We start from the raw sequence: 57,000 nt of genomic DNA, 5'->3' as shown, positions 1-57,000 counted from the left end.
TTGACCACATTCGCCAGACCGATCCGGATAAAAACTGGCTACTGGGCCTCGACCTTGAATTTGCCGGTCGTAGCGACGGTATGAAACCTTTACAGCAGGCTTACCAGATGAATCTGGACCGCCCACAGATCCGGCAGATGGATCCTGGTCTTGTCTATAACGCCGTTCGCGATGGTTTTGTTGACGCAGGCCTGGTGTATACCACCGATGGGCGAGTAAAAGGGTTCGATCTGAAAGTTCTGGAAGACGACAAAGGCTTTTTCCCCAGCTACGCGGTCACCCCGGTGGTGCGCAAACCGATTCTTGATGCCAACCCGGGACTGGAAGAGGCGTTGAATACCCTTTCCGCTCTACTGAACAACGACGTAATAAGTACGCTCAATGCGAAAGTGGATATCGATCATCAGTCGCCTCAGCAGGTCGCGCGTGAATTCCTGCAACAGAAAAAGCTGCTGTAAGGAGCCAATATGGACACGATTCATTTCATGATTGATAACGCGGGCTATCTCGCCAGCCTTACCTTCCAGCATTTATGGCTGGTGCTGTTGGCCGTCGGCCTGGCAATAGTGATTGGCGTACCGCTGGGCGTGCTGATTGTTCGCCACAAATGGCTGGCCACGCCGGTACTCAGCTTCGCGACCCTGATGCTCACCATCCCGTCTATTGCGCTGTTTGGCTTAATGATCCCGCTCTTTTCGCTGATCGGTCAGGGAATCGGCGCGTTACCCGCCGTTACCGCGGTATTCCTCTATTCATTGCTGCCAATCGTGCGCAATACCCATACGGCGCTGGACAGTCTGCCGCCGGGGCTGCGCGAGGCCGGTCGCGGTATCGGCATGACCTTCTGGCAGCGCCTGCGCTGGGTTGAAATTCCGATGGCGCTGCCGGTGATATTTGGCGGTATTCGCACCGCTGTGGTCATGAACATTGGCGTAATGGCGATCGCCGCCGTGATTGGCGCGGGCGGTCTGGGTTTACTGTTATTAAACGGTATCGGCGGCAGCGATATTCGCATGTTGATCGCCGGTGCGTTGTTGATTTGTATTTTAGCGATTGTGCTGGACTGGCTACTGCATCGCCTGCAGGTCGTTCTGACACCAAAGGGGATTCGATAATGATAAAACTGGAAAACCTCACCAAACAATTTTCCCAGAAGAAGGGCCAACCGCTGAAGGCGGTAGATAACGTTAATCTGAACGTTCCGGAAGGCGAAATGTGCGTTCTGCTGGGGCCGTCAGGCTGTGGCAAAACCACCACGCTGAAAATGATCAACCGCCTGATCACGCCCAGCAGCGGCAATATCCTGATCAACGGCGAAGACACCAGCGGAATGGATACTGTCACCTTGCGCCGCAATATTGGCTACGTGATCCAGCAAATCGGCCTGTTCCCGAACATGACGATTGAAGAGAACATCACCGTGGTGCCGAGGATGCTGGGCTGGGACAAGGCCCGCTGTCAACGACGCGCGGAGGAGTTAATGGATATGGTGGCAATGGATGCGAAGAAATTCCTTCACCGCTATCCAAAAGAGATGTCCGGGGGGCAGCAGCAGCGTATCGGCGTGATCCGCGCGCTGGCAGCCGATCCGCCGGTACTGCTGATGGATGAACCGTTTGGCGCCGTTGACCCCATTAACCGGGAAGTGATCCAAAACCAGTTTCTGGAAATGCAGCGCGCGTTGAAAAAGACCGTTATGCTGGTGAGTCATGATATTGATGAAGCCCTGAAGCTCGGCGATCGGATCGCGGTTTTCCGGCAGGGGCGAATCGTCCAGTGCGCCAGCCCGGATGAACTGCTGGCGAAGCCGGCTAACGAGTTTGTCGGCTCGTTTGTCGGCCAGGACCGAACGCTTAAACGTCTGCTGTTGGTTTCAGCGGGGGATGTCACCGATCAGCAGCCGACGCTGACGGCGCGTCCCACTACCCCGCTGCAGGAGGCCTTTGCCATCATGGACGATAACGATATTCGCGCGATCACCGTGGTGGATGCCGACGGAAAACCCGTGGGCTTCGTCAAGCGCCGGGAAGCGCGGAACGCCATCGGGGTCTGTTCGGATATCATTCATCCCTTCCGCATCACCGGAAAGGCGGAAGATAACCTGCGTATCGTGCTGTCGCGTCTGTACGAGAGTAACACCAGTTGGATGCCCATTGTCGATGAAGACGGCCGCTACAACGGTGAAATTTCCCAGGACTATATTGCCGATTACCTGAGTTCGGGACGCACCCGCCGGGCGTTGAACATCCACGACAGTCATTAACCGCGTAGCCTGACAGAGGGTTGCTGATCAGGCTCCCCCTTTTCGCACTCACGGCTTTTGCTTCTGTGCCCTTTTCCCCGCAAAATAGACGGTTTCAGACTTCCTGTAACCGTTTATGCATCGTCTTCATGCCTGGCCCGATCTACGCGCCATGTTTCGCCGTCTGTGCTTTGCCGCCCTCGTCGGCATCTTCGCCGCGCTGGCGGTCGCCTGCTTCCGTCATGCGATGCTATTGCTGGAATGGGTATTTCTCAGCAATGACAGCGGCAGTCTGGTCAACGCCGCGACGGGTCTGTCACCCTGGCGACGCGTCCTGACGCCAGCGTTGGGAGGACTGGCGGCCGGTTTGCTGCTGTGGGGATGGCAAAAGCGCAGCCAGTTGCGGCCGCACGCGCCCACTGACTATATGGAAGCCCTGCAAACCGACGGTCGGTTTGATTATGGCGCGAGCTTAATCAAATCCCTGGCTTCGCTACTGGTGGTCGCCAGCGGTAGCGCGATTGGTCGTGAAGGGGCGATGATTTTGTTGGCCGCGCTGGCGGCCTCCTGCTTTGCCCGCCGGTTCGCGCCTCAGCACGAGTGGAAATTGTGGATCGCCTGCGGCGCGGCGGCAGGTATGGCCAGCGCGTATCACGCCCCGCTGGCGGGCAGCCTGTTTATTGCGGAAGTCCTGTTTGGTACGTTGATGCTGGCGTCGCTCGGTCCGGTCGTTGTTTCCGCCGTGGTAGCGCTGCTGATCACCCATGCGCTGAACGGGGGTAACGATGTGCTCTACACGGTTCATCTGTCGCGGTCGCTGCATCTTACCGAGTACGGACTGATCGTCAGCACAGGCCTGCTTGCCGGTCTTTGCGGTCCCCTGTTGATGGGGTTGATGTCTGCCAGCCACCGCGCATTTCTTCTGCTCAGACTGTCACCGCCGTGGCAGCTGGCGCTGGGCGGGCTCATCGTCGGCTTACTTTCCCTGCTCACGCCAACGGTATGGGGCAACGGCTACAGCGTGGTGCAGTCATTTCTGCTTTCGCCGCCGCTGATGGCGGTTGTCATGGGGATTTTTCTTTGCAAGCTGCTCGCGGTGCTGGCCAGCAGCGGTTCCGGCGCGCCTGGCGGCGTATTCACCCCGACGCTGTTTATCGGCCTGGCCGTAGGGATGTTTGTTGGACGCCTTTGGGGAATGTGGCTTCCCGGTTCCGACGAACTGGCGGTCTTGTTAGGCTTAACGGGAATGGCGACGCTGCTGGCAGCGACAACGCATGCGCCCGTAATGTCGGCGCTGATGATTTGTGAAATGACCGGAGAGTATCGACTGCTCCCCGGCTTGTTGATAGCCTGTGTACTGGCCTCGGTGCTGTCGCGAACCTTACGCCACGACTCGATCTACCGCCAGCACGCTGCCGAGCATTGACAAGCGAATGTACTGACCCAGTTCACGCTGCTCAGCGCGCGGCAGATAAGGCAGCTCGCCAATCAGCGGCGCGGGCAGTTTTTTGCTCAGCACGTCGATAATTTCGGCGTAGTGCGCGAGGCCCGGGTTGATGCGGTTAGCGACCCAGCCGATCAACGGTAAGCCGTCATTGGCGATCGCCTGGGCTGTCAGCAGCGCATGGTTGATACACCCTTCCTGAATGCCCACCACCATCAGTACCGGAAGCTGTTCCTGAACCACCCATTCGGAGAGCGGACGCAGATCGTTCATCAGGCTGCGCCAGCCGCCGGTGCCTTCTACCACAACGTGATCGACCTTTTCAGTCAGGCTGGCCAGCCCGTCAGAAATCAGGGTGTAATTGATGGGACAACTGTGGGCGACGCTGCTTTCATCTTCGCTCAGCGCGATGGGATTCACCGCTTCATAGGGCAAGTCCAGCGTAGAGACGCTCTGCAGCACCAACGCGTCTTTATTGCGCAGACCGTCCGGGGTCTCTTTACTGCCCTTGGCGACAGGCTTATAGCCAGCCACGCTTTTACCACCCGACGCTAACGCTTGTAGTAATGCGCGGGAAACCACCGTCTTCCCAACAGAAGTGTCTGTACCTGTAATAAAGAAACGCTTCAGCATCACTAACTCCACCGTTATGCTTCGAAAATATAAGCCAGGAAAATAATACAGTGGAGAAAGTCTAAGGTATGCCAGAATAGCTCAGCTTGCGTTAGCGCAAATTTTGGTAGATCAAATCAAAAATGTTAACCCTGTAATAGACGAATCAGTAAAGAACCGTTATACATCGCGTCTTTTACCAGTGCGGCGCCGGCCATGGTGCCCTGATTAGAAAACTGCGTACTCTCGACAACCATATTTTTGCTGTAGGCGGGTAGCGCCTGCTGCCGAATGCTGTCTGCGATGGCCGGAAACAGCACATCAGCGGCTTTGCTCAGCGGCGAGCCAATCAGTATTTTTTGCGGGTTAAATAAATTCACCATGATCGCCAGAATGCGCCCCACATGGGCCCCGACGCCCGCGATAATATCTTTTGCCAGTAGATCGCCCTGTAGCGCGGCCTGACACAGTGAATCCACGGTGAGCGGCTGCCCGTGCAGCGTGGAACTCATCGACTGCCCCAGACGAAGCTGGGCCAGCTCAAGTACGCTCTCGATACTGGCGATGGTTTCCAGACAACCGTGGTTGCCGCAGTAGCAACGTTTACCGTAAGGGTCGACCTGCGTGTGCCCGATCTCCACCAGGCTACTGCTCCCTGCGTGTAGCAAATGCCCGTCGGTGATGACCCCTGCGCCAACGTTATGGTCAATGACCACCTGAATCACATCGCGCGCGCCGCGAGACGCGCCAAACAGGGCTTCCGCCATCGTCCATGCGCTGATGTCATGCTGAATGTACACCGGCACTCCGGTGTGCTGTTCAAGCGCTTCCCCCAGCGGCATCTCTTTCACATCTTCATAAAAGGGCATCCGGTGCACGATACCATTTTCGGTATCGATAATGCCGGGCAGAGTAATGGCGATAGAGGTCAGGCGTTCGAGCAACTGCTGATGACGGATGAAAAACTGGTCGATCAACGTGATGATACGTTCGAGTAACGGCTGTTCGTCGTCAAGCGGCAGTTCCAGACACTCTTCGACGACCAGCTTACTGCTGAGATCGCGTAATGCGAGAAAGATTTCGCCCCGGCTGATACGCAGAGATAAATAGTGCCAGGCCTCGGTCTCCACCACCAGCCCTACCGCGGGTCGGCCCCGGCTTCCGGCCTCTTTGATTTCCAGTTCCTGAACCAAATGCGCTTCCAGCATTTCACGGACAATTTTGGTGATACTGGCTGGCGCAAGCTGCGCGAGACGAGAAAGGTCGATACGCGATACCGGCCCCAGCTGATCAATCAGGCGATAAACCGCGCCCGCATTGGTCTGCTTTATTTGATCGATGTGCCCAGGCTGACTATCAGCAACCACCTCTGACTCCCTTTATTTTCGCGCTCCGAAATAATCTGTAGGCTATGGTGAAGTACTTCAATACGCAACGTCAACTTTTTACTTAGCCGTGTGATTTACCGCACATTTTTAGCCGTTATTAAATTAATTTAAGCGCTTCTCACTGCCTGAAGTAACTGCTGGCGAAAACGGATCGCTGCCTGACTGTGTTCACGGTGGCGGGACCAGACCAGCCACATTTCGGAAACGGCATCTTCTTCCGCCAGCGGCACCCAGCACATTTCATTAAGCTGCACCTTTTTGAACGACGCCGGAAGAATGGAGACGCCTAAACCTGCGGCAACCAGGCCGATGATGGTCATCGCTTCCCCCACCTCCTGCGTAATGACCGGAGAAAGATTATAGCGGCGCATTAACCCGAGAATGTCGTCATAAAGGCCCGTGCCGACATGCGGGTCGAAAAAGACAAACGGCTCTTTTGCCAGTTCTGCTAATGTCACCACGGGTTTTTGCGCCAGTCGGTGCGCGCGCGGAATCATGGCCATTAAAGGTTCATGCAAGATCACTTCGTATTGTAACGTTTCCGGTAGCGGCGTGTTGCGCATGAGCCCCAACTCCAGCGCCCCTTCGCCAAGCGGCGTGAGCTGCTCGCGAGTATTCATCTCCCGGGTCTGAAGGTGCACGTCAGGATAATGCTGGCGGAACAGGGACAGCGTATCGGAGACGGCGCGGATAAACGGCGCAGAGGAGGTAAAGCCGATGCGTAACTCCCCCGCTTCTCCCTGATGGAGCCGCGCCGCGCGAGCGGCGGCATCGTCCACTTGCGCGAGGATCTGACGGCAGTCTGCGAGGAATTGCTTGCCCGCCGCGGTCAGCGCCACGCTGCGATTGGTACGCGCCAGCAGTCGCGCGCCAACATGCTGTTCCAGCATCTGAATTTGCTGACTTAGCGGCGGCTGCGAAATATTCAGACGGGCGGCGGCGCGTCCAAAGTGAAGTTCTTCTGCAACAGCCACGAAATAGCGCAGATGACGTAACTCAATATTCATATCTTTAACATATTATTTGAGATAATTAATATATTAGACAGAATATTGAGATTTTCCTACCCTGATCGTCAGGGTTGCGCCCGTCCCTTTTCGTCACGGGGCTATTGAGCAAGGATTTCAAGTGAGTCGTACAACTACGGTCAGTGACGCGTCGGCAGGCGACATTGAACCACAGCGCATTTCTCAGCCGGTTCAGTTTATCAAACGGGGGACATCCTCCTTCATGCGCGTCACGCTGGCGCTGTTCTCGGCAGGTCTGGCGACCTTTGCCCTGCTTTATTGCGTACAGCCTATTCTTCCCGTGCTCTCTCACGAGTTTGGCGTGTCGCCTGCAAGCAGCAGTATTTCACTGTCGATTTCTACCGGAATGCTGGCCGTTGGCCTCCTGTTTACCGGTCCATTGTCAGACGCGATTGGCCGTAAGCCGGTAATGGTTACCGCCCTGCTACTGGCCTCCTGCTGTACATTGCTGTCAACCCTGATGACAAGCTGGCACGGCATTCTGATCATGCGTGCGCTGATTGGTCTTTCGCTCAGCGGCGTGGCGGCGGTTGGGATGACCTATCTGAGCGAAGAGATTCACCCCAGTTTTGTCGCTTTTTCCATGGGGCTCTATATCAGCGGAAACTCCATCGGCGGAATGAGTGGGCGCTTGATCAGCGGTGTGGTAACAGACTTTTTCAGCTGGCGTATTGCGCTGGCCGCGATTGGCTGTTTCGCCCTCGCGTCAGCCCTGATGTTCTGGAAAATCCTGCCGGAATCGCGCCATTTCCGCCCGACCTCTTTACGGCCTAAGTCGCTGTTTATCAACTTTCGCCTGCACTGGCGTGACCGCGGGCTGCCGCTGCTGTTCGCGGAAGGCTTTCTGTTGATGGGATCCTTTGTCACCCTGTTTAACTATATTGGCTATCGGCTGATGCTGTCCCCCTGGGAACTGAGTCAGGCGGTGGTCGGCCTGCTGTCGGTCGCCTACCTGACCGGCACCTGGAGTTCGCCGAAGGCGGGCGCCATGACCGTCCGCTACGGGCGAGGTCCGGTCATGGTGGTTTCTACGGGCGTAATGCTGGTTGGCCTGTTGATGACCCTCTTCAGTTCACTCTGGTTGATTTTCACCGGTATGCTGCTCTTTTCCGCCGGATTTTTCGCCGCCCACTCAGTGGCAAGCAGTTGGATCGGTCCGCGCGCCCGCCGCGCAAAAGGTCAGGCGTCGTCTCTGTATCTGTTCAGCTACTATGTAGGATCAAGCATCGCCGGGACGCTGGGCGGCGTATTCTGGCACAATTACGGCTGGAACGGCGTCGGTGGGTTTATCGCTATTATGCTGGTGCTGGCGATTGTTGTCGGTCTGCGCCTGCATCGCCGTCTGCACGTTTGACCTGGTAGAATTGCGCTGTACATAGGGTTACACGCCGATACCAATGACTCACGGACGTCCTCGATTATCAGCGATAAAGTATTTTCAACGGCCCCGCAGTGGGGTTGAATGAAAAACCAAATCGAGGGTATGAAAATGAAAAACGTATTAGCTCTGGTTGTTGCCGCTGCTATGGGTCTGTCTTCCGCCGCGTTTGCGGCAGAGACGGCAACCTCTCCCGCTCCGGCAACGCAAAGCGCCCCGGCGAAAACCACTCATACTAAAAAGCATCACAAAGCGGCCCCACAGAAAGCGCCAGAGCAAAAAGCGCAAGCGGCTAAAAAGCACAGCAAAAATACCGCCAGGCATCAAGCCGCTAAACCGGCTGCCCAGCCTGCAGCATAATTCCCGTTAAAACGTCGGCGCGCCCCTTTGCGCTAACGTATGCTGGCGCTGGACGCCCTGTTCAGCGCCTTTCTTCGGAGGGCTTCAGCGTGGGTCGTTATCGTTTTGAGGTCATTCTTATTTCATTAATTTTCTGCGCGCTTATCGCTATCCGCTTCTGGTTCGCCTGATCGTAGTTCGCTGATTTTCCTCTCACTTCTCCGTCGTTACGTCTATAGTATTTACTGAGGGTTTTCTTTTAATAATCATAATTACCCACCAGAGTGTGATATGCGTAAAACCGTTGCTGTATTACTGGGCTCGTTTTGTTTTACATCGGGTATGGCGTATGCGGACAAACCTGACGCGCAAGCCGATACCAGTGAAGTCAAAACGCTATTTTTCGGTCAGGACGATCGTGTTCCGGTTGAGGATCCAACCGATGCGCCGTGGGATGCGATTGGCCAACTCGAAACCGCCAGCGGCAATCTTTGCACCGCCACGCTTATCTCGCCACACCTGGCGCTCACTGCCGGACATTGTTTATTAACCCCGCCCAGAGGCACACCGGATAAAGCCGTCGTGCTGCGTTTTGTGTCCAAAAAAGGGATTTGGCGTTACGAAATTCACGGGATTGAAGGTCGGGTTGATCCGGGGCTGGGTAAGCGTCTGAAAGCCGATGGCGATGGCTGGATTGTCCCCCCTGCCGCGGCATCATGGGATTTTGGTCTGATCGTACTGCGTTATCCCCCCTCTGGAATCACGCCATTACCTTTATTCGACGGGGATAAAGACGCCCTGACCGCAGCGCTGAAAGAAGCCGGACGTAAAGTCACCCAGTCAGGCTACCCGGAAGATCATCTCAACACGCTTTATTCCCATCAGGACTGTATCGTCACCGGCTGGGCGCAAAAGGCGGTGTTGTCGCATCAGTGTGATACCCTTCCCGGTGACAGCGGTTCTCCGCTGATGCTTAAAACGGCGACGGGCTGGCAGCTCATTGGCGTACAGAGTTCAGCCCCTGCGGCCAAAGACCGCTGGCGGGCCGATAATCGCGCCATTTCGGTGACCGGCTTTCGCGATAAGCTGGATGCGCTGGCTGAACAGCCATAAGACAACGCCGCCCGCGCGAGGCGGGCGGCAAACATCAGGCAAGTTTAATCATCACCATACCGACCAGCAGTAGCGCAACGCCAATCCATCCTTTAGGGTTCAAACGTTGACCAAACAGAATCCAACCGGCAGCCAGCGTCGCGGCGATACCAAAACCGCCCCACAGCGCGTAGGCTACCGACAGGTCAATGCCCTTTACCGCCTGGGAGAGCGCGCTAAACGCCGCTAATACGGCGGCCAGCGACAGAATGCCGTAGAATTTACGCCGGAAACCGTCAGAGAATTTTAAAAAGACGTTAGCCATAATTTCCAGCACGATCGCCACGGCCAGCCACGCGGCATGAACCCATTCAAACTGCTGCATGGTTCACCTCCTTCGTCGTGCGGCGTGGCTTACGGGTGCCGGATTTAATCAGCACAATCCCCAGCACCAGCATCGTCAACCCCGCAATTTTCATCGCCGGGAGCGCTTCGTCAAATAGCAGCACGCTGAACAGCGTAATAAACAAAATGCCAATACCTTCCCACAGCGCATAGGCGACGCCGAGGGCGATTTTTTTTACGGCAAATGAGAGGAAAATATATGACAACGTAATCATCACCAGCATCAAAATAAATCCGCCGTTGCCATCGCTAACACTTGCCCATTTCATCGACAGCGTCCCGGTAATTTCTGCCACAATGGCCAGGCCTAATAAAATCCAGTAAAACATGATGCTTCTCCTGCTTGAGAATATAATCCATTGGGCTTGCTGAAGGCAGCAAACCTGAAAATAAAAACAGTCAGCTCAGCGCATGACGCGAGCGTAAGCAGAAGAAAGGGACTAAAGCGCGTTGCGCCAGTGCTGCTCACCGGCAAGCAGGAAAGAGGAAGACGTGCGTAAAAGAGTCTGGGTGGAAAAAAACGTCCTGAACATATTGTCCATAATATTACAATTATCCGCAGTGTTGCTTCTCGTCATCGCGGATGATAATTGTCCTCGGTAGTTGAACACGCCTGATTTGTACCACAGCCTAAGAATTAACTCAAAACCTTTTCACTTCTTTACCCTCCCCGTTTGATTTCTGCCAGGACGACGCGACAGAAATCACATTATTATATCCGGCAAGACAAAAATTTCAGGAAAACGCATGGCTAAGCCAATCATTACGCTGAACGGTTTAAAGATCGTTATTATGCTCGGCATGCTGGTGATCATTCTTACTGGCATTCGCTTCGCGGCGGATATTATCGTCCCGTTTATTCTGGCGATATTTCTTGCTGTGGTACTCAATCCGCTGGTGCAGCGGATGGTAAAACTGCGCGTTCCGCGCGTGATGGCCGTTTCAATACTGGTGTTAATCATCGTGATGGCGATGGTTTTGCTACTGGCTTATCTTGGAACCTCATTAAACGAACTGGCGCGCACATTGCCGCAGTATCGTTCCTCGCTGGTCGTTCCGCTAAAAAATCTCGAACCCTGGCTGGTTCGTTTAGGCATTGGCGTTTCCGTTGATGAACTGGTGAAGTATATCGATCCGAATGCGGCGATGACGCTGGTGACCAATCTGCTGGCGCAGTTGTCCAATGCCATGTCGTCGATTTTTCTGCTTCTGCTGACGGTGGTATTTATGCTGCTGGAGGTTCCGCAACTGCCCACAAAATTCCAGCAGATAATGACCCGCCCGGTGGAAGGCATGGCGGCAATACAGCGCGCGATTGACAGCGTGTCGCATTATCTGGTGCTTAAAACCGCCATCAGCATCGTCACTGGCTTAGTGGTGTGGGCAATGCTGGCAGCGCTTGAGGTGCGTTTCGCGTTCGTCTGGGGACTGCTGGCGTTTGCGCTAAACTATATTCCCAATATCGGTTCCGTGCTGGCAGCGATCCCGCCAATCGCGCAGGTATTGGTGTTTGGCGGCCTGTACGACGCGCTGGTCGTACTGGCGGGGTATCTGATGATTAACCTCGTGTTTGGTAACATTCTGGAACCCCGCATTATGGGTCGGGGACTTGGTCTATCGACGCTGGTGGTATTTCTGTCGTTGATTTTCTGGGGCTGGCTGTTGGGCCCGGTAGGCATGCTGCTTTCAGTGCCGCTGACGATTATCGTGAAGATTGCCCTTGAACAAACCGTTGCCGGACAGAGCATCGCCATTCTGCTTAGCGATGTGAATAAAGCGTAAACCAGTAAAAGAAAACGGCCTCCGCAGAGGCCGTCAGGAGATCGGTGGGCCTGATAAACACAGTGGCATCAGGCGCCCCATATCTTAAAGCGCTTTCAGAATCGCATCCACGCTGGCTTTGGCATCGCCAAACAACATATGGGTGTTCTCTTTGAAGAACAGCGGATTCTGTACGCCTGCATAACCGGTGTTCATTGAGCGTTTAAAGACGATAACGTTCTGCGCTTTCCAGACTTCCAGTACCGGCATGCCGGCAATTGGGCTGCCCGGATCGTCCTGCGCCGCCGGGTTGACGGTGTCGTTAGCGCCAATCACCAACACGGTGTCGGTATCGGAGAAATCATCGTTGATTTCATCCATTTCCAGCACGATGTCATAAGGCACTTTGGCTTCGGCCAGCAGAACGTTCATATGGCCAGGCAAACGTCCGGCGACCGGATGGATACCGAAACGGACCTTGATGCCGCGTGCCCGCAGCTTCTCAGTGATTTCCGCCACTGGATATTGCGCCTGCGCCACCGCCATACCGTAGCCGGGGGTGATGATCACGGTGTGCGAGTTTTTCAGCATTTCTGCGGTGTCTTCCGCGCTGATCTCACGGTGCTCGCCGACTTCTTCGTCACCACCAGATGACGAACCATCGGTGCCGAAACCGCCTGCAATGACGCTAATGAACGAACGGTTCATCGCCTTACACATAATATATGACAGTATCGCACCGGAAGAACCAACCAGCGCCCCGGTCACAATCAGCAGATCGTTGCTCAGCATGAAGCCCGCCGCCGCCGCCGCCCAGCCCGAATAGGAGTTCAGCATTGAAACGACGACTGGCATATCCGCGCCGCCGATGGAGGCCACCAGATGCCAGCCAAACGCCAGGGCGATGATGGTCATCACCAGCAGCGCCAGCACCTGCAAACCGACGCTCTCGGTACGGACAAAAACGAGCAGTAACAGGAAAGACACGACCAGCGCCGCGAGGTTCATTTTATGCCGGTTCGGCAGCATCAGCGGTTTAGAAGAGATCTTCCCGCGCAGCTTACCAAACGCGACAACGGACCCGGTAAAGGTCACCGCGCCGATAAAGATACCCAGGAACACCTCCGTCAAATGGATGTTCACCAGAACTGGATCCAGGCCCGCTTCGTGATACAGATAACTGTTAAAGCCGACCAGCACCGCAGCCAGGCCAACAAAGCTATGCAGTATCGCCACCAGCTCGGGCATTTCGGTCATTTCGACTTTCTTCGCCAGACGAATACCAATCGCGCCACCGATGATCATCGCCACCAGGATCCAGGCGACGTTGCCGGTATCGGGGCCGAAGATCGTGGCAATCAGCGCAATCGCCATCCCGGCGATACCGAAGTTATTTCCCTGTTGGGACGTTTCATGTTTTGAAAGCCCCGCCAGGCTGAAAATAAACAGGATCGCGGCAACAATGTATGCAGCTGTAACTAATCCTCCAGACATGTGTTACCCCTTAGTTTTTCCGGAACATTTTCAGCATGCGCTGAGTCACGGTGAAGCCACCGAAAATATTAATGCTGGCAATCAGCACCGCGATAAAGCTGAGGAAGCTCACCCAGCCGCCCTGGCCAATTTGCAACAGCGCGCCCACCACGATGATCCCGGAAATAGCGTTGGTCACGGACATGAGCGGAGTATGCAGCGCGTGGGAGACATTCCACACGACGTAGTAACCCACCACACAGGAGAGCGCGAATACGGTAAAGTGACCGAGGAACTCTTTTGGCGCGACATCAGCCAGCCAACCGAACAGAATAATCGCCAGCGCCATCAGCGCATATTTACGCCACGGCGACGCCGGTTTCTCCGGCTCTTTCACTTCCGGCGCGGCTTTCACCGCGGCTTTAGGTTGCGCGGAAACCTGAATCGGCGGCGCAGGCCAGGTAATTTCCCCGTCACGCACTACCGTCACGCCGCGCACCACAACGTCGTCGAAATCGACATTGATCGTGCCGTCTTTTTCCTTGCAAAGCAGTTTCAGCAGGTTAACCAGGTTGGTGCCGTACAGCTGAGAGGACTGCGTCGGCAGACGCCCTGGCAGGTCGGTGTAGCCAATAATCTTCACGCCATTCGGGGTAGTGACCACCTCATTTGCAACGGTGTACTCGCAATTGCCGCCATTTTGCGCCGCGAGATCCACTATCACGCTGCCCGCCTTCATTGAATCAACCATTTCACGGGTGATCAGCTTCGGCGCGGGTTTGCCTGGGATCAGCGCGGTGGTAACAATGATGTCCACCTCTTTCGCCTGCGCGGCGAACAGCGCCTTTTCGGCTTTAATAAACGCTTCGGACATCACTTTGGCATAGCCGTCGCCGCTGCCCGCTTCCTCTTTAAAATCCAGCTCGAGGAATTCCGCGCCCATACTCTGGACCTGTTCTTTCACTTCCGGACGGGTATCGAAAGCGCGGACAATCGCCCCCAGGCTGTTCGCCGCGCCAATCGCGGCCAGCCCCGCCACCCCGGCGCCGATCACCATCACTTTGGCCGGCGGGACTTTCCCTGCGGCCGTAATCTGACCAGTAAAGAAACGACCAAACTCGTGGGCCGCCTCAACGATCGCGCGATAACCCGCAATGTTTGCCATCGAGCTTAACGCGTCAAGCGACTGGGCGCGTGAAATGCGCGGCACCGAATCCATCGCCATGACCGTCACATTACGCTCGGCAAGCTTCTGCATTAACTCCGGATTTTGCGCCGGCCAGATAAAGCTCACCAGCGTGGTGCCCGGGTTGAGTAACGCAATTTCATCGTCCTGCGGCGCGTTGACCTTCAGAATCACCTCGGATTGCCAGACTGCGCTGCTATCCACAATGTCAGCGCCCGCGTCAGCAAAAGCCTTATCGTCAAAACTTGCCAGTCCACCCGCGCCGCTCTCTACCGCGACGGTGAAACCCAGCTTCAGCAGCTGTTCCACCGTCTTCGGCGTGGCTGCGACTCGGGTTTCATTGGTAAACCGTTCTCTTGGTATGCCAATTCGCATAATGTTCCCTTCCATCGTTATTTTTGATGATGGTTTGTCAGTGATCGTGAAGTTGCGCACGCAATTTCACGCGGGAGGTAAAGTCTTACCCCGGCTCAATAAAACAGTAACAAACTCCATATAACGTACTGAAAATAGCGCCTGTGATCTAGCGCCAAAAATCAGTATTTGTTAGGTAATCTGCAAAATATGAACGATTCAGCCCTCTGACCGGGATAATGACCTTCAAATCCTTGCCAAAGGCCCATAATTCGCTCAAGCGAAGCGGCAAAACATGATTTAGCGCCATTGCAGATCAATTAATTAACATTAAATTAACTTATGAAATTCTGTCTGTTCATTAGTTTAGGCCGCGAAGCGCCCATTTTTTCGACATATCACATTTTGTTATCGGCCTTGTGACCGCATTCGTTATGTTGATTGAAAAATGACGCAGACATTCACCAGGTTTAAATGCAATAATCAGCCACGTTTCTAGTCAATAACAATACCAGTACCTGGTTTGCGCAAGGCGAAGGATTATTTTTATGAAGCTTAAGAACACTCTCCTGGCGTCCGCACTGCTCTCTGCGACGGCTTTTTCTGCGAACGCAGCAACGGAACTGACGCCAGAGCAAGCGGCTGCACTGAAACCTTATGACCGCGTTGTCGTCACGGGCCGTTTTAACGCGATTGGCGATGCGGTCAAAGCCGTCAATCGCCGCGCGGATAAAGAAGGCGCCGCCTCTTTTTATGTGGTAGACACCTCCGATTTTGGTAACAGCGGCAACTGGCGCGTTGTGGCCGACCTTTACAAAGCCGACGCGGAAAAAGCGGAAGACAGCAAAAATCGCGTAATTAACGGTGTAGTGGAGTTACCGAAAGCTCAGGCTGTTCTGCTGGAACCGTACGATACCGTAACGGTCCAGGGCTTCTACCGCAGCCAGCCGGAAGTGAATGACGCCATAACCAAAGCGGCGAAAGAAAAAGGCGCCTACTCCTTCTATATCGTGCGTCAGGTTGATGCGAACCAGGGCGGCAACCAGCGTATTACCGCGTTTATTTATAAAGAAGATGCGAAAAAACGTATCGTTCAGAGCCCGGACGCCATCCCGGCCGATTCTGATGCTGGACGCGCAGCGCTGGCCGCGGGCGGCGCCGCCGCGAAGAACGTTGAGATCCCGGGCGTAGCCACCACCGCATCGCCGAGCGCGGAAGTAGGCCGCTTCTTTGAAACCCAGTCAACCAAAGGCGGACGTTACACCGTCACACTTTCGGATGGTACCAAAGTCGAAGAACTGAACAAGGCCACTGCGGCAATGATGGTGCCGTTTGACAGCATCAAGTTCACCGGTAACTACAGCAACATGACCGAAGTCTCTTATCAGGTCGCGAAGCGTGCGGCGAAGAAAGGCGCCAAGTATTATCACATCACCCGCCAGTGGCAGGAACGTGGTAATAATATGACCATCAGCGCCGATCTGTATAAGTAAGTTCCTACAGGCCCGGTACGCGAAAGCGCTGCCGGGCAAGAGTGATTAACACCATCAGGCCGACTTTTCGCACAATCAGTCACAAATCTTTCCGCGAACATTGCATACAGCCCCTTCTCTCCGTAAAATCCCGCGCCTTAGTGGCTTTCACCATTTTTATGCGTTTTGCCATAATAATTATTCTCCACCGTTCCTTTGAAACTGGATAATCATGGAAAAAAAACTGGGACTGAGCGCGCTCACTGCGCTGGTTTTAAGCTCGATGCTTGGCGCTGGTGTGTTCAGTCTGCCGCAAAACATGGCCGCTGTTGCCAGCCCGTCAGCTCTGCTGATTGGCTGGGCTATAACCGGCGCGGGTATCTTACTGCTGGCGTTCGCCATGCTGATTCTGACCCGTATCCGTCCCGACCTGGATGGCGGCATCTTCACCTATGCCCGCGAAGGCTTCGGTGAGCTGATCGGTTTTTGCTCCGCCTGGGGTTACTGGCTTTGCGCCGTTATCGCGAACGTTTCTTATCTTGTCATCGTGTTTTCAGCGCTCAGTTTCTTCACTGACACCCCCGCACTTCGCCTGTTTGGCGATGGCAATACCTGGCAGTCGATCGTCGGCGCCTCGGTTCTGCTGTGGGTGGTCCATTTTCTGGTGCTGCGCGGAGTACAGACCGCCGCGAGCATCAACCTGGTAGCGACGCTTGCCAAGCTGTTGCCGCTGGGGTTATTCGTCGTGTTGGCGATAATGGCGTTCCGTCTGGATACGTTTAACCTCGACTTCACCGGCATAGCGCTGGGCGTTCCTGTCTGGGAACAGGTGAAGAACACCATGTTGATTACCCTCTGGGTCTTTATCGGCGTAGAAGGCGCGGTGGTGGTGTCAGCCCGCGCCCGCAACAAACAGGACGTCGGTCGCGCCACGCTACTGGCGGTACTTGCTGCGCTTAGCGTTTATCTGCTGGTCACCCTGCTCTCGCTGGGCGTGGTTGCGCGACCAGATCTGGCCGAAATGCGTAACCCGTCGATGGCGGGTCTGATGGTGCAGATGATGGGACCGTGGGGCGAAATTATTATTGCCGCCGGGTTGATTGTTTCTGTCTGCGGCGCGTACCTCAGCTGGACGATTATGGCCGCCGAAGTGCCGTTCCTGGCCTCGACCCATAAAGCGTTTCCACGTATTTTCGCGCGCCAGAATGCCCAGGGCGCGCCGTCGGCGTCGCTGTGGCTGACTAACATCTGCGTTCAGGTGTGTCTGGTGCTGATCTGGCTCACAGGTTCCGACTACAACACCCTGCTGACCATTGCATCAGAAATGATTCTGGTGCCCTATTTTCTGGTAGGCGCGTTCCTGCTGAAAATCGCAACGCGTCCCCTGCACCAGGCCGTGGGTGTCGGAGCCTGCATTTATGGCTTATGGTTATTGTATGCGTCGGGCCCGATGCACCTGCTGCTTTCCGTGGTTCTGTACGCGCCGGGTCTGTTGGTGTTCCTGTACGCGCGTAAAACGCATACACATGATACTGTTCTGAATCGTCAGGAACTGATTTTGATTGGACTGCTGCTGGTTGCTGCGGTTCCGGCGACCTGGCTGTTGGTGGGGTAATTGTCATCCCATCGTTTAACGCGAATTGCCTGGCTTGCAGGCGCATAAGGAGCTTTCGATGGGAAACAAACACCCTTTGCCGATTCTGATCACCGGGGGCGGACGCCGCATTGGACTGGCCATCGCCTGGCATTTTATTCATCAGCAACAGCCGGTAATCGTCAGCTATCGTACCGCTTATCCGGCGATTGACGGACTGGCGAAAGCGGGCGCACTCTGTATTCAGGCCGATTTTTCCACCAATGAAGGCGTGTTAGCTTTTGCTGACAACGTGAAAGAAAGCGCCCCAGGGTTACGGGCAATCGTGCATAACGCCAGCGCATGGATGGCGGAAAAACCCGGTACGCCCCTGACCGACGTGCTGGCATGCATGCTACAGATCCACGTCAATGCGCCCTATCTGCTCAACCACGCTCTTGAAGGCATGCTGCGCGGCCACGGTCATGCCGCCAGCGACATTATTCATTTCACCGATTACGTGGTGGAGCGCGGCAGCGATAAACATATCGCCTATGCCGCCAGTAAAGCCGCGCTGGACAATATGACCCGCTCCTTTGCCCGCAAACTGGCTCCGGAAGTAAAAGTAAACGCTATCGCCCCCTCGCTCATTTTATTTAATGAGGGCGACGACGCGGAATACCGTCAGCAGGCGCTGAATAAATCGTTAATGAAAACGGCGCCAGGTGAAAAAGAGGTGATCGATTTAATCGATTATCTGCTGACCAGTTGCTTCGTGACTGGCCGCAGTTTCGCCGTCGACGGCGGCCGCCATTTGCGTTAGTGCAGCCTGACCCAGCAAAAAATCAGCAGCCAGGCGCTCAGGCACCAGCAAATAACCGCCCCGCCGAGCGCCATCGGTAGCTTCATCACCCCGGTGAAATACCAGAGCGACAGAAGATACACAAAATAAGGAATGATCGACCACATGCTGAATATGATGGTGGTTCTTAACGCTTCGATACCGCGCTCGCTGGCGACGATGTAATGCGCGATCAACGCGAAAGTGGGGAATAGCGGAATCAACCCTGCAATATAATAATTTTTCGTTTTTGCCAGTAAGCCGATCACCACCACTACCAGCGCGCCGAGAGCGGCTTTTATTACGAGTCCCATTGCCTTGCCTTAACACATCAATAACATCGGCTGTTAGCATAACGGAAGCGCTTCCGTTTAGGAAAGATTAATGGAAGGCGGCGGCGCCGCGGTGTATGTTGGCGTTTTTAGTCTGGCAATAATGGCATGAACACAATTGTATTTGTCGAAGACGATCCTGAGGTTGGCGCGCTCATCGCAGCTTATCTGGCAAAACACGATTTTGACGTAGTGGTTGAGCCGCGCGGTGATAAGGCGGAAGCGCGTATTCTGGAAGTGCAGCCCGATCTGGTCCTGCTGGACATCATGCTTCCCGGCAAAGACGGTATGACGTTATGTCGTGATATTCAGGGGCGCTGGCAGGGACCGATTGTGCTGCTTACTTCTCTCGACAGCGATATGAATCACATCCTCGCGCTGGAAATGGGCGCCTGCGACTACATACTGAAAACGACGCCCCCTGCCGTGCTACTCGCCCGCCTGCGCCTGCATTTACGTCAAAGCGAACACGCCACTCTGGCGAAAGGCATTCAGAGCGGCGGCGCGACGCCGTACAACCCTTTACGCTTTGGCTCGCTGAGGGTTGATCCGATTAACCGTTCAGTGTCGCTGGGCGGCGAACAGGTCTCCCTTTCCACCGCCGATTTCGAACTGTTATGGGAACTGGCGACCCATGCCGGACAGATTATGGATCGCGACGCGCTGCTGAAAAATTTGCGCGGCGTCAGCTACGACGGACTGGATCGTAGCGTGGACGTCGCAATTTCACGTCTGCGTAAAAAGTTGCGTGATAACGCCACGGAACCCTATCGCATAAAAACCGTGCGAAACAAAGGTTACTTGTTTGCGCCCCATGCCTGGGATGATGAAACCGCATACTGAGTGGAGAATGGAATGAAAAAACTCTTTGTGCAGTTTTATCTCCTGCTGTTTGTCTGCTTTCTGGTAATGACCCTGCTGGTTGGCCTGGTCTACAAATTCACCGCCGAGCGCGCCGGAAGGCAGTCGCTGGATGATTTGATGAAAAGCTCACTGTACCTGATGCGCAGTGAACTGCGGGAGATCCCGCCCCGTGACTGGGGTAAGACCATCAAACAGATGGATCTCAATCTCTCCTTCGACTTACGCGTTGAACCGCTGACCCACTTCCGGCTGGACGCGTCCTCAATGGAGCGCCTTCGCAGCGGCGACATTATTGCGCTGGACGATCAGTACACCTTTATTCAGCGTATTCCGCGCAGCCACTACGTGCTGGCCGTCGGTCCGGTGCCCTATCTCTACTACCTGCATCAGATGCGCCTGCTGGACATCGCGCTGATGGCGCTCATCGCCATTTCACTCGCCCTGCCGGTGTTTATCTGGATGCGTCCTCACTGGCAGGACATGCTGCGACTAGAAGCTGCGGCTCAGCGTTTCGGTAAAGGTCATCTGGGCGAGCGACTGAACTTCAACAGCGGTTCCAGCTTTGAGCGGCTGGGCATTGCTTTTAACCAGATGGCTGACAACATCACTGCGCTGATCGCCAGTAAAAAACAGCTGATTGACGGTATCGCCCATGAACTGCGCACGCCGTTGGTGCGTCTTCGCTATCGGCTGGAGATGAGCGAAAACCTCAGTCACCAGGAGTCGCTGGCGCTTAATCGTGACATCGGGCAGCTTGAGTCGCTGATCGAGGAGCTATTAACTTATGCCCGTCTCGACAGGCCGCAAAATGAACTGCACCTTAGCGAACCGGACCTCCCGGCGTGGATCACGTCCCACATTGAAGACGTACAGAGCGTCACTCCGGAACGCACGCTAACCCTCTCACAGGTCGTTCGCGGGCACTACGGCGCACTGGATATGCGTCTGCTGGAGCGCGTTCTGGACAACTTACTCAATAACGCACTGCGTTACTGCAAAACGACCGTTGAAATTAGCCTGCTGCGGGACGGACACCTCGCAACGTTGATTGTCGAGGATGACGGCCCAGGCATCGCGCCCGATGCCCGGCAAAAGGTGTTCGAACCTTTTGTGCGCCTGGACCCCAGCCGCGATCGCGCCACCGGTGGATGCGGTCTTGGACTCGCCATTGTCCACTCCATCGCTATGGCGATGGGGGGGACGGTGAGCTGCGGCGTGAGCCACCTTGGCGGCGCACAATTTCGTTTTAGCTGGCCTCTCCGGTCCCCCATCGCGCAAGAATCCCTTGCCTGACGACGACCGCACTGTAGCCGCCGACGAAAAGTTGTGCTATAAAAAAGTATGTTGTAACTAATGAGAATCGATCATGGCACGCTACGATCTTGTCGACCGACTGAACAGCACGTTTCGTCAGATGGAGCAGGCGCTCGCGGCGCTGACGGAAGCGCTCAGCCAGCAACCCCTGACGATTGCCCGCGTTTTTTCCCTGCCGGAGATCAGTAAAGAAGATGAGCATAACCCGCTGGAGACCATTGCGGTCAAACAGCATCTGGGTAAAGAAGCGCTGTCGCTGGCGTTAGCGCATTATCGCCACCTGTTCATTCAGCAGCAGTCGGAGAAGCGCAGCAGCAAAGCGGCGGTTCGTTTGCCCGGCGTGATCTGCTTTCGGGTGGATAACGCCAGTCAGCAGGCGTTACAGCGTCAGGTTGAACAGATAAACCAGTTGAAAACCACCTTCGAATATATCGTTACCGTGGAGTCAGGCTTACCCTCTGCAGCGCGATTTGAATGGGTGCATCGTCATTTACCCGGGTTGATCACGCTCAATGCCTACCGCGCGTTGACGGTGATTAACGATCCGGCGACGCTGCGCTTCGGCTGGGCGAATAAACATATCATCAAGAATCTCACCCGCGACGAGGTGCTGGCCCAGCTTGAAAAAAGCCTCAACACCCCACGTAGCGTACATCCCTGGACCCGCGAGGAGTGGCAGGCAAAGCTGGAGCGAGAATACCAGGATATCGCCGCGCTACCGCAGCGGGCGAAATTGAAAATTAAGCGTCCGGTCAAGGTCCAGCCCATCGCCAGGGTCTGGTATAAAGGGAAACAGAAGCAGGTGCAACACGCCTGCCCGACCCCGCTGATTGCGTTAATCAGCACGGATAACGGCGCGGGTGTGCCCGACATCGGCGAACTGCTGAATTACGATGCCGATAACGTTCAGCACCGTTTTAAACCCCAGGCGCAGCCGCTACGGTTGATAATTCCCCGGCTGCACCTGTACGTGGCGGATTAACGACCCGGCTTCATGCTGCCGACCATCTGCTCTGGCCGCACCCAGCGATCAAACTCCTCTTCACTGAGGTGGCCCAGCGCCAGAGCGGCGGCTTTCAGCGTCAGCCCCTCTTTGTGCGCTTTTTTGGCGATCTCTGCCGCTTTATCATAGCCGATGTGGGTATTCAGCGCGGTGACCAGCATCAGCGACTCGTTAAGCAACTGATTGATGCGCTCGCGGTTCGGTTCAATCCCTGTCGCGCAATGGGCGTTAAAGCTTTCCATGCCGTCGGCCAGCAGACGCACAGATTGCAGGAAATTATGAATCACCATCGGGCGATAAACGTTGAGTTCGAAGTTTCCCGACGCCCCTCCCATGTTGATTGCCACATCGTTGCCCATTACCTGGCAGCACAGCATCGTCAACGCTTCACATTGTGTCGGGTTAACCTTGCCCGGCATGATCGAACTGCCCGGTTCGTTTTCCGGGATAGCGATTTCACCAATGCCGCAGCGCGGACCGGAAGCCAGCCAGCGCACATCATTGGCGATTTTCATCAGTGAGGCCGCCAGCCCTTTCAGCGCGCCGTGAGCGTGTACCAGCGCATCACAGGTGGCAAGCGCTTCAAACTTATTGGGTGCGGTAACAAACGGCGCCTGGGTTATCAGCGCCAGTTCATCGGCCACGCGACGCGCATATTCAGGATGGGTATTCAGACCTGTACCAACGGCGGTGCCGCCAAGCGCCAGTTCCGCGACGTGCGACAGGCTGGCCTCCAGGTGTTTATGGTTATGCTCAAGCATTGCCACCCAGCCGGAGATTTCCTGACCGAGCGTCAGCGGCGTGGCGTCCTGTAGGTGGGTACGACCAATTTTGACTATGTCGGCGAAGGCGTGGGATTTCTCGCGCAGGGTCTGAGTTAATATCGTCAGTTGCGGAATAAGTTGCTTACGTAACGCCAGCAGCGCAGCCACATGCATGGCCGTCGGGAAAACGTCATTTGAGCTTTGGCTCTTGTTGACGTCATCATTGGGATGCACTTTGCGATCCATTCCGCGCACCCCGCCCAACAGCTCGCTTGCCCGGTTCGCCAGTACTTCATTCATATTCATATTACTTTGCGTACCGGAACCGGTCTGCCAGATAGCCAGCGGAAACTCATCGGCATGTTTGTCTGCCAGCACTTCGTCGGCGGCCTGCATAATGGCAGAGGCCTTCTCCGGCGACAGCAGCCCTAAATCCTCGTTAACCTTTGCCGCTGCACGCTTAGTGAGCGCCAGCGCGTGGATCAGCGCGACGGGCATTTTTTCAGTCGAAATACGAAAATGCTCCAGTGAACGTTGGGTTTGCGCGCCCCACAGTTTATCTGCCGGGACATCAATTGCACCCATCGAATCTTTCTCGCGGCGTACCGTTACCATTACCTTCTCCTTACTTAATGCGTTGATGAGGTTATGTTCGACATTGCCCACTTGCTTGCGGTCTTATGAGTATTAACGATGACGTAACCGTCGTTTGGTGGTTCGTGCGAAAAAAAACCGCCCCGTAGGGCGGCTGACGTTATTTCACGCAGCGTGCGCACTGCGACGTCTGAATCTGCTGGAAAAAGTCATTTCCTTTATCATCCACCAGGATAAAGGCCGGGAAATCTTCCACTTCGATCTTCCAGATCGCTTCCATGCCCAGTTCCGGGTATTCCACACATTCGAGGCTCTTGATGCTGCCCTGTGCCAGCACCGCCGCCGGGCCGCCAATACTGCCGAGGTAGAAACCGCCGTGCTTGTGACAGGCGTCGGTGACCTGCTGGCTGCGGTTCCCCTTCGCCAGCATTATCATGCTGCCGCCGGCGGCCTGAAGCTGATCGACGTAAGAATCCATCCGACCTGCGGTAGTTGGGCCGAGCGAGCCCGATGCGTACCCTTCCGGCGTTTTCGCCGGACCGGCGTAATAGATGGGATGATCTTTCACATACTGCGGCAGGCCTTCGCCCCGATCCAGACGCTCTTTCAGTTTGGCATGGGCGATATCACGCCCCACAATAATGGTTCCGTTCAGAGACAGACGCGTGGAAACCGGGTACTGCGACAGTTGCGCCAGTATATCTTTCATCGGGCGGTTCAGGTCAACGCGCACCGCTTCCCCTTCGCCTGCTTTGCGCAGCGCCTCGGGAATGTATTTACCCGGATTATGCTCCAGTTTTTCGATCCAGATCCCATCGCGGTTAATTTTCGCCTTGATGTTACGATCCGCGGAACAGGAGACCCCCATCCCCACCGGACAGGACGCCCCGTGACGCGGCAGACGAATCACCCGGATATCATGAGCGAAATATTTGCCCCCGAACTGCGCGCCCAGCCCCAGATTTTGCGCTTCCACCAGCAGCTCTTTTTCCAGCTCAACGTCGCGGAAAGCCTGACCGTGTTCATTTCCTTCCGTTGGCAGCGCGTCATAATATTTCGCAGAGGCCAGTTTGACGGTTTTCAGGTTTGCTTCGGCAGACGTGCCGCCAATAACAAACGCGATGTGGTATGGCGGGCAGGCCGCGGTGCCCAGCGTGCGCATTTTATCGACCAGATAATTTTTCAGTTTCCCCGGCGTCAGCAGCGCTTTGGTTTCCTGATACAGATACGTTTTATTCGCCGATCCCCCGCCCTTGGCGATACAGAGGAATTTATACTCATCGCCATCCACGCTATAAAGGTCAATCTGCGCTGGCAGGTTGGTGCCGGTATTCACTTCTTTATACATGTCCAGCGCGGCATTCTGCGAGTAGCGCAGGTTATCTTCGATATAGGTGTTATACACCCCGCGCGCCAGCGCAGCCTCATCGCCGCCGCCAGTCCACACGCGTTGCCCTTTTTTGCCGACAATAATCGCTGTACCGGTGTCCTGGCAGGTCGGCAAAATGCCTTTCGCGGCAATGTCGGAGTTGCGCAGAAACTGCAGCGCAACGTACTTGTCGTTTTCGCTGGCTTGTGGGTCAAGCAGAATATCGGCGACCTGCTGCTGATGCGCCGGGCGCAGCATGAACGAGGCGTCATGGAAGGCCTGTTGCGCCAGCAGCGTGAGCGCCTGTGGCGCAACTTTCAGGATCTCTTGTCCTTCAAATTCGGCCACGGAAACGTGTTCACTGGTCAGCAGATAGTATTCGGTATCATCCTTTTTAAGGGGAAAAGGATCCTGATAAAAGAAGGGTTTGTTTGACATTGATCTCTCACTTACTGCTCGGTCTGATTATCTTAGGCTTCAGGGCAGATGTTCCTTTGCCCTCGTTAAAAGCGAGTTACACTATCCTACACAATTTTTTAACAAAAACTGAGACAAGTACGACTTTTTGCGTGCACAGGTTACATCCCGCGGGTTTCTTGGTTTAATAACCGCATTCATTTCCACCTCATTTTAAAATTGAAACAGGGCATTGAAATGCAAAAACTTATCAACTCGGTGCAGAACTATGCGTGGGGCAGTAAAACGGCGCTGACGGAGCTTTACGGCATAGCTAACCCGCAGCAGCAGCCGATGGCGGAGCTGTGGATGGGCGCGCACCCAAAAAGCAGCTCTCAGGTGGTTGATGCTAACGGCCAAACCGTGTCGCTACGTGACGTCATCGAAAAGCATAAATCCACCCTGCTGGGCGATGCGGTTGCTGAGCGTTTTGGAGAGCTGCCCTTCCTGTTTAAAGTCCTTTGCGCCGCACAACCGCTGTCCATTCAGGTGCATCCGAACAAACGTAATTCTGAAACAGGCTTTGCCCGGGAAAATGCCGCCGGGATCCCGCTGGATGCCGCCGAGCGCAACTACAAGGATCCGAACCATAAGCCAGAGCTGGTTTTTGCCCTGACGCCGTTCCTGGCGATGAACGCATTTCGCGAGTTCTCTGAGATCGTCTCCCTGCTGCAACCGGTCGCTGGCGCTCACACCGCTATCGCGCATTTTCTGGAAAACCCCAATGCTGAACGGCTGAGTGAACTGTTCGCCGGTCTGCTGAATATGCAGGGGGAAGAAAAATCCCGCGCGCTGGCGATTCTGAAAGCCGCTCTGGAAAATCAGCAAGGCGAACCGTGGCAGACGATTCGTCTTATCGCCGAGTTTTACCCGGATGACAGCGGCCTGTTTTCGCCGCTGCTGTTAAACGTGGTGAAGCTGAATCCGGGAGAAGCCATGTTCCTGTTCGCTGAAACGCCGCATGCCTATCTGCAGGGTGTGGCGCTGGAAGTGATGGCCAATTCCGATAACGTTTTGCGTGCCGGACTGACGCCAAAATATATCGATATTCCGGAACTGGTCGCCAACGTCAGATTCGACGCTAAGCCAGCCAACCAGTTGTTAACAACGCCGGAGAAAAACGGTGCGGAACTGGACTTCCCTATTCCGGTAGATGATTTCGCCTTCTCGTTGCACGACCTGTCCGCGCAGGAAACGCCCGTCGCGCAGCAAAGCGCGGCGATTCTGTTCTGCGTGGAAGGCGAAGCTGTGCTCAGCAAAGGCGAGCAGCGTCTGGTGTTGAAACCCGGCGAGTCTGCGTTCATCAGCGCTGCGGAGTCGCCGATCATGGCCAGTGGCGTGGGCCGTTTAGCGCGGGTCTACAACAAGTTCTAGCAACTTACTGAATTTTTTAACAACTCTTGCTAAGCTAGTAAGAGGTCTTTGCGTTCTCCAGGCGGCCCGGGCTGCCTGGTTTCATTTTATGGATAAACAATATGAAAAAATCGCTGGTAGCTGCGAGTGTCATCGTCGCACTCGGTATCGTCTGGACGGGCGGTGCATGGTACACAGGTAAGAAGCTGGAAACCCATCTTTCTGAGATGGTCAGTCAGGCCAATGAGCAAATTAAGCGCAGCGCGCCGCAGGCGAATGTGGAACTTGGCTATCAAAACTATCAGCGCGGCGTGTTCAGCAGCCAGCTGCAACTGGTGCTTAAGCCGGTTGCCGGCAAAGAAAATCCGTGGCTGAAAGCGGGCCAGAGCGTGGTTTTCAATGAGTCTGTCGATCATGGTCCTTTCCCCTTCGCGCAGTTAAAAACCCTGAATCTCATCCCGTCAATGGCCTCGGTGAAAACCACCCTGCAAAATAACGAGGTCAGCAAGCCGCTGTTTGATCTCGCCAAAGGTGAAGCCCCCTTCGAGATCAACTCCCGTATAAGCTACAGCGGCGATACGCGTTCGGTGATGGCGGTGAAGCCGCTGAATTACGAGAATGAGACCGATAAAGTTGCCTTTAGCGGCGGTGAGTTCATCTTCAACGCCGACAAAGAAGGCAAAGAGGTGTCGCTTTCCGGTGAAGCGCAGAGTGGTCTGGTGAACGCAGTAAACGAATATGGTCAGAAGGTTCAGTTCACCTTCAACAATCTTAAGACCGAAGGTTCCAGCAGCCTCGCGAGCTTCGGCGAGCGCGTTGGCGATCAGAAACTGACCCTCGATAAAATGGCGATCTCTGTAGAAGGCAAAGAGATGGCGCTGCTCGAAGGTATGGAAATTAACGGCAAAACCGATCTGGTCAACGACGGCAAAACCATTAACAGCCAACTGGATTATTCGCTTAACAGCCTGAAAGTGCAGAATCAGGATCTGGGTAGCGGTAAGCTGACGCTGAAAGTGGGCCAGATAGACGGCGAAGCATGGCATCAGTTTAGCCAGCAGTATAATGCGCAAACCCAGGCGCTGTTGACACAGCCGGAAATCGCAGATAACCCGGAACTCTATCAGCAAAAAGTGACCGAGGCGTTCTTCAGCGCCCTGCCGCTGCTGATGAAAGGTGAACCGGTGGTGACGGTCGCGCCGCTGAGCTGGAAAAACGCAAAAGGTGAAACCACCTTCAACCTTTCCCTATTCCTGAAAGATCCGGCAACCGCGCAGGGCGAGCCGAAGACGCTGGCCGATGAAGTCGACCGTTCGGTGAAATCACTTGACGGCAAATTAGCCATCCCCATGGATATGGCCGTTGAGTTCATGACGCAGATTGCCAAACTGGAAGGTTACCAGCAGGAGCAGGCGGAAAAACTGGCTACGCAGCAGGTCAAAGGTCTGTCAGCCATGGGGCAGATGTTCCGCGTGACCACCCTGGAAGACAACACCATTGGCAGCAGCCTGCAGTACGCTAACGGCCAGGTGACGCTGAACGGGAATAAAATGCCGCTGGAAGAATTTGTCGGCTTGTTCGGCATGGCGTCATTGCCGGTGCCAGACGCACCGACGCAGCCGTAAGGCCCACTCTGAACCCCTCGTCTGAGGGGTTTATTTTTGTATCACCAGCCGCGCCGATAACGTCTGGTTACGGGTGTGTCCGTCATCATGGCCGATGCGTTGCAGTATGCGTTCCGCCAGGTAATACCCCATTTCGCGCGCCGGCGTTGTGGCCCAGACAATAGGCAAATCATCCAGCGCGTTTTCCGGAACGTCGGCAAATGCCCCCAGTGAAATCTGCTGTTCAAAGTAACGATCGACGCCGACCTCGCCGCTCTGGCGACCGGCGCGCATCAGGCCAAACCACGCCCCCATGGCGATCACTTCGTTATAACAGACCACGGCACTGATGGTCGGATTTCGTCGTAGCAACGTGGTGATGGCCTCAGCCGCCTGTTTTTGGCTGGTGGCGCACTCCAGCACCCAGTCACTGTGAAACGGCAGACCATATTTCAACAGCGTGGCGCAGTAGCCGCCCACGCGTTCGGCCCGGGTCAAAGAGGAGCTTTGCCCGCCTAACCAGGCAATACGCTGATGGCCGTGGCGGATGAGATGCTCCGTCAGCAACTGTGCCGCCTGCATGTTGTCGGGGCGCACGGTATCCACGTCGTCGGGATAGCTGGCGCGGGAGGCAAACACCACGGGAATGCCCTTTTCTTCCGCCATCACGCGTAGCGTCTCACTGCTCCCCGCAGCGCCGGCGATGATCACCCCATCGACACCCTGATTCAGTAACATCGTAAAACGCTGTTCCAGCTGTTCGCCGTCATGTCCGCCATGCAGCAGAAAGACCATCCGTCCCTGCGACTCCAGCGCTTCGGTCAAGCCCGCGGTGAGCTCCGCGTAAAACCGGGCGGATAAATCACGAACGATCAGCCCAACAACGCCGCTCTGTCCTCCCCGCAGCGCGGAAGCCTGACGGTTGCGCACAAAGCCCAGTTCTTCGATCGCCGCATTGACGCGCTCCCCGGTGGCGGTTGAAATACGTCCTTTACCGCTGAGCACCAGCGAAACCGTACTGACCGACACCCCCGCCGCCAGCGCCACATCGTGGATAGTGATTTTTTTGGCTATAGCCATGGAAACAACAAACTCCCCTGCTAACGTGACAGATAAAACGTTTTATCAATCACTTATATTTATACGCCCTATTATCCTCCGATAATGTGATTTGCGCCGCACTAAAATAAGGTAAAACGTTTTATCTTTCCGCTCAAATTTACGCGTTACCGATGAATTTTCACAAGGAGTCGTTAGATGACGGCAAAAACAGCACCCAAAATCACGTTATGGGAATTTTTCCAGCAGTTGGGCAAAACCTTCATGCTGCCCGTCGCTTTACTGTCGTTTTGCGGCATTATGCTGGGCATCGGCAGTTCGTTAAGCAGCCACGATGTGCTGACTCTGCTTCCGGCGTTGGGCAATCCGGTCCTGCAGGCGATCTTCACCTGGATGAGCAAAGTCGGTTCATTCGCCTTTAGCTTCCTGCCGGTCATGTTCTGCATCGCGATTCCTTTAGGTCTGGCGCGCGAAAACAAAGGCGTCGCCGCGTTCGCCGGTTTCGTCGGCTATGCGGTGATGAACCTTGCGGTTAACTTCTGGCTAACCGCAAAAGGCATTCTGCCCGCCACCGACCCGGCGGTGCTGAAAGCCAATAACATCCAGAATATCCTCGGGATCCCGTCCATCGACACCGGGATCCTCGGCGCGGTCATCGCCGGTATTATCGTCTGGATGCTGCACGAACGTTTTCACAATATTCGTCTGCCGGATGCGCTGGCATTCTTCGGCGGGACCCGCTTTGTGCCGATTATCTCTTCCGTGGTTATGGGCCTGGTGGGTCTGGTCATTCCACTGGTTTGGCCGGTATTTGCGATGGGCATCAGCGGACTCGGTCATATGATTAACAGCGCGGGCGACTTTGGCCCCATGTTGTTTGGTACCGGCGAACGTCTGCTGTTACCGTTTGGTTTACATCACATTCTGGTTGCGCTGATTCGCTTTACCGACGCAGGCGGTACACAGGAAGTGTGCGGTCATACGGTGAGCGGCGCCCTGACTATCTTCCAGGCGCAGTTGAGCTGCCCTACCACACAGGGGTTCTCTGAAAGCGCAACCCGCTTCCTCTCACAGGGTAAAATGCCCGCGTTTCTCGGCGGCTTACCGGGAGCCGCATTAGCGATGTATCACTGCGCCCGGCCTGAAAATCGCCATAAAATCAAAGGACTGTTGATATCTGGCCTGATCGCGTGCGTCGTGGGCGGCACCACGGAACCGCTGGAATTTTTATTCCTGTTCGTTGCCCCGGTACTGTATGTGATTCACGCGTTACTGACGGGTCTGGGTTTCACCATTATGTCGGTGCTGGGCGTGACCATCGGCAACACTGACGGCAATATTATCGATTTTGTCGTGTTTGGTATTCTGCACGGCCTGTCGACCAAGTGGTATCTGGTGCCAGTGGTAGCCGCTATCTGGTTCGCGGTGTACTACGTCATTTTCCGCTTCGCCATCACCCGCTTTAATCTGAAAACGCCGGGTCGCGACAGTGACATCGCCAGCACGATAGAAAAAGCCGTTGCCGGCGCGCCGGGTAAATCGGGCTATAATGTGCCAGCCATTCTGGCGGCGCTGGGCGGTGCCGATAATATCGTCAGCCTCGATAACTGCATTACCCGCCTGCGTCTGTCGGTGAAGGATATGTCGCTTGTGAACGTCCAGGCGCTCAAGGACAACCGCGCCATTGGGGTGGTTCAGTTGAATCAGCATAATTTGCAGGTGGTCATTGGTCCTCAGGTTCAGTCGGTGAAAGACGAAATGGCGGGTCTGATGAATACCGTTCAGGCATAAGGGCTACGCTATGTTCGATTTTTCAACCGTTGTTGACAGGCATGGGACCTGGTGCACCCAATGGGATTACGTTGCCGACCGTTTTGGTTCTGCCGATCTGCTGCCGTTTACCATTTCCGATATGGATTTCGCGACGGCGCCCTGTATCCTGGAGGCGCTGCACCAGCGCCTCGCTCACGGCGTACTGGGCTACAGCCGCTGGCAAAATGATGCGTTTCTCGGCGCCATCGCCTCCTGGTTCGATCAACGACACAACACCACGATCGACACCGGTTCGCTGGTGTATGGCCCCTCGGTGATCTATATGGTGTCGGAATTAATTCGCCAGTGGTCCGCGCCGGGTGACGGCGTGGTTGTCCATACGCCTGCCTATGACGCTTTTTACAAAGCTATAGAGGGCAATCAGCGCACCGTGATTCCCGTCGCCCTGGAAAACCCCCGTGCGGGATGGATCTGCGACCGGGATAAACTGGAAGCGGCGCTGGCGCGACCGGAGAGTAAAATTCTGTTGCTGTGCAGCCCGCACAACCCGACCGGTAAAGTCTGGACGCGCGGTGAACTGGAGATCATGGCGGCGCTGTGCGAGCGCCACGGCGTTCGGGTTATTTCCGATGAAATTCATATGGACATGGTGTGGGGAGAACAGCCGCACATTCCCTGGTGCAACGTGGCGAGCGGCAACTGGGCGCTGTTTACCTCCGGCTCGAAGAGCTTCAATATTCCGGCGCTTACTGGCGCGTATGGCCTGATACAAGATGAACAGAGCCGCACTCGTTATCTCAATGCGCTAAAAGGTCGCGATGGTCTGTCGTCGCCTGCCGTCCTGGCGCTGACCGCGCACATCGCAGCCTACGAGCAAGGCGCGCCCTGGCTGGATGCGCTTCGCGGTTACCTGAAGGATAATTTGCGTTATGTTGCCGATACGCTTAACGGCGCCTTTCCGGAACTGGCCTGGCAACCGCCGCAGTCAACGTATCTGGCGTGGATCGATCTGCGTTCGCTGAAGATTGATGATCATGCATTGCAGTCTGCGCTTATTCATCAGCAAAAAATCGCCATAATGCCCGGCTTTACCTATGGCGATGAGGGGCGCGGCTTTGTGCGTTTAAATGCCGGTTGCCCGCGTTCGAAACTTGAACAAGGCGTCTCCGGCCTGATAAAGGCGATTCGTTCCGTCCGCTAACGCACCGTTGCGCAATGAAATTAATCATTGCGCAACATAGCTTTTCACCGGGATTTGTTTTTATAATAGCGCGCACTTTTCTATTCAAATAATGAGTGCGACCATGATTGATACTTCCCTGCCGTTAACTGACATTCATCGCCACCTGGATGGCAACATCCGCGCCCAGACCATCCTCGACCTTGGTCGCCAGTTCAATTTGACGCTTCCAGCCCAGACGCTCGACACGCTGATCCCCCATGTTCAGGTGACCGCGACGGAACCCGATCTGGTCAGTTTCCTGGCTAAGCTGGACTGGGGAGTCAAAGTATTAGGCTCCCTGGAGGCCTGCCGCCGCGTGGCGTTCGAGAACATTGAAGATGCCGCCCGAAATGGCCTGCACTACGTTGAACTGCGATTTTCTCCGGGTTATATGGCCATGACGCATAACCTCCCGATCGCGGGCGTGGTGGAATCGGTCATCGCGGGTGTACGCGAAGGTTGCGAAGCCTTCGGCGTGTCGGCGCGTTTGATTGGCATCATGAGCCGCACTTTTGGCGAAGCCGCCTGTTTGCAAGAGCTCGAGGCGCTTCTGGCGCACCGCGATCAGATCACCGCGCTGGATCTCGCCGGAGATGAACTGGGCTTTCCGGGCAGTTTGTTCCTGTCGCATTTTAACCGGGCCCGTGACGCCGGGTGGCGCATTACCGTTCATGCGGGAGAAGCCGCCGGCCCGGAAAGCATCTGGCAGGCAATTCGTGAGCTGGGCGCAGAGCGCATCGGACACGGCGTGAAAGCCGTTGAGGATCCTGCGTTGATGGACTTTCTTGCGGAGCAGCGCATCGGAATTGAGTCCTGCCTGACATCAAATATACAGACCAGCACCGTGGCATCGCTGGCGGCGCATCCGCTGAAAACTTTCCTTGAGCACGGCGTACTGGCCAGTCTGAACACCGACGATCCGGCAGTACAGGGCGTAGATATTATTCATGAGTATACCGTCGCGGCGCCGGCTGCGGGTCTGACGCGCGAACAGATTCGCCAGGCGCAGATCAACGGTCTGGAAATCGCTTTTCTGAGTGCGCAGGAAAAACAGGCGCTGCGCGAAAAAGTGGCGGCAGCGTAAAGGACGGTGCCGGATGGCGGTGATGCCTTATCCGGCCTACTGCATAAGCCTGCCCGGCGGGCGATAGCGCCGCCGGGCAGATAGCTCTTACGTCAGACTCAGCGTCGAACGGTGTTTAGCCGACTCAATACCAAGCTCAATCAATTCCATAATCTGAATCGCCTGGCTTGCAGGTACCGGGTTTTCTCCATTACCGTTCAGCGCATCGCGGATCCCGGCGTAATACGCCGGATAATTCCCCGGAACGGTCAGCCAGGTCTCTTCGACGCGCGTTTCGCCTTCCACGCGGGTAAGCACGCCGTCGCGCATGTCGTAGCCCCAGTCTTCCTGTGGCAGACGCTCGCCGTTTTTCAGCCGCTCTTCCTGCGGGTCAAGGCCATATTTCACATAGCTCCCCCGCGAACCGTGTACGATATAGCGCGCCGATTCCGCCGCCGCCAGCATCGTTCCATGCAAAATCACCCGGCGCTGGGGATAAGAGAGCGTGGCGTGAAAATAGTCGGTTGACTGGGCCCCCGGACGCAGTTGCGCCAGATCGACGGTCATACTGACCGGCAAACCAAACAGGTTGATTGCCTGATCCAGCAGATGCGGCGCCAGATCGTACCAGATACCGCTACCTGGCCCGCCCTGTTCGCGCCAGCGATCGCGGACCTGCGGGCGGAAGCGGTCAAAGTGAGACTCAAAATAGGCCACTTCCCCCAGCACGCCCTCTGACAGCATCGCTTTCAGGGTCAGAAAATCGCTGTCCCAACGGCGGTTATGAAAGACGGAAAGCACCCGTCCAAGGCTACGCGCCAGCGCATCCAGTTCGCTAGCTTGTGACAGTGTCACGGTAAAAGGCTTATCAACCACCACGTGCTTACCGGCTTCCAGCGCGGCTTTCGCCAGCGGGAAATGGGTGTCGTTAGGGGTGGGAATGACAATCAGGTCAATATTGGGGTCGTTAAACAAATGCTTTGGCTCAGAGACAACGGCCACGGCAGGCCAGTCCGCCTTTACCTTGGCTGCATCGCTGCTGGAAATGACGGCCAGTTCCAGACCGGGTGTACCATCAATTAACGGCGCGTGGAACGTCTTGCTGGCGTATCCATAGCCAATCAATCCTACGCGGATATTGTCACTCATCATGTTGCCTCTCGTTTCAGTCTGTGACCATTTCACACTATCCATAATCGTCTAACAATAGTTTACTTCGCCCCGCAGCAGAAAGGCGAAGAGTTAACTTAAGTCAAACAACCGTCATTTAAGCGCCGTCCGGGGTAATAAAGTGACTGAAACCGTTCCCGAAACCCTTGCTGGCTTAACTTTCGCTAAGTAAAATTCGCCGTCTGTGTTTAAGGATAAATCAAAGCAAATGTCGTCAGTGATCAATCGTATTATCGAATTAACGGGTTGGGTGGTTCTTGCATTTTCCGTGGTGCTGCTGGGCGTGGCTAATCATATTGATAATTACCAGCCGCCAGAGCAAACCGCAGTCGTTCAGAAAAAATGATGCTCTCCCGCCAGGCGGCTTGCGTCGTCTGGCGTTCAGCAACGGGCTTTTAAATACAGAAAAGGCTGAAAAAGTATCTGAAAAAGGTAAATCTGCCGCTTACCGCGCCTGCGCATATTGCCAGTTTCAATGAAGCAGGATAACCTTCTGGCCAGTGCCGTCTGGCACGGCTTTAGCTGTTAAGAAATCACTTATTTTGCATTGGTATCCCGGGCGTGCTGGTCAGGGATCGTTTGTTTATTTTTTTACGTTCGCAACTCAATAGGCATTATTTTTATATTAGGGATCCCTGTTTATGACCGTTCAGGATTATTTATTAAAATTCCGCAAAATTAGTTCACTTGAAAGTCTGGAAAAGTTGTTCGACCATCTCCATTACACGCTTACCGACGATCGGGACATCATCAATATGTATCGCGCTGCCGATCACCGTCGCGCGGAACTGGTATCCGGCGGTCGACTGTTTGATGTGGGTCAGGTGCCAAAGTCCGTCTGGCGTTACGTCCAATAAGAAAGTAGCGCTTGCCAGCAAAAGCTTTATAATAACCGCCCCAAAAAGAACGGTATGTCTGGCAATTCCGGAGATTTTATGACCACAACCCCGGCACAACGCATTGGAGGCTGGTTACTTGGCCCACTGGCCTGGCTTTTAGTCGCGTTGTTAAGTGCTTCGCTGGCCCTTTTTCTTTACGCTACGGCGCTCGCAACGCCGCAAACGTTCAGAATGTTGTCAGAACAAAGCGGGGGCAATCTGGTTTTATGGGGCGTTTCTTTTCTTACCGCGATCGCCATGTGGTACTACACCCTGTGGTTGACGATTGCGTTCTTTAAGCGCAGACGTTGTGTGCCAAAGCACTATATTGTCTGGTTGCTGGTGTCGGTTTTGCTGGCGATCAAATCCTTTGCCTTTTCGCCCGTGCCCGATGCTCTTGCCGTACGTCAACTGCTGTTTCCGCTGTTGGCGGCAGCACTGCTGGTGCCCTATTTCAAACGCTCTGCGCGCGTGAAATCGACTTTCGTGAACCCGTAATAACCATACAGTTAACCTGTTGTCGCCTGCTGTAGATTGTCAGATAATAGGCGGCTTTTTTATTTCAGGCCGAAAAATGACTGATTACCTGCTGCTGTTTATCGGAACTGTGCTGGTCAATAACTTTGTACTGGTGAAGTTTCTGGGGCTTTGTCCGTTTATGGGGGTGTCCAAAAAACTGGAAACCGCCATGGGAATGGGCCTCGCAACGACGTTCGTGATGACCCTGGCCTCGATCTGCGCATGGCTGATTGATACCTGGATCCTGATTCCGCTCAATCTGATTTATCTGCGCACGCTGGCCTTTATTCTGGTTATCGCGGTTGTTGTACAGTTCACCGAAATGGTGGTGCGTAAGACCAGCCCGGCGCTTTATCGTCTGTTGGGGATTTTCTTACCGTTGATCACCACCAACTGTGCAGTACTGGGCGTCGCGCTGCTGAATATCAACCTTGGTCACACTTTTTTGCAGTCGGCTCTGTACGGATTTTCCGCCGCCGTCGGTTTTTCGTTGGTCATGGTGCTGTTTGCCGCCATTCGCGAGCGCCTCGCCGTGGCGGATGTCCCTGCCCCCTTTCGCGGTAACGCGATTGCGCTGATCACGGCAGGGTTAATGTCTCTGGCCTTTATGGGCTTTAGTGGTTTGGTGAAGTTGTAATGAATGCTTTCTGGATTGCCGTTGCCGCCTTGAGCCTGCTGGGCCTGGTGTTCGGCGCCATTCTGGGCTATGCCTCCCGCCGCTATGCGGTGGAAGATGATCCGGTCGTCGAAAAAATTGATGAAATTTTACCGCAAAGCCAGTGTGGGCAGTGCGGTTACCCCGGCTGTCGTCCCTACGCGGAAGCTATCGGTAGCCAGGGTGAGAAAATCAACCGCTGTGCGCCCGGCGGCGAAGCGGTGATGCTTAAAATCGCTGAACTGTTGAATGTCGATCCGCAGCCGATAGACGGCGATGAACAGGCCATGGCGCCTGTGCGTATGCTGGCCGTAATTGATGAAGCCAACTGTATCGGCTGCACGAAGTGCATTCAGGCCTGCCCTGTTGACGCGATTGTCGGTGCGACGCGCGCCATGCACACGGTGATGAGCGATCTCTGTACCGGCTGCAATCTCTGCGTCGATCCTTGCCCGACACAGTGTATCGAACTGCGCCCGGTCGCCGAGACGCCTGACAGTTGGAAGTGGGATTTAAACACGATCCCCGTGCGCATTATCCCCGTGGAACAACATGCTTAAGTTATTCTCTGCTTTCAGAAAAAATAAGATCTGGGATTTCGATGGCGGTATTCATCCGCCAGAAATGAAATCGCAGTCCAACGGAACGCCGCTGCGTCAGGTCCCCCTGGCGCAGCGCTTCGTTATTCCCCTAAAACAGCACATTGGCGCCGAGGGCGAACTGTGCGTTGCTGTCGGTGAGCACGTATTGCGGGGACAGCCGTTAACCCGTGGGCGCGGAAAAATGCTGCCGGTACATGCGCCCACCTCCGGTACGATAGCGGCAATTGCCCCGCACTCCACCGCCCATCCCTCCGCCCTCGCTGAACTGAGCGTGATCATTGATGCCGACGGCGAAGACCGCTGGATTGAGCGTGATGGTTGGTCGGATTACACCTCGCATAGTCGCGAAGAATTAATCACCCGCATCCACCAGTATGGCGTTGCGGGTCTTGGCGGCGCGGGCTTCCCAACCGGCGTAAAACTGCAGGGCGGCGGTGATAAAATCGAAACGCTGATCGTCAACGCGGCGGAATGTGAACCTTACATTACCGCTGACGATCGCCTGATGCAGGACTGTGCCGCGCAGGTCGTCGAGGGGATCCGCATCCTTGCGCATATCCTCCAGCCACGCGAGGTTCTGATTGGTATTGAAGATAACAAACCGCAGGCCATTTCGATGTTGCGCGCCGTGTTGGCCGACGCTCATGACATCTCCCTGCGCGTGATCCCCACTAAATATCCCTCAGGCGGCGCGAAACAACTTACCCAGATCCTGACCGGCAAACAGGTGCCCCACGGCGGTCGTTCTTCCGATATCGGCGTGCTGATGCAAAACGTCGGTACCGCCTATGCCGTTAAACGTGCGGTAATTGATGGTGAACCCATTACCGAACGCGTGGTGACGCTGACAGGCGAAGCCGTCAGTCGCCCCGGCAACGTCTGGGCGCGACTGGGTACGCCGGTGCGTCATCTTCTGAACGACGCGGGATTCTGCCCTTCAGCCGATCAAATGGTGATCATGGGCGGCCCGCTAATGGGCTTCACTCTGCCCTGGCTCGATGTGCCGGTGGTCAAAATCACTAACTGTCTTCTGGCGCCTTCCGCAACCGAAATGGGCGAACCCCAGGAAGAAAAAGGCTGTATTCGCTGCAGCGCCTGTGCGGACGCCTGCCCGGCCGATCTACTGCCGCAACAGCTTTACTGGTTCAGTAAAGGGCAGCAGCATGATAAAGCCACCGCGCACAACATTGCTGACTGCATTGAATGCGGCGCCTGCGCATGGGTATGCCCGAGCAATATTCCTCTGGTGCAATATTTCCGTCAGGAAAAAGCCGAACTGAACGCCATAAGCCAGGAAGAAAAACGGGCGGCGGAAGCCAAAGCGCGATTTGAAGCACGTCAGGCGCGTCTGGAACGCGAAAAAGCGGCACGCCTTGAGCGCCATAAAAAAGCGGCGGTCCAGCCAGCGGCGAAAGACCAGGACGCCATCGCTGCAGCCCTTGCGCGAGTGAAACAAAAACAAGCTCAGGCAACTCAGCCGGTTATCATCCAGGCCGGGGAAAAACCGGATAACAGCGCGGTCATTGCCGCCCGGGAAGCGCGTAAGGCTCAGGCGCGCGCAAAACAGGCGGAAAATAGTGTCACCACGGATACCGACCCGCGTAAAGCGGCGGTCGAAGCCGCTATTGCCCGCGCGAAAGCGCGTAAGCTGACACAGCAGGCAACGGACGAACAGGCCGCGCCCGCCGAACCGGTGGACCCGCGTAAAGCGGCGGTTGAAGCCGCCATTGCCCGCGCGAAAGCGCGTAAGCTGGCGCAGCAAGCAACGGACCAACAGGCCTCGCCCGCCGAACCGGTCGATCCGCGTAAAGCGGCGGTTGAAGCCGCCATTGCCCGCGCGAAAGCCAAAAAAGCCGCTCAGCAGCAGGTTGTCAACGAGGAATAAATGGTATTCAGAATCGCAAGTTCTCCTTACACGCATAACCAGCGTCAGACATCACGCATTATGCTGCTGGTTTTACTCGCCGCCGTACCGGGTATCGCCGCACAGCTGTGGTTTTTTGGCTGGGGCACGCTTTTTCAGATTGTGCTTGCAGGCATCAGCGCCGTTCTCGCAGAAGCCGCGGTGCTCAGACTGCGTAAACAGCCGGTTCTGTCCGTTTTAAAAGACAATTCCGCTGTGTTGACCGGATTGCTGTTGGCCGTCAGTATTCCGCCGCTGGCCCCCTGGTGGATGGGGGTTCTCGGTACCGTTTTCGCCGTGATTATCGCCAAACAGCTGTATGGCGGCCTGGGTCAGAATCCGTTTAACCCGGCAATGATTGGCTACGTTGTCCTGCTCATCTCCTTCCCCGTTCAGATGACAAGCTGGCTACCGCCGCATGAGATTGCCGCGCTATCGCCAGGCCTGATGGATGCGCTTCAGGTGATCCTGACCGGTCATACCGCCAGCGGTAACGATATGAATAGCTTGCGGATGGGCATTGACGGGATCAGTCAGGCCACGCCGCTGGATACCTTTAAAACTGCGCTGCATGCGGGGCGCTCTGTTGACCAGATCCAGCAATACCCTATTTACCGCGGCGCGTTTGCGGGTGTGGGCTGGCAGTGGGTCAATCTGGCGTGGCTGGCTGGCGGTGTCTGGTTGCTGTGGAAAAAAGCGATTCGCTGGCATATTCCGGTCAGCTTTCTGCTCTCGTTAAGTGTCTGCGCAACGCTGGGCTGGTTTTTCGCCCCCGACGCCCTGGCCTCGCCGTCAATCCACCTGCTTTCCGGTGCGACCATGCTCGGCGCGTTCTTTATTTTGACCGATCCGGTAACGGCCTCGACCACGAATCGGGGTCGTCTGGTGTTCGGCGCGCTTGCGGGGCTGCTGGTTTGGCTCATCCGCAGCTTTGGCGGTTATCCGGATGGCGTAGCCTTCGCCGTGCTTCTGGCGAATATTACGGTTCCGCTGATCGATTATTACACCCGTCCGCGGGTGTATGGCCATCGCAAAGGATAATCCATGCTGAAAACGATTCGTAAACATGGCATCACGCTGGCGCTGTTTGCAGCAGGCTCAACCGGACTGACCGCCGCCATCAATATGATGACCAAAACGACCATCGACGAGCAGGCCGCTCTCCAGCAAAAAGCGCTTTTTGATCAGGTGCTGCCCGCCGATCGCTATAACAATCAGCTACAGAACCGTTGTTTCATCGTTAGCGCCCCGGCGCTGGGGAAAGGCGAGCACCGCGTTTATATCGCCGAGAAAAATGGCACTCCCGTCGCGGCGGTAATGGAAGCGACGGCGCCTGATGGTTACTCCGGCGCGATTCAACTGCTGGTTGGCGCAGACTTCAACGGCACGGTTTTAGGCACGCGGGTTACCGAACATCACGAAACGCCAGGGCTGGGCGATAAAATCGAACGACGCTTGTCAGACTGGATCACGCATTTCAGCGGTAAATCGATCCAGGGCGCAAACGACAGTCGCTGGGCAGTAAAAAAAGATGGCGGCGACTTTGACCAGTTTACTGGCGCGACCATTACGCCTCGCGCAGTGGTTAACGCCGTGAAGCGCGCTGGACTTTATGCACAAACGTTGCCCGCGCAACTTTCACACCTTCCCGCCTGTGGAGAATAGACCATGAGCGAAATCAAAGACGTTATTGTCCAGGGGTTATGGAAAAACAACTCCGCGCTGGTTCAGCTGTTGGGCTTATGCCCTCTGCTGGCGGTGACCTCAACAGCAACCAATGCGTTGGGCCTGGGACTTGCCACTACGCTGGTGCTGACGCTCACCAACCTGACCGTTTCAGCGTTGCGCCGCTGGACGCCAGCGGAAATTCGTATCCCGATTTATGTCATGATCATCGCGTCGGTAGTGAGCGCCGTGCAGATGCTGATCAACGCCTATGCCTATGGCCTTTACCAGTCGTTAGGCATCTTTATTCCGCTTATCGTGACCAACTGCATCGTGGTGGGCCGTGCGGAAGCTTTTGCGGCGAAGAAAGGACCGGCGCTTTCGGCGCTTGACGGTTTCGCTATCGGCATGGGCGCCACTGGCGCGATGTTCGTGTTGGGGTCGCTGCGTGAGATCCTCGGTAACGGCACCCTGTTTGACGGCGCGGACAGCCTGCTGGGAAGCTGGGCGAAAGTGCTGCGGATTGAAATTTTCCACACCGATTCCCCTTTCCTGCTGGCGATGTTGCCGCCGGGCGCCTTCATTGGGCTTGGCCTGATGCTGGCAGTGAAATACCTTATTGACGAGAAAATGAAAAAACGCCGCGCCAGCGTGGCGGTCGCAACGGAACTGCCCTCTGGCGAAACAGGGAATGCCTCATGAACAAAACGAAACGGCTGGAAATTTTAACCCGCTTGCGTGACAACAATCCGCACCCGACAACGGAACTGAACTTCAATTCGCCTTTTGAACTGTTGATCGCGGTCCTGCTGTCGGCCCAGGCCACCGACGTGAGCGTTAATAAAGCCACCGCGAAGCTTTACCCGGTCGCCAATACCCCTGCCGCCATGCTCGCGCTTGGCGTTGAGGGCGTTAAGTCATACATCAAGACAATCGGCTTGTTTAACAGCAAGGCCGAAAACGTCATCAAAACCTGCCGTATCTTGCTGGAAAAACATCAGGGTGAAGTACCCGAAGATCGCGCTGCGCTGGAAGCTCTGCCGGGCGTTGGTCGCAAGACCGCTAACGTCGTGCTTAACACCGCATTTGGCTGGCCCACCATCGCCGTAGATACGCATATTTTCCGCGTCTGTAACCGAACCCAGTTCGCGCCAGGTAAAAACGTTGAGCAGGTAGAAGAAAAGCTGCTGAAAGTGGTTCCCGCAGAGTTTAAAGTTGACTGCCATCACTGGCTGATTCTGCATGGCCGCTACACCTGCATTGCGCGTAAACCGCGCTGCGGCTCCTGCATTATTGAAGATCTTTGCGAATACAAAGACAAAGTCGACTTTTGACCGACCGGGGCGTCAGCCCGCCCCGTCATAACCCTTTGTTATCCTCTCCATGTCCGGTTCGTTACCGACAATCCTATCGCCTGACATCCAGACCCTAATGGAATATGCGGGTGTTTAAACACTTATCCAGGTTAATCATTTTTTTGATAGCAAAAATTTCTATCCAATTGTGATCGCGATCAAACTGATAACCCTATGTAAATTATTTTATTCAATCTGGTTAAATTCAGCTGCAAATGCTCCGATCAAAACTTTTATTGACAATACAATACACTGGCTATTTTTCAGATATTGGCCTATATCACTGCATTAATCGTCAAATAGCAGAACATATTGCCACCGGTCCCTTTCACGCCCTGTTCATTAGCGTAAAAATCTGCCTTTTTACGATTAAAGAAATTTAACGCTGGATAACATTTCTCATGCCCGTTGAATTCACCACTTCAGATATATGTAACAGATTATTACAAAGGACTTGTCTGAAAGTGCAAGATAGTGAACATTACTTGCCGTTTCCCCTCCCACTATAACAATTTCACGGCTGCGTAAGACGCATCACGTGACAGAACACCCCCGTTAATATGGGATGTAAAAAAAGAGGTATAAGTGTCTACTGCAAACAATAAACCAACGGAAAGCGTCAGTCTGAACGCTTTCAAACAACCGAAAGCGTTCTATCTCATCTTCTCGATTGAGCTCTGGGAGCGTTTTGGTTATTACGGCCTGCAAGGGATCATGGCCGTTTACCTGGTTAAACAACTGGGTATGTCTGAAGCGGATTCTATCACCCTGTTCTCCTCCTTTAGCGCCCTGGTTTACGGTCTGGTCGCCATTGGTGGTTGGTTAGGGGATAAAGTACTGGGCACCAAGCGCGTGATTATGCTTGGTGCGATCGTGTTGGCTATTGGTTATGCGCTGGTCGCCTGGTCCGGTCACGATGCCGGGATCGTTTATATGGGGATGGCAGCCATTGCAGTGGGTAACGGCTTGTTTAAAGCCAACCCGTCTTCCCTGCTGTCTACCTGCTATGCCAAAGATGACCCGCGTCTTGATGGCGCATTTACCATGTACTACATGTCCGTCAACATCGGTTCATTCTTCTCCATGCTGGCGACACCATGGCTGGCTGCGCGTTACGGCTGGAGCACCGCGTTTGCACTGAGCGTTGTCGGTATGCTGATCACCGTTGTTAACTTCGCCTTCTGCCAGCGCTGGGTGAAAAACTACGGTTCGAAACCTGACTTCGAGCCTGTCAACTATCGCAACCTGCTGCTGACCATTGTTGGCGTTGTCGCGCTGATCGCCGTTGCGACCTGGCTGCTTCACAACCAGGAAATCGCGCGCATGGCGCTGGGCGTGATCGCCCTCGGTATCGTGATTATTTTTGCGAAAGAAGCCTTTTCCATGCAGGGCGCGGCACGCCGCAAAATGATTGTCGCCTTCATTCTGATGCTGGAAGCGATCATCTTCTTCGTTCTGTACAGCCAGATGCCAACCTCGCTGAACTTCTTCGCGATCCGTAACGTTGAGCACTCCATTCTGGGTATCGCGTTCGAGCCGGAACAGTATCAGGCGCTGAACCCGTTCTGGATCATCATCGGTAGCCCGATCCTCGCCGCTATCTATAACAAAATGGGCGACACCCTGCCGATGCCGATGAAATTCGCGCTGGGTATGGTGCTGTGCTCCGGTGCGTTCCTCGTGCTGCCGCTGGGTGCGAAATTCGCCACCGACGCAGGCATCGTCTCCGTTAACTGGCTGATTATTTGCTACGGCCTGCAAAGTATCGGTGAACTGATGATCTCCGGTCTGGGTCTGGCGATGGTGGCGCAACTGGTTCCGCAGCGTCTGATGGGCTTCATCATGGGGAGCTGGTTCCTGACGACCGCTGGCGCGAATATCATCGGCGGTTACGTCGCGAACATGATGGCTGTACCAGAAAACGTTACCGACCCGCTGATGTCTCTCGAAGTATACGGTTGCGTCTTCCTGCAGATTGGTGTGGCTACCGCCGTTATTGCAGCGCTGATGCTGCTTACTGCGCCGAAGCTGAACCGCATGACCCTGGACGACAACAACGACCAGAAAGCGTCTAAAACCGCTACCGCGTAAGACGTTGGGAAACACAAACGAGAGCCGCTAACTTTGCGTTAGCGGCTTTTTTTTTGTTCGCTCTCGCACTAGGATACGGTAAACCTCAGTTGAAAGGAGTAACCGATGAAACTGTTCTATAAGCCAGGCGCCTGTTCTCTTGCTTCCCATATTACCCTTCGCGAGAGCGGCAAAGATTTCACCCTTGAAGGGGTGGACTTGATGAAAAAGCGGCTGGAAAACGGCGATGACTTTTTCGCGGTTAACCCAAAAGGGCAAGTTCCGGCGCTATTGCTTGACGATGGCACTTTGCTGACGGAAGGCGTGGCGATCATGCAGTATCTCGCAGACAGCGTGCCGGATCGCCAACTGCTGTCGCCGGTGGGCAGTATTTCACGTTATAAGACGCTGGAATGGCTTAACTATATCGCTACTGAGCTGCACAAAGGCTTCACCCCGCTGTTTCGCCCGGATACGCCAGAAGAGTACAAACCCGCCGTCCGCGCTTTGCTGGAGAAAAAACTGCAGTACGTCGATGAATCACTCAAAGAGGGTCAGTGGATTTGCGGTCAGCGTTTTACCATTGCCGACGCCTATCTTTTTACCGTACTGCGCTGGGCAAGCGCGGTGAAGCTGAATATGGCGAGCTTAAACCATATTGCAGAGTATATGCAGCGAGCGGCAGAACGTCCGGCCATTGCCGCGGCGCTTAAGGCGGAAGGGTTGAAATAGCCGGACTGGCTTAGCCGGGTATCGCTAGCGCTTACCCGGCCTACGTTACGACAACCGCTTATAAGCGGGTCGCGCTGAAATAGTGCTCTGGTCTGGCGATACGATCCTGCGCCGCCACCACCTGCAGTTCATATTCCTGCATTTCCCGGGTCGCGATCATAATCTCATACACCGCCGCGGTGACATGTTCCAGCGCCTGCTGAAGGGTTGCTCCCTGCAACAGTTTTACCAACAGCAAACCGCTGGTGACGTCGCCAACCCCCACCGGCTGGCGCGTCCCGAAATCGACCAACGGACGGCTGATGTGCCAGGCTTCTTCTGCCGTTACCAGCAGCATTTCAAAACGCTCCATGCTGAAGCCTGCGCGCGCCAGATGTTTCACCAGAACAATCTGTGGACCCTGCGCGATTAACTCACGGGCTGCCGCGACAGCGTCTTCTACGCTATTCACCGCATGTTCGCACAGGATTTCCAGCTCAATCAGATTAGGCGCAATGATGTCGCTGGCGGGAAGCGCATGACGAACGTGAAACTCAGCGACGCCTGGCGCCACGATGCAGCCTTTTTCCGGGTGGCCCATGACCGGGTCGCAAAAATATTTTGCCGCCGGATTCGCCGCTTTCACCTGGCGGACGATCCCCAGAATATGCTCACCTTGCTCCGCAGATCCCAGATAACCGCTCAGCACTGCATCACAGCGCTTGAGCTGATCGATATCGGCGATACCCTGCACAATTTCGCTCAGATGCGACGGTGGCATAACACACCCCGTCCATTTGCTGTACTGCGTGTGATTAGAGAATTGTACCGTATTGAGGGGCCAGACGTTGGCGCCGAGGCGGCGCATTGGGAATTCCGCAGCGCTGTTGCCAGCATGTCCAAAAACCACATGGGACTGGATGGCGAGGATATTCTTCATTTTTTGCTTACCACAACCCTGAAAAAAGAAAGGGGCGTAGTTTCCCACGCCCCTGCTGACTTATTGTTACTTCCAGCACACCAGACAGTAATTCTTCTTGCCGCGACGCAGCAGCGTGTAGCGGCCATACAGACGATCGCTTTCCGCGAAGACATACTCCGGATCGGACTGCTTTGCGCCGTTAATGGTGATCGCGTTCGAGGCGATAGTTTTACGCGCCTGACCGCGAGAAGGCTGCAGCTCGGCATCCACCAGCGCCTGCATCAGATCCGCGCCCTTTTCCATCTCAACCATCGGAACGCCGTCCTGCGCAAGCTGTTCGAAGTCCGCTTCGCTCAGATCGCTCAGCGTCCCGTTGAACAGGCTCTCTGTGATGCGTTTCGCCGCCACCAGACCTTCTTCGCCGTGGACCAGACGCGTCACCTGCTCAGCCAGCACGTACTGGGCGCGAGGCGCTTTGCCGCTGTTTTTGTCTTCTTCTTCCAGCGCGTTGATCTCTTCAATATCCATAAAGGTGAAGAATTTCAGGAAGCGATACACATCGGCATCGGCGGTGTTGATCCAGAACTGGTAGAATTTGTAAGGACTGGTTTTCTTCGGATCCAGCCACACTGCGCCGCCTTCGGTTTTACCAAACTTAGTGCCATCGGCTTTGGTGATCAGCGGAACGGTCAGCCCGAACACCTGGTTCTGATGCAGACGACGGGTCAGGTCGATACCGGAAGTAATGTTGCCCCACTGGTCCGAACCGCCAATTTGCAGCGTCACGCCGTGAAGTTTATTCAGGCAGGCAAAGTCGTAACCTTGCAGAAGATTGTAGGAGAACTCGGTAAACGAGATACCCTGATCGTCACGATTCAGGCGCTGCTTCACCGCTTCTTTGTTGATCATCTGGTTAACGGAGAAATGCTTACCGATATCGCGCAGGAAGGTCAGCACGTTCATGTTGCCGAACCAGTCATAGTTGTTCGCTGCGATGGCGGAATTGTCGCCGCAGTCGAAATCGAGGAACGGCGCAACCTGTTTACGGATTTTGTCTACCCACTCCTGAACGGTGTCTTCCGTGTTCAGTTTACGCTCGGCGGCTTTGAAGCTCGGATCGCCAATCAGACCCGTTGCGCCGCCAACCAGCGCGACGGGCTTATGACCAGCCTGCTGGAAGCGTTTCAGGCATAACAAGGGAACCAGATGCCCCAAATGCAAGCTGTCAGCGGTAGGATCGAAGCCGCAATAGAGCGCGATCGGGCCTTGCGCCAGTCGCTCTGCTAACGCTTCCTCGTCCGTCACCTGGGCTACCAGCCCCCGCTCTTGCAATTGTTTAATCAAGTTACTGCTTGCCATCAAAATCTCCATGTATAAAACGACTGCACCTTTGCCGGTACACGACTTTTCGCCAGACGCGAAAGCTCTATAGAATAAAGCGCCGGGGCACGCAGCGCTAGCGCTTAAAACAACATTTTCGGGGATTACGGGGCGAGCCGATCAATTTTCCACGCGTTATTTTCCCGCTGATAGAGAAAGCGATCATGCAGACGGTGCTCACCACCCTGCCAAAACTCCATTTGCTCGATGCTGATGCGGAATCCGCCCCAGAAGCTGGGCAGCGGTACGTCGCCCTGTTGGAACTTCTGTTTCAGCTCAAGGAATTTGCTTTCGAGGATCCCGCGTGCGGAAATTCGGCTGGACTGCTTAGAGACCCAGGCGCCTATCTGGCTGTCTCGCGGACGGCTGTGGAAATACTTGATCACTTCGAGCGTCGACAACCGTTCTGCCTGACCGATAACCATCACTTGACGTTCCAGCATATGCCACGGGAACAGCAGGCTGACGCGCGGATTATTTTCAATTTGATGCGCTTTGCGGCTTCCGAGGTTGGTGTAGAAGACCAACCCTTTCTCGTCATAGTGCTTGAGGAGGACGATACGCTGGTACGGTTGGCCATTTTCATCGACCGTGGCGACGACCATCGCGGTGGGATCGGCCAGTCTGGCTTCACATGCCTGAGCCAGCCAGCGTTCGAAAAGGGTTAATGGTTCAGCGGGGAGATCGTGGCGACGCAGGCCACCTTTTGTGTATTCACGGCGCAGGTGCGCGATTTGCTGCAATTCGTCGTTATCAGACATGGTGTTCGCTACGGATTGTCAGTGGGTGGCGCTATTGTGCGCCGCCCTGTTGAAAATCTCAACGCTTCGGGTTTTGTAACTGACAGTTATTCAACACGATGCGGTCGCGCTTATAAACGGTGGCGCTGTCGCCCTTCGACCAGAAAACATAAATGCCGTCGGTGTACCGCGCGCCGGAGGCTGATACGCCCTGCTTGAGAGTCAGCAGCTTATTATCATAAATAAAGCTAACGTCCTGGCGGGTGTTATTCGATTTAACGGTTAGCGGTTTTTCGTCGCACTGGTATTCCAGCGTGTCCGTTTGCATCCGCTCGACAAACTGGTTATAGACGCTGCAGCCTGACAGCATAAGCGGAAGGCAGAGGAGTAAGAGTTTTTTCATAGCCGTATCCTGAAGACTTTCCTGGTCATGGAGGGTGAAAATACCCTCCCTAATGTTCCGATTGTAACGTCAGAAGCCGCCAGAAAAATTCAGTTAACTCTGAGTTCGCGGGTTAGCCGGAAAAATCCCGCCCAGCACACTCGCTTCGCGCGCGCCGGTCACCGACGGTAAATTACCCGGCAGTCCGGCTACCGTTCGCCACGCCAGCCAGGCGAAAGCCAACGCTTCCATATCATCACCGCTGACGCCCGCGGTATCGGTGGTGGTCACTTCCGTTCCCGGCAGTAACGCAGCCAACCTCGCCATCAGCAGCGGGTTGCGGCTTCCTCCGCCACACACCATCAGACGGTCGCAACCCCCGTTCAGCAACACTTGTTCAGAAATTGTCACCGCGGTCAGCTCGGTAAGCGTCGCCTGTACGTCCTGCGCTTTCACGCCGGGAAAGGCCGCCAGTTGACGTTCAATCCAGCCATAGTTGAAATACTCCCGCCCGGTACTTTTCGGCGCAGGCAGCGCGAACCACGGATCGCTGAGCATCGCCTGCAGCAGAGGAATGATTACCGTTCCGCCGCGCGCCCATTCAGCATCTTTATCATATGGCTTCGCACACTGCCGCCAGATCCAGGCATCCATCAGCATATTGCCGGGCCCGGTGTCATGCCCGCGCACCGGCTGATCCGGTATCAACAGCGAGAGATTGGCGATTCCGCCGATATTGAGCACCATTCGCCGCTCCGTCGGATGCGCCAGCAGCGCCTGATGAAAAGCAGGGACCAGCGGCGCGCCCTGTCCGCCCAGCGCGATATCCCGACGGCGAAAATCGCCCACCACCGTGATACCGGTGCGCGCCACAATCTGGTTGTTATCGCCTATCTGCATCGTATGCGGGAATGCGCCCGTCGGCTCATGCCATACCGTCTGCCCGTGACAGCCAATCGCCACAATGTCCTGAGGGCGAAGCTTTTCCTGAGCAAGCAGTCCGTTAACCGCGTCAGCGAAGAGTTGGCCAAGTTGCACATCAAGCTGGCCTAACCGGGAAAGGGTCAGGGGCTGTCCCTGGCAAATGTCGAGAATCGCGTGTTTAAGCGCGACGGGCATCGGCCAGCTCACGCTCGCCTGTTGCGCCACCATTGTGTCATCTATCGTCGCCAGTACCACGTCAACACCATCGAGGCTGGTGCCTGACATCACGCCAATATAGCGGCCCGATTTCATACCTGTTCCTTATTAAGCCTGACTTTGCGTCACACTCCATCATAAACCCGCGGGCAATGCTACGCTTCATTAACGTTTTGTTCCGAAATTCCGTATAGCGTCCTGTTTAATAAACTGACTGAATAGTTCGTTTAAAGTTGGTTAACGAGCCTGTTATTATGATTTCTGTTTAGTCTGGACAGAATATGTGACCTCAAACGCACAAATGCCATATAATTGAACCATGGGAGATGCCTGGATGGCGTTTCATGGTGAACAGGAGATTTTAAATGATTAAACGTGTGCTGATCGTTTCACTGGCTGGCCTGTCCTTAGTGGGCTGTGCTAACACCGATAGCCTTTCAGGTGATGTGTATACCGCTTCGGAAGCAAAACAAGTGCAGAACGTCACTTACGGTACCATCGTAAACGTTCGTCCGGTTCAGATTCAGGCGGGTAACGATGAAAACGTGATCGGTGCGATCGGGGGTGCGGTTCTCGGTGGTTTCCTGGGTAACACCGTTGGCGGTGGTACGGGCCGTTCACTGGCTACCGCAGCAGGCGCAGTCGCTGGCGGCGTCGCAGGCCAGAGCGTTCAGGGTGCGATGAATAAAACCCAGGGCGTGGAACTGGAAATCCGTAAGGATGATGGAAATACCATCATGGTCGTACAGAAACAGGGTAACACCCGTTTCTCTGCGGGTCAGCGCGTGGTGCTGGCAAGCAACGGTCGTCAGGTTACCGTCTCTCCGCGCTAAACGAATTACGTGTGGTCAGGGCTGGCCACACGTCTCCCCACCTCAGTCTCGCGACTGTAACTCGATAATATTGCGCTCAAGTCGGGCGATGAGTTTAATCAGCAGATCAATTTCCTGCGTTGAAATCCCTTCCAGAATTTCACCACGCGTTTTGTTGATGACCGCTTCCATGTCGGCAATCAGCGGTTCAGCCTTTTCCGTCAGCTTGATACGTTTTGCCCGACGATCGCTGGCGCACGTCTGTCGTGAAATCAGGCCTTTTTCTTCGAGCTGATCCAGCGTACGTACCAGTGATGGCTGTTCAATGCCGATCGCTTTTGCCAATTGAATCTGTGATTGATCGGGCGGCAATTGGTGAATATTATGCAGCGTTACCCAGTGTGTCTGCGTCAATTCCAGAGGCTTAAGACGGTGGTCTATCAAAGCACGCCAAATGCGCACCAACCGTGCCAGATCAGAACCTAATGGCGATTCCAATTTCATCTCCTTATAATTAGCTTGCTAAGATATTATACTGATTTTAGAATAGTGTGCAGCATTTGCATTCCTAAAACAAATGTATTGCTGCATTTGCTTACGTGTTGACATATTTTTCAGACATTACGCGAAAAAAGCGCGTTCTGAGGTTTTTTTTGCTAAACCTGTAGTAACGCGACCTGACGCAAAGGATTTTTGCTGTGACCATCGCACTTAATGCAACGGGAATGCCCTTACAAGACATGGTGATTGGCGCATCCATTTATTTCCCTCCCCTTTTCAAAGCCTTTGCGCTGGGCTTTATCCTGTGGCTGTTCATTCATCGCCTTCTGCGCGACCGCCTCTATTCCGGCGAATACTGGCATCCTTTGTTGCTGGATCTCTCTCTTTTTGCCCTGTGCGTCTGCGCTGGCCTGTTATTGTTGGTGGTGTTCTGATTATGTCACTTAAAACGTTAAAATATTTTTCGACGATCGTCATCGCCACTGCCGCGGTGCTCGCCGGTTGGTGGATGTGGAATTATTACATGCAGTCTCCCTGGACGCGTGACGGTAAAGTCAGAGCCGAACAGGTCAGCGTTACCCCGCAGGTATCCGGGGCGATAGTCGACCTGAAAGTGAAAGATAACCAGTTTGTTCACGCCGGCGACCTGCTGTTCAGCATCGACAAAACACCTTTTCATATCGCAGAGCTCAATGCGCAAGCTCAACTGGCAAAAGCACAGTCCGATCTGGCTAAAGCCAATAACGAAGCCAACCGCCGTCGCCATTTAACCCGTAATGTAATCTCCGCCGAGGAGCTTGACACGGCTAACCTGAATGTCAAAGCCATGCAAGCAAGCGTTGGCGTCGCCCAGGCAACGCTGAAACAGGCCCAGTGGCAGCTCAGTCAGACGGAAGTACGCGCCCCGGTTTCCGGCTGGATCACCAACCTTTCCACCCGAACGGGGGATTTCGCCGCCACCGGACAGCCGCTGTTTGCGCTGGTCGACAGCCACTCTTTTTACGTGATGGGGTATTTTGAAGAGACCAAATTACGCCACATTCATCCTGGCGCGCCTGCGCAAATAACGCTTTATAGCGGCAACGTAAAGTTACAGGGTCACGTTTCCAGTATCGGTCGCGCCATTTACGACCAGAGCGTGGAAAGTGATTCAGGTCTGGTGCCAGACATTAAACCCAATGTGCCCTGGGTTCGGCTGGCGCAGCGGGTGCCAGTGCGGATTGAATTTAACGCATTGCCGAAAGACCTGACGCTTGTCTCTGGCACCACCTGCAGTGTGGCGATTGGGCAGTAAATGACGCTCCCTCGTCTCTCCCTGCGCAATACGCCATGGCTGAAAGCCACCGCCGGACAATGGCGCTATGCGCTGCGTAACACCCTTGCCATGTGCCTGGCGCTGACCTTTGCCTATTACCTGAATCTCGATGAACCCTACTGGGCGATGACCTCCGCTGCGGTTGTCAGCTTCCCGACCGTGGGCGGCGTGATCAGTAAAAGCCTGGGCCGTATCGCGGGGAGCCTGCTTGGCGCTACCGCTGCGCTGATTCTCGCCGGGCACACCCTTAATGAACCGTGGCTTTTTCTGCTTAGCATGGCGGCGTGGATCGGCTTTTGTACCTGGGCCTGCGCGTATTTCAGCAATAATGTCGCTTACGCCTTTCAACTGGCGGGCTACACGGCGGCGATTATCGCCTTTCCAATGGTAAACATTTTCGAAATAACCCAACTGTGGGATATCGCCCAGGCGCGAGTCTGTGAAGTGATTGTCGGGATTTTATGCGGCGGCATGATGATGATGATCCTGCCCAGTACCTCAGACGGCACCGCCCTGTTGACGGCGCTGAAGAAGATGCATGCGCGCCTGCTGGAACATGCGAGTTTGCTGTGGCAACCGGACACAACCGATGCCATTCGCACCGCTCACGAAGGGGTGATCGGGCAAATACTGACGATGAACTTATTGCGTATCCAGGCGTTCTGGAGCCATTACCGCTTTCGTCGACAGAACGCGCTGCTTAATGCCCTGCTGCACCAGCAACTGCGTCTCACCAGCGTCATCTCCAGCCTGCGAAGAATGTTGCTGAACTGGCCCAATCCGCCCGCCAATAGCCGGGAGATTATTGAGGCGCTACTGCTCGCCCTGGCCCGACCGCAAACTGACAGCTATACCGTCGCCAGGATCCTTGCCCCGCTTGCACCGCCAGATAGATCAGATTTTCGTCACGTCGCCTTCTGGCAGCGGCTGCGCTATTTTTGCCGTCTTTATCTGCAAAGCAGCCGCCAGCTACGGCTTCTGGAAGCAGACACGCTACAGGCGCACATCAGCATCCCGCGGGTCCCTGCCCTTGCGCGCCATACTGACAGCGCGGAGGCAATCTGGAGCGGCCTGCGCACCTTCGCTACGCTAATGGCTATCGGCGCGTGGAGTATCGGCGCGCAGTGGGAATCGGGCTCGGGGGCGCTCACGCTGGCCGCCATCAGTTGTGTGCTCTATTCGGTAGTGGCGACACCGTTTAAATCGCTGTCGCTACTGATGCGTACGCTGGTGTTACTGTCGTTGTTCAGCTTTATGGTGAAGTTTGGTTTGATGGTTCAGATCAGCGATCTCTGGCAATTTTTGCTGTTCCTGTTTCCGTTACTCGTCACCATGCAACTGTTCAAACTGCAAATGCCAAAGCTGGCGGGCCTGTGGGGACAATTGATTGTATTTATGGGCTCATTTATCGCGGTGACGAACCCGCCCGTTTATGACTTTGCCGATTTCCTTAACGATAATACGGCCAAAATTGTTGGCGTCGCCCTGTCATGGCTGGCATTCGCCATTCTGCGTCCCGGTTCTGATGCGCGTAAAAGCCGGCGGCATATCCGCGCGCTGCGTCGCGATTTTGTCGATCAGTTAAGCCGTCGCCCCTCACTCAGCGAACATGAGTTTGAGTCGCTGACTTATCACCACGTCAGCCAGTTAAGCAACAGCCAGGACGCGCTGGCGAGGCGCTGGCTTCTGCGATGGGGAGTGGTGTTACTGAACTGTTCACACGTTGTCTGGCAGCTGCGCGCCTGGGAATCGCGTTCCGATCCGCTGTCGCGGGTGAGAGATATCTGTATCGCTTTGTTGCGTGACGTGATGAGCGAGCGCGGCGTACAACAGCGGTCGCTGGCGGCGTCCCTGGCGGAACTGCTGCGCATCTGCGAAACGCTTTCGCGTCACCCGCAGCCTGCCGCGCAGGAACTGGCCGCTCTTCTCTGGCGGCTACACTGCTCGCTGTCACAACTCGAGCAGGCGCCGCCAGAAGGAACGCTGACAACCTGATTATTTAATGACACCACAGGCAAACCGTGCCCCGCCGCCGCCCAACGGTTTTGGCTGATCGGACATATTATCACCGCCAACGTGGATCATCAGCGCCTTATCTTTGATTTCATCAAGGGATTTCAGGCGTGATGCGGTCACAGGAATAACGGCTTTCCCTTCGTTGTTGACCACCAGTACGGGCAAGTCGCCTAAATGCCCTTCACCGTCTGGCCCGGCGTGCTTGCCGGTTTGGTGGGGGTCGAAGTGCCCGCCCGCGGCTTCTGCGGCAGATGCTTTACCGTCTTTCATCGCCGGTTCGCAACTGCCATTCGCGTGAATGTGAAAACCATGCTCGCCCGGCGGCAACGCTTTCAGATCCGGCGTAAACTCCAGCCCTTTATCGGTTTCATTAATGGTCACCTCACCGATGGATTGCCCAATACCTTGTGCGGTGACCAGATTCATTTCCACTTTCTCACTGGCGGCCTGCGCCCCGGTACAGGCTAACAGGGTTAACACGGCCAGACTTAATCGTTTCATAGGACCTCCGTTTTGTGTGCATTTGGCTTAAGTGTAAACCAGAGACGCAATTTTGAACGGAAAATCCATTATTTAGCGATTACGGCACGTCATACCCGAGCGCGGCTTTACGAATACGGAACCATTGCTGACGGCTCATGTTCAGCGACGCCGATCCCACGGCGGCCCTGACGCGCTCAATTTTGCCGGAACCGATAATTGGCAGCGGCTGCGATGGCAAACGAAGCACCCAGGCGTACACGACCTGCTCAATCGTCTCTGCGTTTAGCTCCTCCGCCACTACCGCCAGCTCATTACGTAGCGGCTGAAACGCATCGTCGTTAAATAAACGACCGCCGCCGAGGCACGACCATGCCATCGGACGAATACGCAGTTGTTGAAGTTGATCGAGCGTGCCATCCAGCAGCAGCGGCTGATGCACCGGAGAAATCTCCACCTGATTCGTTGCCAGCGTGAACGGTAAACGGGACTGCAGCAGCGTAAACTGCGCGGGAGTAAAGTTTGACACGCCAAAGTGACGTACTTTTCCGCTCTGGTGCAGATGCTGGAAGGCTTCTGCCACCTCGTCGGCGTCCATCAACGGATCGGGACGATGAATCAGCAGCAGATCCAGACGATCGGTGGCCAGATTGACCAGCGACTGCTCAGCACTCTTCACGATATGGTCACGATCGGTGATGTAGTGGCCGAGGACGTTTTCTGTCCGCGCGGTGGTGGCGATACCGCATTTTGTGACAATCTCCATTTGCTCGCGCAGATGCGGCGCCAGCTTCAGCGCGTCACCAAAGGCCGCCTCGCACTGGTAGCCGCCATAAATATCCGCGTGGTCGACGGTGGTGATACCCAGTTCCAAGTGCTGCTCGATAAAGCTTACTCGCTCCTGGGGGGACATGTTCCAGTCCATCAGTCGCCAGTAGCCCATCACAAAGCGGGAAAAGGTCGGGCCTTGTGGCGCAATTGTCGTACGCTGAACCATAACTGCTTCCTCGTGAAATAAAGTGTTCCGAGTATATACAATTCGTCGGTTAAAAGAGTGAAGACTGTTGCGGTTCTTCAGGCTCTGCGGGTTTGTTTGCGCGCAATTTACGCAGCAGGCGCTGGCGGCACAGCCTCAGCACGTCCTGCTTCTGGGCGTCACTCATTTTCTGCCAGTTGAAGCGTTCGTCACGGCTGCGAAAACAGCCGCGACAAAATCCCCTCTCGTCGGACTGACAGATGCCGCGACACGGACTCTGGACGGGAAAAAATTCTAACTGCTCTGCCACATCCCCTCCTCATCTTTCGCCTGTACACACTATTGAAGACGGAAACCTGCTATCTGGCAACCCGGCTTGCATTAGACCGACTGGTCTATTACACTCTGCCCTATGAACAAGCATACTGAATGCGATACCCGCGAACACTTACTGGCCACCGGCGAGCGTCTGTTCATGCAGCGCGGATTTACCGGGATGGGCCTTAGCGAACTGTTGAAGACCGCCGAAGTGCCAAAGGGCTCGTTTTACCACTATTTTCGCTCCAAGGAAGCTTTTGGCGTCGCGATGCTGGAGCGCCATTTTGCCGCTTATCATCAGCGATTGACGGAGCACTTTACTACGGGCGCCGGAAATTACCGTGACCGCATTCTGGCTTACTATCAGGAAACGCTGAACCAGTTTCGTCAGCAGGGGACCATCAGTGGTTGTCTGACGGTCAAACTGTCCGCTGAGGTGTGCGATCTGTCTGAAGACATGCGTTCCGCGATGGACAAAGGCGCGAGCAATATTATCGCCATTCTTGCCCATGCGCTGGAAAAGGGTCGCGAAAGCCATTGTCTGACATTTACCGGCGAGCCGTTACAGCAGGCGCAAATCCTTTACGCGCTCTGGTTGGGCGCGAATTTACAGGCCAAGATTTCGCGCAGCGCCATGCCGCTCGAAAACGCGCTGGCGCATGTGCGACGTATCATCACAACGCCTGAGGGTTAACAGGCGTTTTTATTTACTCAATCACTAGACGACCGGTCTATTCATCACTGGAGCCATTATGTCCTCTGAAAAACTGTTTACCCCACTGAAGGTGGGTGCGATCACCGCAGCTAACCGTGTATTCATGGCCCCGCTGACGCGTCTGCGCAGCATTGAGCCTGGCGACATCCCGACTCCGTTAATGGCAGAATATTACCGCCAGCGCGCCAGCGCCGGTCTCATCATCAGCGAAGCGACGCAAATTTCCGCCCAGGCAAAAGGCTATGCGGGCGCGCCGGGTCTGCACAGCGACGAGCAGATTGCCGCGTGGAAAAAAATTACTGCCGGCGTTCATGCAGAAAACGGGCATATTGCCGTACAGCTGTGGCACACCGGGCGCATTTCCCATGCCAGCCTGCAACCTGGAGGGCAGCCGCCGGTTTCCGCTTCCGCGCTCAG

The 57,000-nt window shown here is 55.1% G+C and carries 57 protein-coding genes and 1 pseudogene (2 of these 58 cut by a window edge); 37 read left to right on the top strand and 21 right to left on the bottom strand.

Features of this window, described 5'->3' with window-relative positions; genetic code table 11:
• The 4 genes from osmX to clcB form a co-directional block, all read left to right on the top strand.
• Window positions 1-458: the 3' portion of an osmoprotectant ABC transporter substrate-binding protein OsmX gene (gene osmX / locus APU02_RS07955; RefSeq protein ID WP_060569730.1), read on the top strand. 445 nt of this gene lie to the left of the window's left edge; only the last 458 of its 903 coding nucleotides appear in the window; the start codon falls outside the window, past its left edge; the stop codon is at window positions 456-458.
• Window positions 459-467: 9 nt separating this feature from the next.
• On the top strand, window positions 468-1,115 hold the full coding sequence (osmW, locus tag APU02_RS07950) for an osmoprotectant ABC transporter permease OsmW (RefSeq protein ID WP_042282879.1): 648 nt from the start codon (window positions 468-470) through the stop codon (window positions 1,113-1,115).
• A complete protein-coding gene (gene osmV, locus APU02_RS07945; RefSeq protein ID WP_060569729.1) occupies window positions 1,115-2,263 on the top strand; it encodes an osmoprotectant ABC transporter ATP-binding protein OsmV in 1,149 nt (382 codons plus the stop codon). Before osmW ends, osmV begins: the two co-directional genes overlap by 1 nt.
• Window positions 2,264-2,378: 115 nt before the next feature.
• A complete protein-coding gene (clcB, locus tag APU02_RS07940; RefSeq protein ID WP_060569728.1) occupies window positions 2,379-3,668 on the top strand; it encodes a voltage-gated ClC-type chloride channel ClcB in 1,290 nt (429 codons plus the stop codon).
• Here the strand turns inward: clcB and bioD are convergent.
• The 3 genes from bioD to APU02_RS07925 all read right to left on the bottom strand — a co-directional run bounded on the left by bioD (window position 3,624) and on the right by APU02_RS07925 (window position 6,693).
• On the bottom strand, window positions 3,624-4,319 hold the full coding sequence (bioD, locus tag APU02_RS07935) for a dethiobiotin synthase (RefSeq protein WP_042282874.1): 696 nt from the start codon (window positions 4,317-4,319) through the stop codon (window positions 3,624-3,626). The genes clcB and bioD overlap by 45 nt on opposite strands.
• Before the next feature lie 125 nt (window positions 4,320-4,444).
• Entirely contained in the window at window positions 4,445-5,665 is a 1,221-nt protein-coding gene (gene mlc / locus APU02_RS07930) for a sugar metabolism global transcriptional regulator Mlc (RefSeq protein WP_042282872.1), read from the bottom strand.
• Between the two features lie 128 nt (window positions 5,666-5,793).
• On the bottom strand, window positions 5,794-6,693 hold the full coding sequence (locus tag APU02_RS07925; RefSeq protein WP_060569727.1) for a LysR family transcriptional regulator: 900 nt from the start codon (window positions 6,691-6,693) through the stop codon (window positions 5,794-5,796).
• Between the two features lie 121 nt (window positions 6,694-6,814).
• Here APU02_RS07925 and APU02_RS07920 point away from each other — a divergent pair, with 121 nt between their 5' ends.
• The 3 genes from APU02_RS07920 (at window position 6,815) to APU02_RS07910 (ending at window position 9,544) form a co-directional block, all read left to right on the top strand.
• The gene (locus APU02_RS07920; protein WP_060569726.1) at window positions 6,815-8,068 is read left to right on the top strand and encodes an MFS transporter; all 1,254 of its coding nucleotides are present in this window, start codon (window positions 6,815-6,817) and stop codon (window positions 8,066-8,068) included.
• A 135-nt stretch (window positions 8,069-8,203) separates the two neighbouring features.
• Window positions 8,204-8,452 carry an acid resistance repetitive basic protein Asr gene (gene asr, locus APU02_RS07915; protein WP_120714881.1) on the top strand — a complete coding sequence of 83 codons (249 nt, stop codon included), beginning with the start codon at window positions 8,204-8,206 and terminating at the stop codon, window positions 8,450-8,452.
• Between the two features lie 270 nt (window positions 8,453-8,722).
• Window positions 8,723-9,544 carry a serine protease gene (locus APU02_RS07910; protein WP_042282864.1) on the top strand — a complete coding sequence of 274 codons (822 nt, stop codon included), beginning with the start codon at window positions 8,723-8,725 and terminating at the stop codon, window positions 9,542-9,544.
• 34 nt (window positions 9,545-9,578) lie between these two features.
• On the opposite strand, the gene mdtI is transcribed toward APU02_RS07910, so the two are convergent.
• The gene (gene mdtI / locus APU02_RS07905) at window positions 9,579-9,908 is read right to left on the bottom strand and encodes a multidrug/spermidine efflux SMR transporter subunit MdtI (protein WP_042282862.1); all 330 of its coding nucleotides are present in this window, start codon (window positions 9,906-9,908) and stop codon (window positions 9,579-9,581) included.
• On the bottom strand, window positions 9,895-10,260 hold the full coding sequence (gene mdtJ / locus APU02_RS07900) for a multidrug/spermidine efflux SMR transporter subunit MdtJ (RefSeq protein WP_120714877.1): 366 nt from the start codon (window positions 10,258-10,260) through the stop codon (window positions 9,895-9,897). Before mdtJ ends, mdtI begins: the two co-directional genes overlap by 14 nt.
• Window positions 10,261-10,675: 415 nt before the next feature.
• Between mdtJ and APU02_RS07895 the strand changes: the two genes are divergently transcribed.
• The gene (locus APU02_RS07895) at window positions 10,676-11,710 is read left to right on the top strand and encodes an AI-2E family transporter (RefSeq protein ID WP_060569724.1); all 1,035 of its coding nucleotides are present in this window, start codon (window positions 10,676-10,678) and stop codon (window positions 11,708-11,710) included.
• Between the two features lie 84 nt (window positions 11,711-11,794).
• Here the strand turns inward: APU02_RS07895 and pntB are convergent, their stop codons facing one another.
• A complete protein-coding gene (pntB, locus tag APU02_RS07890; RefSeq protein ID WP_042282855.1) occupies window positions 11,795-13,183 on the bottom strand; it encodes a Re/Si-specific NAD(P)(+) transhydrogenase subunit beta in 1,389 nt (462 codons plus the stop codon).
• 10 nt (window positions 13,184-13,193) lie between these two features.
• Window positions 13,194-14,723, bottom strand: a complete 1,530-nt coding sequence (pntA, locus tag APU02_RS07885) for a Re/Si-specific NAD(P)(+) transhydrogenase subunit alpha (RefSeq protein ID WP_060569723.1) — start codon at window positions 14,721-14,723, stop codon at window positions 13,194-13,196.
• Between the two features lie 527 nt (window positions 14,724-15,250).
• On the opposite strand from pntA, the gene ydgH reads away from it, so the two are divergent.
• The 3 genes from ydgH to folM all read left to right on the top strand — a co-directional run bounded on the left by ydgH (window position 15,251) and on the right by folM (window position 18,570).
• Window positions 15,251-16,195 carry a DUF1471 family protein YdgH gene (ydgH, locus tag APU02_RS07880; RefSeq protein WP_042282850.1) on the top strand — a complete coding sequence of 315 codons (945 nt, stop codon included), beginning with the start codon at window positions 15,251-15,253 and terminating at the stop codon, window positions 16,193-16,195.
• 211 nt (window positions 16,196-16,406) lie between these two features.
• Window positions 16,407-17,789 carry an amino acid permease gene (locus APU02_RS07875; RefSeq protein ID WP_042282848.1) on the top strand — a complete coding sequence of 461 codons (1,383 nt, stop codon included), beginning with the start codon at window positions 16,407-16,409 and terminating at the stop codon, window positions 17,787-17,789.
• Between the two features lie 58 nt (window positions 17,790-17,847).
• On the top strand, window positions 17,848-18,570 hold the full coding sequence (folM, locus tag APU02_RS07870; RefSeq protein WP_060569722.1) for a dihydromonapterin reductase: 723 nt from the start codon (window positions 17,848-17,850) through the stop codon (window positions 18,568-18,570).
• Here folM and APU02_RS07865 read toward each other — a convergent pair.
• Window positions 18,567-18,902: a GlpM family protein gene (locus tag APU02_RS07865; protein WP_060569721.1), complete on the bottom strand. Its 336-nt coding sequence runs from the start codon at window positions 18,900-18,902 to the stop codon at window positions 18,567-18,569. The two genes, folM and APU02_RS07865, sit on opposite strands and share 4 nt — an antisense overlap.
• 126 nt (window positions 18,903-19,028) lie before the next feature.
• Between APU02_RS07865 and rstA the strand changes: the two genes are divergently transcribed.
• The 3 genes from rstA (at window position 19,029) to tus (ending at window position 22,080) form a co-directional block, all read left to right on the top strand.
• Entirely contained in the window at window positions 19,029-19,763 is a 735-nt protein-coding gene (rstA, locus tag APU02_RS07860; protein ID WP_042282841.1) for a two-component system response regulator RstA, read from the top strand.
• Window positions 19,764-19,775: 12 nt separating this feature from the next.
• A complete protein-coding gene (gene rstB / locus APU02_RS07855) occupies window positions 19,776-21,077 on the top strand; it encodes a two-component system sensor histidine kinase RstB (protein ID WP_060569720.1) in 1,302 nt (433 codons plus the stop codon).
• A gap of 73 nt (window positions 21,078-21,150) precedes the next feature.
• Complete coding sequence (gene tus, locus APU02_RS07850; RefSeq protein ID WP_060569719.1) at window positions 21,151-22,080, top strand: DNA replication terminus site-binding protein; 930 nt, start codon at window positions 21,151-21,153, stop codon at window positions 22,078-22,080.
• Here tus and fumC read toward each other — a convergent pair.
• Both fumC and fumB read right to left on the bottom strand, forming a co-directional pair.
• Entirely contained in the window at window positions 22,077-23,480 is a 1,404-nt protein-coding gene (gene fumC, locus APU02_RS07845) for a class II fumarate hydratase (protein WP_060569718.1), read from the bottom strand. The genes tus and fumC overlap by 4 nt on opposite strands.
• 139 nt (window positions 23,481-23,619) lie before the next feature.
• The gene (gene fumB / locus APU02_RS07840; RefSeq protein WP_060569717.1) at window positions 23,620-25,266 is read right to left on the bottom strand and encodes a class I fumarate hydratase; all 1,647 of its coding nucleotides are present in this window, start codon (window positions 25,264-25,266) and stop codon (window positions 23,620-23,622) included.
• A gap of 216 nt (window positions 25,267-25,482) precedes the next feature.
• Here fumB and manA point away from each other — a divergent pair, with 216 nt between their 5' ends.
• Window positions 25,483-26,658 (top strand): mannose-6-phosphate isomerase, encoded by a 1,176-nt coding sequence (gene manA, locus APU02_RS07835; RefSeq protein WP_060569716.1) that lies wholly within the window; start codon window positions 25,483-25,485, stop codon window positions 26,656-26,658.
• A 101-nt stretch (window positions 26,659-26,759) separates the two neighbouring features.
• Entirely contained in the window at window positions 26,760-28,262 is a 1,503-nt protein-coding gene (locus APU02_RS07830; protein ID WP_060569715.1) for a YdgA family protein, read from the top strand.
• Window positions 28,263-28,292: 30 nt separating this feature from the next.
• Here the strand turns inward: APU02_RS07830 and APU02_RS07825 are convergent, their stop codons facing one another.
• Window positions 28,293-29,321 (bottom strand): Mal regulon transcriptional regulator MalI, encoded by a 1,029-nt coding sequence (locus tag APU02_RS07825; RefSeq protein ID WP_060569714.1) that lies wholly within the window; start codon window positions 29,319-29,321, stop codon window positions 28,293-28,295.
• Window positions 29,322-29,498: 177 nt separating this feature from the next.
• Between APU02_RS07825 and malX the strand changes: the two genes are divergently transcribed.
• The 3 genes from malX to add all read left to right on the top strand — a co-directional run bounded on the left by malX (window position 29,499) and on the right by add (window position 33,379).
• A complete protein-coding gene (malX, locus tag APU02_RS07820) occupies window positions 29,499-31,091 on the top strand; it encodes a PTS maltose transporter subunit IICB (RefSeq protein WP_042282825.1) in 1,593 nt (530 codons plus the stop codon).
• A gap of 10 nt (window positions 31,092-31,101) precedes the next feature.
• A complete protein-coding gene (locus APU02_RS07815) occupies window positions 31,102-32,274 on the top strand; it encodes a MalY/PatB family protein (RefSeq protein WP_060569713.1) in 1,173 nt (390 codons plus the stop codon).
• Window positions 32,275-32,377: 103 nt separating this feature from the next.
• The gene (gene add, locus APU02_RS07810; protein ID WP_060569712.1) at window positions 32,378-33,379 is read left to right on the top strand and encodes an adenosine deaminase; all 1,002 of its coding nucleotides are present in this window, start codon (window positions 32,378-32,380) and stop codon (window positions 33,377-33,379) included.
• 87 nt (window positions 33,380-33,466) lie between these two features.
• Here add and APU02_RS07805 read toward each other — a convergent pair whose 3' ends face one another.
• Window positions 33,467-34,507, bottom strand: a complete 1,041-nt coding sequence (locus APU02_RS07805; RefSeq protein ID WP_060569711.1) for an oxidoreductase — start codon at window positions 34,505-34,507, stop codon at window positions 33,467-33,469.
• Window positions 34,508-34,748: 241 nt separating this feature from the next.
• On the opposite strand from APU02_RS07805, the gene blr reads away from it, so the two are divergent.
• From blr to gstA, 12 genes are all read left to right on the top strand, one after another.
• The gene (gene blr, locus APU02_RS07800) at window positions 34,749-34,874 is read left to right on the top strand and encodes a division septum protein Blr (protein WP_042284684.1); all 126 of its coding nucleotides are present in this window, start codon (window positions 34,749-34,751) and stop codon (window positions 34,872-34,874) included.
• Window positions 34,875-35,169: 295 nt separating this feature from the next.
• Window positions 35,170-35,385: a transcription modulator YdgT gene (ydgT, locus tag APU02_RS07795; protein ID WP_042282818.1), complete on the top strand. Its 216-nt coding sequence runs from the start codon at window positions 35,170-35,172 to the stop codon at window positions 35,383-35,385.
• 78 nt (window positions 35,386-35,463) lie between these two features.
• Window positions 35,464-35,904, top strand: coding sequence for a DUF2569 domain-containing protein (locus APU02_RS07790; RefSeq protein ID WP_042282816.1), 441 nt, complete (start codon window positions 35,464-35,466; stop codon window positions 35,902-35,904).
• Between the two features lie 76 nt (window positions 35,905-35,980).
• Window positions 35,981-36,562: an electron transport complex subunit RsxA gene (gene rsxA, locus APU02_RS07785; RefSeq protein WP_042282814.1), complete on the top strand. Its 582-nt coding sequence runs from the start codon at window positions 35,981-35,983 to the stop codon at window positions 36,560-36,562.
• Window positions 36,562-37,140 (top strand): electron transport complex subunit RsxB, encoded by a 579-nt coding sequence (gene rsxB / locus APU02_RS07780; RefSeq protein WP_060569710.1) that lies wholly within the window; start codon window positions 36,562-36,564, stop codon window positions 37,138-37,140. The genes rsxA and rsxB overlap by 1 nt, the downstream gene beginning before the upstream one ends.
• Window positions 37,133-39,067, top strand: a complete 1,935-nt coding sequence (gene rsxC / locus APU02_RS07775; protein WP_060569709.1) for an electron transport complex subunit RsxC — start codon at window positions 37,133-37,135, stop codon at window positions 39,065-39,067. Before rsxB ends, rsxC begins: the two co-directional genes overlap by 8 nt.
• Window positions 39,068-40,126: an electron transport complex subunit RsxD gene (gene rsxD / locus APU02_RS07770; protein ID WP_060569708.1), complete on the top strand. Its 1,059-nt coding sequence runs from the start codon at window positions 39,068-39,070 to the stop codon at window positions 40,124-40,126.
• Between the two features lie 3 nt (window positions 40,127-40,129).
• The gene (rsxG, locus tag APU02_RS07765) at window positions 40,130-40,750 is read left to right on the top strand and encodes an electron transport complex subunit RsxG (protein WP_042282807.1); all 621 of its coding nucleotides are present in this window, start codon (window positions 40,130-40,132) and stop codon (window positions 40,748-40,750) included.
• A 3-nt stretch (window positions 40,751-40,753) separates the two neighbouring features.
• Window positions 40,754-41,452 carry an electron transport complex subunit E gene (locus APU02_RS07760; protein WP_042282805.1) on the top strand — a complete coding sequence of 233 codons (699 nt, stop codon included), beginning with the start codon at window positions 40,754-40,756 and terminating at the stop codon, window positions 41,450-41,452.
• The gene (gene nth / locus APU02_RS07755; RefSeq protein WP_060569707.1) at window positions 41,449-42,084 is read left to right on the top strand and encodes an endonuclease III; all 636 of its coding nucleotides are present in this window, start codon (window positions 41,449-41,451) and stop codon (window positions 42,082-42,084) included. Before APU02_RS07760 ends, nth begins: the two co-directional genes overlap by 4 nt.
• 606 nt (window positions 42,085-42,690) lie before the next feature.
• Window positions 42,691-44,196, top strand: coding sequence for a dipeptide/tripeptide permease DtpA (dtpA, locus tag APU02_RS07750; protein ID WP_060569706.1), 1,506 nt, complete (start codon window positions 42,691-42,693; stop codon window positions 44,194-44,196).
• A 105-nt stretch (window positions 44,197-44,301) separates the two neighbouring features.
• The gene (gstA, locus tag APU02_RS07745; protein ID WP_060569705.1) at window positions 44,302-44,907 is read left to right on the top strand and encodes a glutathione transferase GstA; all 606 of its coding nucleotides are present in this window, start codon (window positions 44,302-44,304) and stop codon (window positions 44,905-44,907) included.
• Between the two features lie 58 nt (window positions 44,908-44,965).
• On the opposite strand, the gene pdxY is transcribed toward gstA, so the two are convergent.
• The 5 genes from pdxY to anmK form a co-directional block, all read right to left on the bottom strand.
• Window positions 44,966-45,826 carry a pyridoxal kinase PdxY gene (pdxY, locus tag APU02_RS07740; RefSeq protein WP_060569704.1) on the bottom strand — a complete coding sequence of 287 codons (861 nt, stop codon included), beginning with the start codon at window positions 45,824-45,826 and terminating at the stop codon, window positions 44,966-44,968.
• Window positions 45,827-45,892: 66 nt separating this feature from the next.
• The gene (tyrS, locus tag APU02_RS07735) at window positions 45,893-47,167 is read right to left on the bottom strand and encodes a tyrosine--tRNA ligase (protein WP_042282796.1); all 1,275 of its coding nucleotides are present in this window, start codon (window positions 47,165-47,167) and stop codon (window positions 45,893-45,895) included.
• A gap of 125 nt (window positions 47,168-47,292) precedes the next feature.
• A complete protein-coding gene (pdxH, locus tag APU02_RS07730) occupies window positions 47,293-47,949 on the bottom strand; it encodes a pyridoxamine 5'-phosphate oxidase (RefSeq protein WP_042282794.1) in 657 nt (218 codons plus the stop codon).
• Window positions 47,950-48,007: 58 nt separating this feature from the next.
• Window positions 48,008-48,331, bottom strand: coding sequence for a C-type lysozyme inhibitor (mliC, locus tag APU02_RS07725; RefSeq protein ID WP_042282791.1), 324 nt, complete (start codon window positions 48,329-48,331; stop codon window positions 48,008-48,010).
• Window positions 48,332-48,424: 93 nt separating this feature from the next.
• Window positions 48,425-49,546: an anhydro-N-acetylmuramic acid kinase gene (gene anmK / locus APU02_RS07720; RefSeq protein WP_042282790.1), complete on the bottom strand. Its 1,122-nt coding sequence runs from the start codon at window positions 49,544-49,546 to the stop codon at window positions 48,425-48,427.
• A gap of 269 nt (window positions 49,547-49,815) precedes the next feature.
• Between anmK and slyB the strand changes: the two genes are divergently transcribed.
• Window positions 49,816-50,283, top strand: coding sequence for an outer membrane lipoprotein SlyB (gene slyB, locus APU02_RS07715; RefSeq protein ID WP_042282788.1), 468 nt, complete (start codon window positions 49,816-49,818; stop codon window positions 50,281-50,283).
• A gap of 42 nt (window positions 50,284-50,325) precedes the next feature.
• On the opposite strand, the gene slyA is transcribed toward slyB, so the two are convergent.
• Window positions 50,326-50,766: a transcriptional regulator SlyA gene (gene slyA, locus APU02_RS07710; RefSeq protein WP_082636795.1), complete on the bottom strand. Its 441-nt coding sequence runs from the start codon at window positions 50,764-50,766 to the stop codon at window positions 50,326-50,328.
• A gap of 194 nt (window positions 50,767-50,960) precedes the next feature.
• On the opposite strand from slyA, the gene APU02_RS07705 reads away from it, so the two are divergent.
• From APU02_RS07705 to APU02_RS07695, 3 genes and pseudogenes are all read left to right on the top strand, one after another.
• On the top strand, window positions 50,961-51,197 hold the full coding sequence (locus tag APU02_RS07705) for a DUF1656 domain-containing protein (RefSeq protein WP_120714876.1): 237 nt from the start codon (window positions 50,961-50,963) through the stop codon (window positions 51,195-51,197).
• Between the two features lie 2 nt (window positions 51,198-51,199).
• Window positions 51,200-52,057 (top strand): HlyD family secretion protein, encoded by an 858-nt coding sequence (locus tag APU02_RS07700; RefSeq protein WP_060569703.1) that lies wholly within the window; start codon window positions 51,200-51,202, stop codon window positions 52,055-52,057.
• Window positions 52,058-54,131 (top strand): annotated as a pseudogene (locus tag APU02_RS07695) (FUSC family protein).
• Here APU02_RS07695 and sodC read toward each other — a convergent pair.
• From sodC to APU02_RS07680, 3 genes are all read right to left on the bottom strand, one after another.
• Window positions 54,074-54,595 carry a superoxide dismutase [Cu-Zn] SodC gene (gene sodC, locus APU02_RS07690; RefSeq protein WP_042282781.1) on the bottom strand — a complete coding sequence of 174 codons (522 nt, stop codon included), beginning with the start codon at window positions 54,593-54,595 and terminating at the stop codon, window positions 54,074-54,076. The pseudogene APU02_RS07695 and the gene sodC sit on opposite strands and share 58 nt — an antisense overlap.
• Before the next feature lie 79 nt (window positions 54,596-54,674).
• The gene (locus APU02_RS07685; protein WP_060569701.1) at window positions 54,675-55,571 is read right to left on the bottom strand and encodes an aldo/keto reductase family oxidoreductase; all 897 of its coding nucleotides are present in this window, start codon (window positions 55,569-55,571) and stop codon (window positions 54,675-54,677) included.
• Window positions 55,572-55,620: 49 nt separating this feature from the next.
• Window positions 55,621-55,860: a DUF1289 domain-containing protein gene (locus tag APU02_RS07680; protein ID WP_060569700.1), complete on the bottom strand. Its 240-nt coding sequence runs from the start codon at window positions 55,858-55,860 to the stop codon at window positions 55,621-55,623.
• Between the two features lie 102 nt (window positions 55,861-55,962).
• Between APU02_RS07680 and APU02_RS07675 the strand changes: the two genes are divergently transcribed.
• The gene (locus tag APU02_RS07675) at window positions 55,963-56,562 is read left to right on the top strand and encodes a TetR/AcrR family transcriptional regulator (protein ID WP_060569699.1); all 600 of its coding nucleotides are present in this window, start codon (window positions 55,963-55,965) and stop codon (window positions 56,560-56,562) included.
• A gap of 58 nt (window positions 56,563-56,620) precedes the next feature.
• Window positions 56,621-57,000: the 5' portion of an alkene reductase gene (locus APU02_RS07670; protein ID WP_042282773.1), read on the top strand. It continues 718 nt past the right edge of the window; the window shows 380 of its 1,098 coding nt (coding positions 1-380); it begins with the start codon at window positions 56,621-56,623; the stop codon falls past the right edge of the window.

This window comes from Citrobacter sp. 50677481, from assembly GCF_001463265.1.
Taxonomy (GTDB): domain Bacteria; phylum Pseudomonadota; class Gammaproteobacteria; order Enterobacterales; family Enterobacteriaceae; genus Citrobacter_A; species Citrobacter_A sedlakii.
The sequence above is the reverse complement of the archived record's forward strand: the minus strand, read 5'-3'. Positions and strand labels throughout refer to the sequence as shown.

Coding starts and splice junctions, on each gene's coding strand:
- APU02_RS07790 (WP_042282816.1), top strand. CDS start 35,464: ATGACCACAACCCCGGCACAACGCATTGGAGGCTGGTTACTTGGCCCA.
- APU02_RS07830 (WP_060569715.1), top strand. CDS start 26,760: ATGAAAAAATCGCTGGTAGCTGCGAGTGTCATCGTCGCACTCGGTATC.
- APU02_RS07910 (WP_042282864.1), top strand. CDS start 8,723: ATGCGTAAAACCGTTGCTGTATTACTGGGCTCGTTTTGTTTTACATCG.
- add (WP_060569712.1), top strand. CDS start 32,378: ATGATTGATACTTCCCTGCCGTTAACTGACATTCATCGCCACCTGGAT.
- APU02_RS07895 (WP_060569724.1), top strand. CDS start 10,676: ATGGCTAAGCCAATCATTACGCTGAACGGTTTAAAGATCGTTATTATG.
- osmW (WP_042282879.1), top strand. CDS start 468: ATGGACACGATTCATTTCATGATTGATAACGCGGGCTATCTCGCCAGC.
- APU02_RS07865 (WP_060569721.1), bottom strand. CDS start 18,902: ATGGGACTCGTAATAAAAGCCGCTCTCGGCGCGCTGGTAGTGGTGGTG.
- APU02_RS07805 (WP_060569711.1), bottom strand. CDS start 34,507: ATGAGTGACAATATCCGCGTAGGATTGATTGGCTATGGATACGCCAGC.
- ydgT (WP_042282818.1), top strand. CDS start 35,170: ATGACCGTTCAGGATTATTTATTAAAATTCCGCAAAATTAGTTCACTT.
- pntB (WP_042282855.1), bottom strand. CDS start 13,183: ATGTCTGGAGGATTAGTTACAGCTGCATACATTGTTGCCGCGATCCTG.
- malX (WP_042282825.1), top strand. CDS start 29,499: ATGACGGCAAAAACAGCACCCAAAATCACGTTATGGGAATTTTTCCAG.
- manA (WP_060569716.1), top strand. CDS start 25,483: ATGCAAAAACTTATCAACTCGGTGCAGAACTATGCGTGGGGCAGTAAA.
- osmV (WP_060569729.1), top strand. CDS start 1,115: ATGATAAAACTGGAAAACCTCACCAAACAATTTTCCCAGAAGAAGGGC.
- pdxH (WP_042282794.1), bottom strand. CDS start 47,949: ATGTCTGATAACGACGAATTGCAGCAAATCGCGCACCTGCGCCGTGAA.
- gstA (WP_060569705.1), top strand. CDS start 44,302: ATGAAACTGTTCTATAAGCCAGGCGCCTGTTCTCTTGCTTCCCATATT.
- mliC (WP_042282791.1), bottom strand. CDS start 48,331: ATGAAAAAACTCTTACTCCTCTGCCTTCCGCTTATGCTGTCAGGCTGC.
- tus (WP_060569719.1), top strand. CDS start 21,151: ATGGCACGCTACGATCTTGTCGACCGACTGAACAGCACGTTTCGTCAG.
- rsxG (WP_042282807.1), top strand. CDS start 40,130: ATGCTGAAAACGATTCGTAAACATGGCATCACGCTGGCGCTGTTTGCA.
- rsxC (WP_060569709.1), top strand. CDS start 37,133: ATGCTTAAGTTATTCTCTGCTTTCAGAAAAAATAAGATCTGGGATTTC.
- APU02_RS07925 (WP_060569727.1), bottom strand. CDS start 6,693: ATGAATATTGAGTTACGTCATCTGCGCTATTTCGTGGCTGTTGCAGAA.
- anmK (WP_042282790.1), bottom strand. CDS start 49,546: ATGAAATCGGGCCGCTATATTGGCGTGATGTCAGGCACCAGCCTCGAT.
- APU02_RS07825 (WP_060569714.1), bottom strand. CDS start 29,321: ATGGCTATAGCCAAAAAAATCACTATCCACGATGTGGCGCTGGCGGCG.
- folM (WP_060569722.1), top strand. CDS start 17,848: ATGGGAAACAAACACCCTTTGCCGATTCTGATCACCGGGGGCGGACGC.
- rsxA (WP_042282814.1), top strand. CDS start 35,981: ATGACTGATTACCTGCTGCTGTTTATCGGAACTGTGCTGGTCAATAAC.
- APU02_RS07700 (WP_060569703.1), top strand. CDS start 51,200: ATGTCACTTAAAACGTTAAAATATTTTTCGACGATCGTCATCGCCACT.
- sodC (WP_042282781.1), bottom strand. CDS start 54,595: ATGAAACGATTAAGTCTGGCCGTGTTAACCCTGTTAGCCTGTACCGGG.
- fumB (WP_060569717.1), bottom strand. CDS start 25,266: ATGTCAAACAAACCCTTCTTTTATCAGGATCCTTTTCCCCTTAAAAAG.
- asr (WP_120714881.1), top strand. CDS start 8,204: ATGAAAAACGTATTAGCTCTGGTTGTTGCCGCTGCTATGGGTCTGTCT.
- APU02_RS07685 (WP_060569701.1), bottom strand. CDS start 55,571: ATGGTTCAGCGTACGACAATTGCGCCACAAGGCCCGACCTTTTCCCGC.
- bioD (WP_042282874.1), bottom strand. CDS start 4,319: ATGCTGAAGCGTTTCTTTATTACAGGTACAGACACTTCTGTTGGGAAG.
- pdxY (WP_060569704.1), bottom strand. CDS start 45,826: ATGAAGAATATCCTCGCCATCCAGTCCCATGTGGTTTTTGGACATGCT.
- rsxB (WP_060569710.1), top strand. CDS start 36,562: ATGAATGCTTTCTGGATTGCCGTTGCCGCCTTGAGCCTGCTGGGCCTG.
- clcB (WP_060569728.1), top strand. CDS start 2,379: ATGCATCGTCTTCATGCCTGGCCCGATCTACGCGCCATGTTTCGCCGT.
- APU02_RS07875 (WP_042282848.1), top strand. CDS start 16,407: ATGGAAAAAAAACTGGGACTGAGCGCGCTCACTGCGCTGGTTTTAAGC.
- APU02_RS07815 (WP_060569713.1), top strand. CDS start 31,102: ATGTTCGATTTTTCAACCGTTGTTGACAGGCATGGGACCTGGTGCACC.
- rstA (WP_042282841.1), top strand. CDS start 19,029: ATGAACACAATTGTATTTGTCGAAGACGATCCTGAGGTTGGCGCGCTC.
- rstB (WP_060569720.1), top strand. CDS start 19,776: ATGAAAAAACTCTTTGTGCAGTTTTATCTCCTGCTGTTTGTCTGCTTT.
- tyrS (WP_042282796.1), bottom strand. CDS start 47,167: ATGGCAAGCAGTAACTTGATTAAACAATTGCAAGAGCGGGGGCTGGTA.
- fumC (WP_060569718.1), bottom strand. CDS start 23,480: ATGGTAACGGTACGCCGCGAGAAAGATTCGATGGGTGCAATTGATGTC.
- nth (WP_060569707.1), top strand. CDS start 41,449: ATGAACAAAACGAAACGGCTGGAAATTTTAACCCGCTTGCGTGACAAC.
- APU02_RS07675 (WP_060569699.1), top strand. CDS start 55,963: ATGAACAAGCATACTGAATGCGATACCCGCGAACACTTACTGGCCACC.
- APU02_RS07760 (WP_042282805.1), top strand. CDS start 40,754: ATGAGCGAAATCAAAGACGTTATTGTCCAGGGGTTATGGAAAAACAAC.
- slyA (WP_082636795.1), bottom strand. CDS start 50,766: ATGAAATTGGAATCGCCATTAGGTTCTGATCTGGCACGGTTGGTGCGC.
- pntA (WP_060569723.1), bottom strand. CDS start 14,723: ATGCGAATTGGCATACCAAGAGAACGGTTTACCAATGAAACCCGAGTC.
- mdtI (WP_042282862.1), bottom strand. CDS start 9,908: ATGCAGCAGTTTGAATGGGTTCATGCCGCGTGGCTGGCCGTGGCGATC.
- ydgH (WP_042282850.1), top strand. CDS start 15,251: ATGAAGCTTAAGAACACTCTCCTGGCGTCCGCACTGCTCTCTGCGACG.
- rsxD (WP_060569708.1), top strand. CDS start 39,068: ATGGTATTCAGAATCGCAAGTTCTCCTTACACGCATAACCAGCGTCAG.
- slyB (WP_042282788.1), top strand. CDS start 49,816: ATGATTAAACGTGTGCTGATCGTTTCACTGGCTGGCCTGTCCTTAGTG.